The sequence below is a fragment of the Corynebacterium sp. 045007 genome, assembly GCF_040743205.1.
GTDB lineage: Bacteria > Actinomycetota > Actinomycetes > Mycobacteriales > Mycobacteriaceae > Corynebacterium > Corynebacterium jeikeium_D.
Genome location: NZ_JBFLKW010000001.1, coordinates 57672 through 114625 on the forward strand (window position 1 = coordinate 57672; position 56954 = coordinate 114625).

The window sequence follows — 56954 nt, forward strand, 5'->3', positions numbered from 1 at the left end:
ACTGGCAAGCGACTCTTCCACGCGACCAGCGGCCACAATGGTTTCATCGGCACGTGGCGCGAATCCCCCCGGGATGAAATGACGAGCCTGCCACCCAGCAATAACCAAGCGGCCGTCACTGGTACGCACGGATTTCGCCACTCGGACGCCATCGACATCTAGCGCACTGCGAACCTTTGCAGACCACAGCGCCTGCGCCGAATTATGTACCGGCGAAAGGACAATGGAATCGTCGTAGACCCAGCCATTGTCCCAAGCTCGCCCGGCACGATGCGGCTCGCCCTCGGCACCAAAGGCCTCTAAAACACGGTCGGGAGGAGTGGCGATCATAATCTGCTACTACCTTGCTTTCTGAGTCGGTGCGGCCGTATCGTCGTCCGCCCCAAATGGGTACGGCCAGCCGTTGACAGAACACGTCTTACCATCGACCTGATAGACCTCGCTGCTGTCGATTTTGTGCAGTTCATCGTTCGACACGCTCAGGGTCTGCTGCATCATGATTGGCGCGATACCGCCGTCCCTCGGACAGGGCTCGTGAACCGCGTACCCAAGTCCGTGACCAACCTCGTGATTAATAAGGTATTGGCGATACAATCCCAGGTCCCCCTCAAAAGGCAGGGCACCTCGAACCCACCGGGCGATACTGACGACCACGCGCCCAGGCTCACCTTCCCGCTGCCCAGACAGGTAACAGGAGGTCTCCATTCCCAAGGTGTTGCCGCACAGCTGATGTGCGGTTCCAGTCGCGGAAAGCTGCACGACAATCGTCGGATCCTGGTCGCGAGGCACTGCCTCGACAGAAAAATCTGGATTAGCTGTCCAGCCACGTGGATCGGCCAGAATCGAGTTCACCGTCTCTGCAAAGGCGCGCTCGCCACCAATCGAAGGAACATCAATGTTGTCTTCAATTTCCACGGAATACCTGACCGCATTGTCGCGCCCCTCCCCAACACGGGGATGCGCCACGGTGACATCTTTAAAATTTCCCGAGGGTTCCGTGGCAAAGGCCGGACCGGGTGGCAACTGCCCTCCCTCGTAACCATCACCGTATCCCTCACCGGGCACCGGACCAGGGCGACCATTGCCACTCTGCGAGGCGACAGTGCCAGTGCCGGAACCTGAAGAATCATCTTCAGCAGTGAAGATGTCGAAGAGAATGATGACTGTGAGCACCACAAGTACAGGGATGGCATATGCTCGCCACCCCCAACTCCTTGCAATGCGTACGAGAAAGGGTTCTTGCGTCATTAGGCGAAGAAGCCAACCTTACGGTCTGCGTTATTACCGGTACGGACGTAGGCGACCTTGTCAGCATTAATCAGGTACTCCTGACCAGCGCCGTCGCTGAGCTCAATCACACCTTCGCCAGCAGCCAGCTTCTGGGAGATCGCAGCCTTGACCTCCTCACCACCAGCGACGTTTTCAATGTTCAGCTCACGCGTATTGTCTGCAAATCCAATAGTGATGTCCATAGGTGACATCATAACCATTCCCAAAGCGGCTAGGATTAGAGAGACCGATTAAGCCGTCGTGTCACGTGAGGTTACAAACAGCAAAGGAGTCGCCGTGGCAGAGTCCCAGTCCCCGACATTCGTCGAATTGGGGGTCGCCGCGGAAATCTGCGACGCACTCGCCGACGAAGGAATCACCCGCACATTTGCCATCCAGGAACTGACGCTGCCCTTGGCGCTCGACGGCACGGACATTATCGGCCAAGCCCGTACTGGAATGGGAAAAACTCTTGGTTTTGGTGTCCCCCTTATTGACCGCGTCTTTGATGACGCCCGCATTCCAGAACCGGATGGCACTGCCCGCGCAATCATCATCGTCCCCACCCGTGAGCTATGTGTGCAGGTCGGCGAGGATTTGGCCCGCGCTGCGCACTCAACCAATCTGCGTGTGTGCACTATTTACGGTGGCCGCCCTTATGAGGAACAGATTGAACAGCTAGACCGCGGTGTGGACATCATCGTCGGTACTCCCGGCCGTCTCATCGATCTTTACCAGCGCAATAATCTAGAGCTGTCAGGCGTAAAGATTTTGGTTCTCGACGAGGCCGACGAAATGCTCGACTTGGGCTTCCTGCCGGACATCGAGAAGATTCTGGCTGCGGTGCCAGATGAACGTCAGACCATGCTCTTCTCGGCAACAATGCCGGGCCCAATTCTGACTCTCGCACGTACCTTTATGAATCGCCCGGTGCACATCCGCGCTGAATCAGGCGAGGAAGAGGCCACAGTCCACGAGACCACTAAACAGATTGTTTTCCAATCGCACCAGATGGATAAGGTCTCGGTCATTGCCCGCATCCTGCAAGCCAACGGTCGTGGTCGCACCATCATTTTTGCTCGCACGAAGCGCGGCGCCGCCTCGGTTGCTGAGCAGCTCGGCGAGCGCGGCTTCCTGGTCACCGCCGTCCACGGCGATATGGGCCAGCCTGCACGTGAGCGCTCGCTGACGGCGTTCCGAAATGGCGACGTCGACGTCCTGGTCGCAACCGATGTCGCGGCTCGCGGTATCGATATCGACGATGTCACCCACGTCATCAACCACCAGGTGCCCGATGACGAAATGACCTATGTCCACCGCATCGGCCGCACCGGCCGCGCGGGACACAGCGGTGTCGCCGTTACGCTCGTCGGCTGGGATGAAACCACAAAGTGGAAGGCTATTTCTGATGCTCTCGACCTGGACATGGCCGAGATTCCGACGTGGTTTTCCACCTCCCCCGAGCTCGCTGAAGCTCTAGACATCCCCGAGGGGATCGATGAGAAGGTCGGGCCAGCCCGCCCGGTGTTGGGTTCCAGACCACCTCGCGGGCGTGGCGGAAGAGGCCCGCGAAACAACCGCTCACAGGCTCATCATCGCAATCGCGGCCAAGGACGAAGCTCAAAGCGGGCCGGCCACTCCAATTCTCATCGTCGCAGCTAGGCCGCTGCGCGTGCCAACTCCCCGCCTCACCTCTCGCCACGACCACTCGTCGACAGGACATTCCAACCGTGCTGCAGTCACCACAAGCCAACGCTGAGTCCACCGCTGCAAAGACCCGACTGCGTCGCAATCGAATCGCATCAGTAGTTCTCATCATCGCGGTAGTGCTAGTCATCGGTTGGACATGGGTCGCTTCTCCGGCTCGTAAAGTCGATCGCACTGAATCCACGGCACCGACGAGCAGCACAGCGCAAGCCCCGGCCGCGAACGATCCGGAGGCAATGCCACATACTCTCCGGCCGGTGTGGTCCACCGAATCGTCGGCAAGCACAAGCACGCACACCATCTCCCCGGCGCCACTGGTGATGGACAACTCCCTCATCGTTGCTGAGGACCGGGGCGTGCGTGCTATCTCGCTTAACGACGGCACGGAGCGCTGGCACTATCGACGAGATATTCCGCTTTGTGCGCTCTCGGGCAGTGATGGCCAAGTTTTCGCGACTTTTCGTGGGGCAGCTGGCTGCGGTGAGACCGTTGCACTCAAGCCCGACTCGGGGCAGTATGTCGCGACCCGTAAATCGATTGCGGCTGACAGCCCTGCCGCCGTGCGCTCGAACTCATACGCGGGTGTCTACGACTCTGGATTCCTGGAGCTGTGGCGCTCTGACCTGGTCCGAGTAGTCGAGTACGGCAAGATTCCAGCGTCTCCGGAACCGAAGATGCAGCCGCATCCGGAGTGTTCGATTATCAGTGCGCTCACGCGCGTGGAGCTGCTGGCCGTCGTAAACAACTGCGATGGTCACGGGCGCCTGGTCATGCAGGCGGCAAATCCGGAGGAGTCTCGGAAACCGGAGGTCAAGAGCGATATTGACCTTGGTCCGGCAACTGCAGATATGTCACTGGTATCGATTGGCCAGGACACGGCGGCGGTACTGTCAGACAACCGCATCCGAGTTTTTCGTATGGACGGCACGATGCTGACTGAATTGGCGCTGGATGAGACTACCCTGCGCCCAGCACCGGCGGAAGCTAACTCCAACGGCGATGCCCCGCGTGCGCCTTTTACAACGGATCTTCCCCATCACATGACGTGGTGGTCGCCGCGTGGTTTACTGGGCTTCCGCCCGAGCACCCTGGCGCCGGATTTCGAGGTTCCTGAGGCCACAGGAACCCCAGCTCCATGGGGTGAGCATGTTTTCATGCCAATCACTGACGGAGTCGCGGTATTGAATGCCAAGACTCTGGAGATTATCGGCACACTCCCGTTGCCTGCAGCTGCGAAGCCCACTCAAGCAAATAATGCGGACAAGCCGGAAGTGCCCGTGCGCCTTGCGGTTGTCGGTGACACGCTACTGGTTCAGCACGGTGAGTCAGTCGACGCGTTCGCCATCGAAGCTTAGAAAGAGCGGGCAGCCCAATCAATCGCCTTCGGACTAAACATACAGGCCAGCGCTGCAATTGAAGCTGCCGCCGTCGGTAGAGCAAGCAGAAAAGCGCTCGAGCGGAACATGTAATAGGCCACGCCCAGCAAGCAGAGGTTGAGCATAATAATCGGCCCGCGCCCCCATCGGGCGCCACGCAGCAACATAATCGCACCAGCGAGAACAGCGCCGAAAATGAGAAGGAACCACAGCGCGGTACCCCAACCGGAAATGACCGCGGCCTCGTCGCGGTACCCCATCAAATCACGAATGAGAAGGAAGATCCCGTAGCCCAGACCGAGGGCACATTCGGCGACACCAATCCACGCACCGACCATAACAACCTGAGGTGCGGCAATCGGCCCGTCGGCTGCCGCAAGCTGGTCGGTAGTACGCGATTTGGGCGCATTGCTGCTGTTTTTCTGGTTACTCACGCCCTACATGTTAGCCCGGTGCGAACCGATGAATACACCCTGGAGGCATACCGGCTAATGCGCCCATCACAAGTCTGCTCATGCACTATTCTTGGTGCCTGTGCGTGCGTTGCTAATCTCCAATCCGAATTCGACCAGTAACACTGCTCGACGTATGCCCGGCGTTGTGCGGGCGCTTCGCTCGGTCGAGGGGATTCGCTTGACATCCATGTTTACCGCCTACCCTGGCCATGCTGCGGAAATGGTGGCGGGTAAAACGGTTCGCGATTACGACGTCATTATTTCTCTCAGCGGCGACGGAACCATTAACGAGATTGTCAATGGGCTCATGAACTCCAACCCATTCTCCGCACTGCCTGCCACTGACCTGCCTGCCATCGCGACAATTCCCACCGGCAGCGCCAACGTTTTGGCAGGTGCGTTGGGTATTCCCCGCGACCCCGTAGATGCCGCGTGGTACATCGCAAGTCTGCTGCGCTCCCGAACCCGCAGCACTATCAGCGTTGGACATGCAGCGGAGCGATGCTTCGTGGTCAATGCCGGTATCGGCATCGATGCGGAAGTCATTTCCACCATGGAACAGCTCCGACAAAACGGTACCCGCGCCAAAGCCGTGCGCTATTTGCCGGCAATTTTCACCGCATGGAATCAGTTGCGCAAAAGCCCGCCACAAATCACCGCAACTATCGACGGCACGGAGTTTGGCCGTGATCTCGCAATGGCTGTGGTGTCCAACTCCAATCCATGGACATTCCTCGGCGACCTCCCCATCGTCACCAACCCCACTGTGTCACTGCGCAGGGGCCTGGGGTTTTATGGCTTCACTTCTTTAAAGGGAGTGACGGGGCTTGTCGCCGCAGCCAATTTGGCCGGTTTCTTCACCCGACTGCGCTCCCCCTTCCACATAGAAGCCCGCGAACGACGCGTTGACAACGCTCAGCACATCCAGCTCACCGCTACTGCTCCACTTCGTCTCCAATTGGACGGCGAGTACATCAATCAGCGCGATTCCCTCAACATCCGCGTTAAGCAAGGCGCAATCAATTTTGTGGCGCGTGCCGACGATTACACCGAGGACCAGTTCACCAAGAAGGTCGCTACCCGCCCCGTGGACGAGCGCTTGCTCGTTGTGGTGACCAAAAAGGCCATGGATCGCACACGCCGCCTGTTCAGTACAAGCCAAAAGACCGAGGCAAACCCGGCTTAAGCTGTAACTGTTTACTGACAAGCCAACAAAAACGCGCCATACACCCTCACTACTGCAATTACCAAAACTAAAATCACCCCCACAAGGGGCTAGTTTTGACCTGGCGTTTTAACCAAAACTTCACTTTTCTGTGAGGTTTGGCACTTTTATTCATTTTGCTCTTTACGAACCGCTCCAGTCGTGAAAACATGTAAATCGTCAGCGAGACAGGCACGCAGTTCACTGGATGTGCAACCATGCAAGTCTCGCCTTTTTAGGCGCAAACTCTTTGGTGAGTCCCCACTACCTTTCCCGTCGCATAGGCGATGCAACAGGTAGCCCCTCCCAAGATGCCTAATACCCCTGGGCAACCGGGAATGAACCCCAACCCTCGTTGAGATACGGCGATTTGTCGTGTCTGACGAAATCCATTTCCGAAACTGCCTTCCCGCAAGGAAATTTAACCCTGCCCTCACCCGGGGCTCGTAATGTTTTAGGAGTTTGTCATGGATTGGCGCCACAAGGCCGTTTGTCGCGAAGAGGATCCGGAGCTGTTCTTCCCGGTCGGTAACTCCGGCCCGGCTCTCGCCCAGATTGCTAAGGCCAAGGTCGTTTGCAACCGCTGCCCCGTTACCGCTCAGTGCCTGGCTTGGGCACTTGAGACCGGCCAGGATGCAGGTGTCTGGGGCGGCATGAGCGAGGACGAGCGTCGCGCACTGAAGCGCCGTCGCAACCGCGGCCGCACTCGTCGCACTCGCACCAGCACCGCAGTCTAATTAAAAGACTTACCCCCTTACCGTGTAATCTATACCGGTTGATACCTGTTTAACCCGATAGAAAGAGAGCCCAGCTATGAGCAAGCGTGGCCGTAAGCGCAAGGACCGCCGTAAGAACAAGGCTAACCACGGCAAGCGTCCGAACAGCTAAGTTGCCCTTAGTTGCAGCAGTCTTAGCCATCACCGGCTAAGACATCTCACTCCACTCCAGCACAACTCGGTATTGCACCGAGGGACGGGGTGGAGTTTTTTATGCCTCCAGCGGATACCTCAACGGGTAGCAGGTCTGAAAGTGACTAGGTTTATGACACATGAATTGAATTCACCCGCGATTTTTTGTCATAAACCTAGTCACTTTCAACACCTTTTCGATGCCTCGTCGATACCGCATCCTCGCTTTCCGGATTAACCATCCGCCAGAACCTTACCAGCGAGTTTGGAGCCCAAACCCCACCGGAGTAACGTCTGAAAACAGAGCTTTTACAGCAGCTCCAGCTAGGTTGCTCGAAAGCAATGGGGCTATAGCTCAGCTGGTAGAGCGTCGCGTTCGCAATGCGAAGGTCAGGGGTTCGATTCCCCTTAGCTCCACAAATAGCTCCACAAAAATATCCCAGGCCACATCACCGTGACCTGGGATTTTCCCATTACGCATTACCGCATTACCGTATTACGCAACATCGCATTAAGCATCAAAGGAATACGAGCCAAAAGATGACGCACCAAAACCTAGCCGCCAGCAGCTACCTGCGGTATTCCACCCGCGTATAGGACACGCGAATCCGAGTGGTAATGCGCTGACGGAGGTCCTCAGGGGCAGGTTGCTGGCAGCACCGGCGTAGCAGCCGTCGTATAGCTTGCTCGGAACCGAACTCTTCCAAGCACTGAGGGCATTTGTGAATGTGTTCCTCGAGAAAGCGACGCTCCTCCGAATCACACTCTCCATCCAAAAATGCGTGTAGGCGCGAGTGGACATCCTGACAGAAAGCATCTTCACAGGCGTGCCCGCGCTCTGGCGTCTGCTCCATATCTTGGCTCGACTCTCGGCTCATCGCGGAGAATCTCCCTTCTCTTCTTTCAAGAATCCACGTTCCACGGCTACGTTGTGCAACGCGTCTCGGAGCTGTTTTCTTCCACGGTGGAGCCGACTCATCACAGTTCCGATGGGCGTGCCCATGATTTCGGCGATTTCCTTGTAGGGCAATCCCTCGACATCGGCGTAGTAGACCACCATCCGGTAGTCCTCTTTGAGACTCATCAAAGCGTCACGAATTTCCTCGTCAGGAAGCTTTTCCAGCGCTTCAACCTCAGCAGAGCGCAGCCCTATCGAAGTGTGCGACGCGGTTTCCGCGATCTGTGAATCCGTGATGTCATCGGTGGCGTACTCGGCAGGACGACGCTGCGCCTTGCGGTAGTTGTTGATGTACGCATTCGTCAGAATGCGGTAGAGCCACGCTTTCAGATTCGTGCCCGGTTTGTAGGAGCGGAAGCCCTGAAAGGCCTTGATATAGGTCTCCTGCACCAGGTCTTCGGCATCGGCGGGGTTGCGCGTCATCCGCAGCGCCGCTCCATAGAGCTGATCCAAAAGCGGCATGGCGTCACGCTCAAAGCGCTGCGCAAGCTCCTCATCCGACTCATCAGTCCGGATGGCCGATGTTCCTGTCTGATCACCTGACATGCTACCTATCCTAAAACATCCGCACCCACGAGTCGGCCAGACCCCCGTCACCAGGCATTTCGTAGCGTGGCGGCACTGGTGTGCAACGATGGGAAATTATGTCGAAGAAGTCCGCCAAGAAATCCGCTGCCGCCACCCCGGCAATCGCCGTCTGTCAGAACGCCGGAATCGACTTCCACGTTCACCAATTCCCCCACGGCAGCGACAACTTCGGCGAAGAGGCCGCCTCTTGGCTACTAGAGCATCTCGGAGTCGAGCCCGAACGCATCTTCAAAACTCTCATTATCGAGCTATCCGGCAAACGCACTGGGCTGGCCATCGCCGTCGTCCCCGCCACCGGAATGCTCAACCTCAAGGCCGCCGCCGCGGCTGTCGGGGCTTCCAAGGCCATGATGGCCGACCCCCATGACGCGTCACTTGCCACCGGCTACGTTCCCGGCGGCATCTCCCCGCTTGGCGGTCGCCGCAAGCTCCCCACGGTCATTGATGAGACAGCCACGCTCGCCGACACTGTGTTTGTCTCCGGTGGTCGCCGCGGGTGGGACATCGAACTGTCACCCGCTGATCTGGTTTCGCTTTGCGACGCCGCGGTCGCCGACATCGCCCGCTAACCCTGCGGCTACTCCTGCAACCTCCCCGCTGATACGGCCTTAAAACAGCTCCTCGTTGTGGCCGGGTGTTGCTCCATCGGGCCCCTCCAACAAGCGTGGCCCTTCATTCGCAACATTGCCGACGGCACGGTTGACCGGTCGGATGGTCAGCTTGTCCACCACTTCTGCGCTGGTCATGCCAACATCTCCGTCTGCTGCCCAGGCCGAGAGATCCAACCAGTCACTGACTTCGTCGTCGGCAAGCACGCGCGGCATACGATGATGAAGATCCGCGAGCTGTCCCACGGCGTCGGTGGTGAGAATTGTGGCGGAGACGATATCGCCCCAGCGCGCCCACAGCCCCGCGACGGTGAAAAGCGGTGCGTCATCGCCGAAGCTGACGAAGTAGGGCTGGCGATTCTTCCACTCATACCAACCGTTCATGGGGATTGCGCAGGGCAGGCCGTCCCGGAAAGTCGGTTTGGACTGCCAGGTTTCCGCACGGGCATTGAAGAAAGGTGTCGTCGGCACCTCGCGGGCCCACTGCGGAATTAAACCCCAGCGCACGGTGGCAGCAATGGTTCCTGTGCGGCCGGGGTGCTCGCGGGCAAGAGCAACTATTGGCATGGTCGGGCCGATGTTGTAGCGGGAGGTGGGCAACGGGCCGTCGGCACGCACGGGCACCAAACCGGGAATCTCAGCCGAGGTGCTGAGCAGTTCTTCGGCGACTGTGAAATTGACGAAACGACCACACATACCAACTGATTGTGCCGTTGACTCCCCCTCTAGTCGAGGTATGGAGTGAAAGTGTTCCATAATTGGTTGTGTGTGTTCCCAAAATCAGAATTGGTCCGCCCCTACTGTAAGTGTCGACGGTGCCGAGGCCGGTCGACAGCCTTTTAGCGCCACGGTGCAGATTGCCGGCTCGAAGTCGATTACGAACCGTGCCCTTGTCATCGCGGCGATATCTTCGACACCATCGGTTATCCATGGTGCTCTGCGCTCTCGCGATACCGATCTTATGATTCGCGCACTGCAGGCCCTGGGAACTGACATCAGTGCCGACTCGACCTATTCGGGTGCCCCGAACCACACGCTCCGCGTCACTCCACGCATGCTTCGCGGTGGTGTCGTGGAATGTGGTCTCGCAGGTACGGTTATGCGCTTCGTGCCACCTATCGCAGCTCTTGCGCAGGGGTCGGTGTTCTTCGAAGGCGACGTGGAGGCCAAGGCTCGCCCGATGTCGGCCGTGCTGGATGCCCTGCGCAGCCTCGGTGTGAACATCGCGGGCAATGGGCTTCCCTTCACGGTCAATCCGCAGGGTCCGAATCAGGGCAACCGCCTCGGTGACTCGGTCCAGGAGCAGGATCTGCCGGACATCGGCGGCGAAGTGGAAATTGACGCTTCGGCTTCGAGCCAGTTCGTCTCTGGCCTGTTGCTGTCAGCACCGCGCTACGGCCGTGGCCTGGTACTTCGCCCGACCGGTGAGATTCCTTCCCGCCCGCACATTGACATGACCCTGGACATGCTTCGCGAGGCCGGTGTGCAGGTCGAGGAGACCACGGCCGACACACCTGAGGGACCACGCACAACGTTCACCATTCACCCGACCGAAATGATGGGTCGTACTTGGCAGGTCGAGCCTGATCTGTCCAACGCCGCCGCCTTCCTGGCCGCTGCGGCTGTCACTGGTGGCAGCGTCACCGTGCCCGACTGGCCAGAGCACACCACGCAGCCGGGCGACCGCATCCGCGAGATCCTCACCGCTATGGGCGCTACTGTGACATTCAACCGTCACGAAGGTGGCCGCACCAGCCTCACCGTCGTGGGCCCAAAGCCGTCGGAGCTGCGCGGACTCACGATGGACATGTCCGAAATTGGCGAGCTGACCCCCACTGTCGCCGCCATCGCCACCTTGGCCACTACCCGCACCGAGCTGACGGGTATCGCACACCTGCGCGGTCACGAGACCAACCGTCTCGCCGCGCTCACCACGGAAATCAACCGTCTCGGCGGTCGCGCGACCGAGCTTGACGACGGCATTGCGATCGACCCCGTTCCGCTCCACGGTGGGCTCTGGCACAGCTACGCCGACCATCGAATGGCCACCGCTGGTGCCATTGTTGGCCTGCGCACGGAGGGCGTGGAAGTCGAAAATATCGGTACCACTGCTAAGACCATGCCTGGATTCGATCTGCGCTGGCTGGAGATGCTCGGACTGGCCTCCCCCAGCCCTAGTTCGTTGGAAAAGTCAGTCGAAGCTCGACTTGATGGCGTGGACAACGGAACCGAGGCAGGGAAATAACAGTGGCGGCACGCAGGCGTGGACGGCAATGGGACGAGTCCGATGTACGCATCCGTCCCGGTAAAGGGTCGCGGCCACGGACGAAGGATCGCCCCCGCCACGCCGATGCCCACTGGGGCATGGTGGTGACCAAGGATCGTGGTCGTTGGGGTGTAGTCCTCGATAACAACCCTGATGTTGCAGTGACATGCATGCGTGCCCGCGAGCTCGGCCGCACCAATATCGTTGTCGGTGACCGTGTCGGTGTCGTAGGCGATGTCAGCGGCCGTGCGGGCACACTGGCCCGCATCGTCAAGCTGGCAGAGCGCAGCACGGTTTTGCGTCGCACCGCCGATGACAATGACCCGTATGAGCGCATCGTCGTGGCCAATGCCAGCCTGCTGCTCATTGTGTGCGCAGTCGCCGATCCTGAACCTCGCACCGGTTTTGTCGAACGCGCGCTGGTCGCGGCCTACGCCGGCGGTGTCCGCCCCGTGCTCTGTCTGACTAAATCCGATCTGGCCGACCCAGAGGAATTTGCCGGGGAGTTCTCGGCACTCGGAGTGGATGTCGTTGTCTGCGGTATCAACGATGACTTGGCTCCCTTGTCAGAGCTCATCGATGTCCCCGGACGAGTGACAGCTTTGGTTGGGCATTCCGGTGTGGGGAAATCGACCCTTGTCAACCGGATTGTTCCTGAAGCCAACCGTGAGACCGGCGAAGTCAGTGGTGTGGGTAAGGGCCGCCATACCTCCACGCAGTCGGTGGCGCTGATGCTGCCGTCGGAAAGCGAAGACAGCGCGACGTCGTGGATTATTGATACCCCGGGCATTCGTTCCTTTGGTCTGGCTCATGTGACACCGGAGACGCTGCTGGCGGCGTTTCCAGATATCCAGGCAGCGACAGATGAATGCCCACGTGGTTGCACCCATTTGGGGCCGCCCGCGGATCCGGAGTGCGCCCTCGACAAGCTGGAGGGAGTTCAGCACCGTCGAGCGATGGCCGTGCGTCGCCTGTTGAGCGCCATCAGCGACAACGAGGATTGGGAGCTGGACATTGAAAGAGACTAGCCACACCGGTTCTGTGGAGACGCCCTCTGAAGCCTCGGCTGGAGCTGAGGCGGACAACGCGGGCTCCGGTCTCTACCCCGCTCCCGGCAGTTGGATTCGGCTGTGTATCTACACGCTTATCGTGGGTCTTGCGACAGGACTCGGCGCAGCCGGCCTCGCACTAATAATGCACGGCATCGAGTACGCAGTTTACGGACAACATGAGGGCGACGTAGCCGTCGTGACCGATGGCACCACTGGCCTCCAGCGCTTTGTCGGAATTGTGTTGGCGGGACTGATTGCAGGACCGGTGTGGGCAGCGCTGCGCACAAAGGCCACGCCCATTGAGAGCGTTGAGGCAGGCATGAACGGTCGACTCATGCCGGTGTGGTCAACTCTTGTCAATGTGTTTTTGCAGATGGCGACCGTCGCTGCAGGTGCATCCATGGGACGCGAGAATGCTCCGCGTGAGCTCGGTGCGATGGTGGCTTCACAGATGTCGCATCGACTGCGCATCGATCCGCTACACCGCCGTATTCTGGTCGCAGCAGCGGCCGGTGCCGGCCTGGGGGCGATTTATCACATCCCGTTGGCTGGAGCGGTTTTCTCGTTGGAGATTCTGCTGGGCTCGCTGAGTATTACCGCGGTGATGGTGGTGCTGGCGTGTTCAGCCATTGCCACGGTGACGTCGGGCATTGTGGTCGGCAGTAGCCCGCTCTACAGCCCAATTAATCTCTCGGACGGCTGGGGCAACCTCGGGGCAGCACTGCTCATCGGTGTTATCTGCGGTGCCATTGGCTACGCATTTCGCATTCTCAGCTCGCGGATGTCGGACAAAGCACCGACTGGCTGGCATTCTGCCTGGGCCATCCCCCTCGCATTCACACTGGTTGGTGTGATTTCACTGTGGGTTCCAGAAGTGTTGGGCAATGGCCGTATCGCTGCGACCACAGTTCTCATGGACCGCCCGCTGCTGGGTTTTGCGGTCATGCTGCTGATTGCGAAAGCTGTCGCGGTTCTCGTTACTTTCCGTTCGGGTGCCGTCGGTGGTCTCTTGACTCCCGGCTTTGCCCTTGGCGCGCTCAGCGGTTTCATCGTCGGCTGCTTCGTACAGCCATTGATGCCCTCAGTTCCGCTGAGCGACTTTGCCATTCTCGGCGCCGCGGCCTTCCTGTCGGCATCCATGGCAGCTCCACTTTTCGCACTGATTGTGACCGTGGAGTTCACCGGCCAGAATTCCTCGGCTTACTTAGCGCTCTTCCTCGCTGGTGCAACTGCGACGCTGACCGTGACCATGATTCGCGCTTGGCTGCGGCTCCCCCACAAGCAATCAATGCCATGGAACCGCGAACCAGCAGTCGCGGCTGCGGTCCGCAAGCGGGCCGAGGGCTAACCGCGCGCAACAGTGTGCGTCGAGCGACCTGTGTAGGCCCGGACAATTTCCCGGGCACCTGGGCGAAGACGGCGGAGCATTCGCAGGCCCGTCGCTAAGCCCTTGCGTTGCGGGGAACTGGACTGGAGCTCCGCTTCAACCTGCGGATACTTCTTGAACGCCGCCTCCGAACGTACCTCTGGGGCGTTGTCCGGGTCAGCGACTAAGAAGCGATCCGGCAGCGACAACTTCAGCAGCGTGCGCTGGACCTGGAAGAACTGCTTCGGGAACGACCCCGTGTTGTATGGCAGGTCGTATTCCCGGCAGATCTGCTTAACCTGCTTCGAAATCTGCGCAAGCCTGTTGGATGGCATGTCCGGGAAGAGGTGGTGCTCAATCTGGTAATTCAGATTTCCCGAGAGCACCGACAGCGCCAGCCCACCGTGGAAGTTCGCCGAGCCCAGCATTTGGCGCAAATACCACTCGCTCTTGTCCTCGGTGTTGTACTGCTCCTTGGTGAAAGTCTCGGCATCATCCGGGAAGTGTCCGCAGAAGATGACAGCGTAGGCCCACAGATTACGGGCTAGGTTGGCCATCATGTTCGCAAACGCCACTTCGCGGTAACGCGAACCCGCCATCGCGGGGAAGAGAACGTAGTCCTTGAGCACCTGGCGCCCCGACTTGTTGAGCACCTCCATGAGCTGTGGACGAGCTTCATCCCAGGATTTCTTGTTTGCGAACACGCGCCCGAGCTCGACGTCATAGAAGGCCACTGCCCATTGGAAAAGGCTGGCCAACACCACGTTTGTCACCGGCTGCAGCAGCGTCGATGGCTTCCAACGGCGGTCACGAGTCACCCGGAGAATGCCGTATCCCACATCGTTGTCCATACCGAGCACGTTCGTGTACTTGTGGTGGACAAAGTTGTGGGAGTGCTTCCACCCGCTGGATGGGCAGGAATTGTCCCACTCCCAGGTGGCCGAGTGAATCTCGGGGTCATTCATCCAGTCCCACTGACCGTGCATAGTGTTGTGGCCGATTTCGAGGTTTTCCAAAATCTTTGCCAGCCCCAGCGCTGAGGCACCCGCCCATTTGAAACCCCAGTGCGCGGTGTTCTTCCACGACTTCGGCAGCATCCCTAGTTTGTTTAGGGCCATGCCTGCGGTCGGCACCATCAGCAGACCTCGACCAGTCACCTCAAGGGTGCGCTGAATGCGGATGAGCGTGCGGATGTAGCGAGCATCCTTCTGCCCCAGCGAATCGCGGTGTTGCTTTTCGATTTCCGCAAACCGACGCCCAATCTCTGCGACGTCTTCTTCGCTCAAGTGCGCATACGATGCGATATCGGAAATTGCCATGGGAAGGGTCCCAACTCCTTTAGGTAGTTTCTCCTGGTTAATGCAGGTTGAGATAGATGTGGGGCGAACTTACAGTTCGATACGCGCGTGCCCCGCCGGCGCACAGACGCACGTTCGGACCCGCTCGCCCGCCACAAACGTCGCACCGGTGCGGATGTCCCGTGCTGCGCCGTCGGAGAGTTGCTGCACGCACGTCGCACAAATTCCCATCCGACAGCCGTACGGCAGGTCGACCCCGACGCTCTCGGCCGCCTCCAGGATGGTGGTTGCACCGTCTACGTCGATATCGCCTCGGCTGCCGAAACTCACCGTGCCGCCGACCTCCCCCGCCGCCGAGCGGTCAACGGTGAAACGTTCCGTCCGCAGCCCGGGAAACTCCGGCTCAAGGTTTTTCAGCAGTTCAACCGGACCACAGGCATAGGCGCTTGCCGACGATGCCAGCGCTCCAAAGTCAGCAATGATGTCGGTAACCGCCGCAGCGTCAATCCGCGGCTGCGTCTCGGTATTCCAGGCATGCAGGCGATACTTCAACGCGCTAGTGGCGCTGTGCTGTTCCAGCTCGCGAAGTTCGGTGACAAACACAGCTTCTGTCTCGCCGCGGTAGGAGTGAATGTGCTCGACTTCCACCGAGGCATTGCGAGCTGAAAGATCACGCAGCATCGAAATCACCGGAGTGACGCCGGAGCCTGCGGTAACAAACGCAATGCGGGCTGGGAGCGGCTCCGGAAGATGGAAATCCCCAGCCGGGGCAGCCAGGCGGACGACAGTACCCGGCTTGACATTGGCGACGAGGTGTTGGGACACGTAGCCGTCGTTGAGCGCACGGATGTTGATAGTCAGCAGCCCGTCATGAGGCCGCGGCGCATTTGTCAGCGAGTAGGAACGCCACAGGTATTTCCCCTTGACCTCTACGCCAAGTCCGATGAACTGGCCTGGCTTGAAGTCTGTTGGCATCCCCCAACCCGGACGGATTATCAACTCTGCTGAAGTAGGAGATGTGGGATTGATGGCCTCAATCTGACCGCGCAGCTCGCGACTTGACCACAGCGGATTTAGCAAATGCGTGTAGTCATCGGGCAAAAGTGGCGTGGATAAATGCTTGAATACCCGGGAAACCTTGGTCTTAAGCCCCATTTTTGGCCCTCCTGACTGTCACGGACGAACACGCAATAACGCTGTTCATCAGTAGGCATGCCCCACCCGATTCATTATTACGTGTCCGTAGGTTACTTAGGCGTAGACTACGGAGCGGTAAGTTATTGGTCAAGAGAAACAAATGATTTTGACACAAATAGCGAAATTGTCATTACCCCCACCCTCGTGCGAAACACCCCCTTTGACATGGAGCTTATCTACACAAAACAATCCCGCCTTTTATACCCCCGCCGAAAACACTTGTGCCATACAAAAAAGGGGCTGGGTTCCTAAACCCAGTCCCCTTCATCAACGCCAAGCACGCGCTACTACAGGAAGTCGACCACCATGCCGAGCTCAGCTACGTCGTACCACGCCAGCGGGATCTCCAGCGCATCGCCGACAGTGAGCTCCGCATCCTCGTCACCGAGATCTGCCTTATCGACGGCTTCAATCGCAGCCTCAACCTTGCTTTCCGCCTCTTCCACATCAATGTGGAGCGCTGCAACGTCGGCAAGCGAAATTGGGCCGCCGACCTTAACCACAGCATCGCCCATATCCGACTGCGGTTCCGCCTCCACATCGACGGAAATGACTACTCGGCGGTGCGGGAACTTCTCTTCTGCAGCATCGAGCAGACGAAGCGACGCACGCGCAGCCTCATCAAAGGCCACATCTGCCAGTTCCTCATCATCGCCCTCAGTAAAGAAATCGCGCAGCGCCTCAGTGACAGCAAAGCCCCAACCACCGCGGGCGTGGAAGAGCTCATCCTCCTTCAGCGCCTCAAGCATAGAGAAAGTCGCTGGGATATAGACACGCATTAGAACTCGCCCTCGAGACCCAGTAGACCGGCAATCTCGACCACTGCGCGGTCGAACTGCTGATAGAAGACTCCCACCATGCCGTTAGAGACGGCAGCATGGATGTTCTCAATCGAATCATCCACCAACACACAGTCCCGGGCCGGCAGTTCAATAGCCGCAGCAGCTGCATTAAAAGCCTCTGCCGAAGGCTTCTCATGGCCAATTTCACCAGAGAGCACAACTGCGTCTACCAGGCCCTCATCTTCGAGCTTGCGAATCGGATCCGCCGATGGGCCACCTGGGTCATTCGACAGGACTGCCAGGCCAACACCATTTGCACGCGCCTCTACCAGCAAATTACGCCAACGTGCCTGGTCTTCATCCGTACCGTCGAGGACACCACAGTAATCGATAATCATTCCGCGCATGGCCTGTAGTTTATCGCATGACCTGCACGTTTGCCTTTTTTCCAGTTCAGCGTGTTAATTGGATGTTCGTTACGCCAATTTATAGACGACCAGAACGGCTTTGACGGAAACCTATAGGGCTATTAACAGCGAGACACTCAGCCCACTTCGCGGCTGTATCTTCTCCCCACCCCCACGCCGGCCGTGAATTCCCCTTCACAAGCTGCACACTTAAAGCACTTGTAGGACAATGGTCTTCAGCAAGGGGGAACTTGCCAATGGAGCGTTTTTAGGGGGATTAATCCATGGCACCAACGTCTCACGTACCAAAATCTCAGACACCGATGCCTTACGCGCTGTCGCACGCCGCTGAGCACCGCTCCAGTGGCAGGGAATCCATTGAACCGGCAACGGGCTTTTCGCTTCTCCACACAATTCAACTTGGCCAGTCAGCTAATGCCGCCGCCTCTCAAACCGCAAAAGTGGCACCGACCTATAGCGGATGCTCCGCTGCCACCGGGACCGCTGTCATGACGGCATTACCGCCCGCCGTGGCCACGCCTGCTGCGAAAAAGACGCCGCAAACACCGCACGTTGTCCAGCACTGTGAGCAGAATCTGAGACAGGAGCTTGGCACGATTACTCGCCGCGTCTTCGACATCATCGCGGGTCGCAGGCGAGTCAACGATTTGCGTCGCATCAATATCGACCCGATTATTCACGCTGCGATACTCACCCTGTCGAAGAACACCAGCCTCAAGGGTGTCGCGTTGCAATCCTTCCACGCCAGCGCTTCCGCGGACGGCAAAAAGGTCGAGTTCCTGGGTAGTTGCCGTGTCGGTCCGAAGGTTCGCGCGTTCACTGGCACGTTCCGCCGCGGAACAGCAAAAACGCGGCCATGGACCATGACCGCGTTTCGTGTGCTTTAGTGCTTAGCGACGGCGCTTGCGAGCCGCCTTCCGACGCTGTGCTCGGTTGCCCTCAGACTCTTGATCCACGCGCTGCTGCTCTGCACTGCCGTCCTCGCTGGGACCGGAGTAGGTCATCTGCTGATTTTGCTCAGCAGCTTCCGTCGGCAGAGCTGGAGCCTGGTTTTCCTGTCCCTCAGTGTTTTCCACTGCGGGCATAACCTGCTTACGGATTAGGAACAGCTGACGAACCGATTCTTCCTTGATGCCGTCCATCATCGCGGTGAACATGTCGTAGCCCTCACGCTGGTACTCCACCAGCGGGTCAGCCTGGGCCATGGCGCGCAAGCCAATGCCCTCCTTGAGGTAGTCCATCTCGTAGAGGTGCTCGCGCCACTTCTGGTCCATGACGTTCAGGATGGTGAAGCGCTCGATATTGCGCATCTGGTCGTCGCCGCCAATTGCGGAGACCGCATCCTCAAGCTGGTCGTAGCTGGCCGAGATGTCCGCGTGCAGAGCCTTGGACAGCTCATCGGCCGAGAGGTCACCCGGAGTACCGAAGTCAGAGCCATCAATGAGCTCTTGCGCGGTAAACGTCGGGCTATAGAGCTGCTCAAGGGCATTCCACAGCTCGTCGAGGTCCCAATCCTCCACGTAACCGTCAGCGGTGGCACCGTTGACATACGCATCGACTACGTCATCCTGCATGTCACGGACCTGAGTCTTCAAATCCTCACCTTCGAGGATGCGACGGCGCTCAGCGTAGATGACCTTACGCTGCTGGTTCATAACCTCGTCATACTTCAGAACATTCTTACGGATTTCGAAGTTCTGGCTTTCCACCTGAGCCTGGACGCTCTTAATGGAGTTGGAGACAACCTTGGAGTCGATAGGAACGTCATCCGGAACATTCAGAGTGTTCATCAGCGCTTCCATGCGCTGACCGTTGAAGCGAACCATGAGATCATCGCGCATGGACAGGTAGAAGCGGGTAACACCCGGGTCACCCTGACGACCGGTACGACCACGCAACTGGTTGTCAATGCGGCGCGACTCATGGCGCTCAGTGCCCAGGACGTAGAGGCCACCGGCCTCACGTACCTTGTCAGCTTCTTCCTTCGACTGCTGACGAACACGCTCAATCTCAGCGTCCCACGCCTCTTCGTACTCTTCCGGAGTTTCCACCGGGTCCAAACCACGAGAGCGCAGATTCAGGTCGGCGATGATGTCCGGGTTACCGCCCAGCACAATGTCAGTACCACGACCGGCCATGTTAGTTGCCACGGTAACGCCTCCGAGACGACCCGCCACTGCGACAATCTCAGCTTCCTTCTCGTGGTGCTTAGCGTTCAGCACAGAGTGAGGAACACCTTCGCGCTGCAGGAGCTTGGAAAGGTACTCGGATTTCTCAACTGACGTCGTACCGACAAGAACTGGCTGGCCCTTTTCATGGCATTCGCGGATGTCCTCGACAACAGCGGCGAACTTTGCCTCCTGCGTCTTGTAAATCAGGTCGGGCAAATCCTCACGCTGCTTCGGGCGATTCGGCGGGATCGCCATGACGTTCAGCTTGTAAATCTGGTGTAGCTCAGCCGCTTCGGTCTCAGCCGTACCGGTCATACCGGACAGCTTGTCGTAGAGGCGGAAGTAGTTCTGGAGCGTAACGGTTGCCAGCGTCTGGTTCTCGTTTTTAATCTCCACCCCTTCCTTGGCCTCAATTGCCTGGTGCATGCCCTCGTTATAGCGACGGCCTGCCAGCACGCGACCGGTGAACTCATCAACGATGAGAATCTCACCATTACGGATAATGTAATCCTTGTCGCGGGTGAACAGCTCCTTGGCCTTCAGGGCATTGTTCAGGTAACTGACCAGCGAAGAGTTTTCCGGAGCATACAGGTTGGCAATACCCAGCTGATCCTCAACGAATTCAACACCCTCTTCACGAATACCGATGGTGCGCTTACGCTCATCGACTTCGTAGTGAATATCGCGCTTCATACGCGGCACGATCTTGGAAAACGCCAGGTACCAGTGCGGATCGCCATCTGCCGGACCGGAAATAATTAACGGGGTACGGGCCTCGTCAATCAGAATCGAGTCAACCTCATCGACGATGGCGAAGTGGTGCCCACGCTGCACCAAATCGTCGAGCGAATGCGCCATGTTATCGCGCAGGTAGTCAAAGCCGAACTCGTTGTTCGTACCGTAGGTGATGTCGGCAGCATAGGCCTTGCGGCGCTGGTCCGGACTGAGCTCAGAGAGAATCACGGAAGTCTCAAGCCCCAGGAAGCGGTGGACTCGACCCATCCACTCCGCGTCACGCTTCGCCAGGTAGTCATTAACCGTAACGACATGAACACCCTTGCCTGCCAACGCATTGAGGTATGCGGGCAGCACACAGGTCAGGGTCTTACCTTCACCAGTACCCATCTCGGCAACGTTGCCGAAGTGCAGTGCCGCACCGCCCATAACCTGGACGCGGTAGTGCTTCTGCCCCAGCACGCGCCAGGATGCCTCGCGCGCCGTGGCGAAAGCATCCAGCAGCAAATCGTCTACATCGGCACCGTCAGCCAGCTGCTTCTTAAACTCCTCGGTCTTGGCACGGAGTTCATCGTCTGAAAGAGCTGCGTACTCGTCTTCCTTGGCGATGACCTGATCTGCAATATTGCCAAGCCTCTTGACAGCGCGGCCTTCACCAATGCGGAGCAACTTGCTGAGCGAAAACACTAAATTGGGACCTTTCCGGCCGATTCACGTCGAACTTTAATGTGCAACGGTTGATTATACGACGAACCCGCCTTCCCTTCTAAGAGAAGACGGGCTCATGTGAGCAATTACTTACCAATACACAGCTCTGCGCGGTATTGCGTGCTCTTTTTGGTGAAGACTTACTTCTCGTCTTCGTCTGCCAGCTCAATCAGACCGTAGTCGTATGCGTGACGACGGTAGACCACGGACGGACGAGAGGTTGCCTCGTTAACGAAGAGGTAGAAGTCGTGACCGACGAGCTCCATCTCAGACAAAGCATCTTCCACCGTCATCGGAGTTGCGGAGTGCTGCTTGGTACGCACAACCTGACCCGGGGTCACGTCCTCAACCAGATCCTCGTACGGATCAGCCTTTTCCGGAGCCGCTGCCTCAGCCTCTGCAACCAGCGAAGCAGTTGCCTCGCCGACGGACATCGGTGCACGGTGGCCAGAACGGCTAATCTTGCGGCGAGCCTTCACCTTACGCAGGGAGCGCTCCATCTTGCCCAGAGCAGACTCCAGTGCAGCGTAGAAGCTATCTTCCTTGGCTTCCGCACGAGCCAGGTGACCCTTGCCAGTAGCGGTGATCTGAATACGGTCAGAGCGGTCTGCACGGCGCGGATTCGGCTCGTGCTGGAGCTCCACGTGGAAGAAGGTCAAAGTCGGGTCGAGGCGCTCAATCTTCGCCAGCTTCGCCTTAACACGATCTGCGAAGTGCTCTGGAACCTCAACATTGCGCCCGGTGATGGTCACCTGAGCGTTCGGGCTGAGTACCTCGTTGTTGTCAGCAGGTGTGGACACTTGCTACCTACCTCCCGGTATGGCCACCGCCCTTCCGTGAGCGGGATTACTCACGGCGTCTACGGTGACGAGTCTTTCTGCACCCCCAGGATACAGTTCCGGGGGTAACCAGTGCCACGTTCCCCTCGTTTATTTTTCGCTTGCCGACGACACCCCCGCGTCTACGCCCGGGCGAGCACCAACACCATGTCGATGCGAATCCCCAATGACGCTGCCACCAACTCGGTTTCCGCTGCAGTGGCACCAGTGGTGGCCACATCATCAACCAGAATTACTGTCGCCTGTGCACAGCGTTGTCGCAGCTTGTCACTAATTCCGCGCTTGAATTGCGTCAGCGGCACAATGTGGCCAGAAAGGTTTCGTCTGCGTTGAGAAGCCCCAAGCTCCGCGGAATCCCGCGTGCGCCCACCAATGCGTACCAGGGGCAATACCGAGCTGGAGGGGAGCTGACTGCAGGCAAAGTCGCAGGCAATTGTTACCGGATCCCCACCCCGTTGTCGACGGGATGACGATCTTGTCGGCGCGGGAATCAAAATGACGGGGGTAATTTCTGGGGGCATTATATGGCCGTCAGAAGCCAGCCTTCGCACCGCAGCGGCGAACACGGCCCCCATGATTCGTCTAGCTTCACCACTGCCCCGTTCTTTGGCCGACAAAATGAGATGTCTCCTCGCACCGGAGTACGGACCGCAGGCCCACGCTACTGCGCGTAACGCAGCCCGCGGTGAAAACCGCACTGGAGGTTGCTGAAGGTCGTCCTTGCAATCGCGACACAGCGTTCCGGAGCGGCCACACACAGGACAGGTTTCCGGTATCACGAGGCCGATTGCATCGCGAGTGACGTCGTAAAGCGCGCGCAGTAATTCCTGCGATGTCCTCCCCTGCGCCATTGATCCCCTCCCCGATTTGCGCTTATTCCACAGACACCGGAGCCATTCGACCACGCGCACCCGGAACCTGGCGCCAGAACTGCTGCTGTCCCTCGCTGGAAATCAGCTCCATGACACCGGTGGCATCCAATGCGTAACGCTTCGACGAGGTCGCGGTAACCACAGGAATTGGCGGTGTCAGGTTGAGCTTCGGCAGAACGGAGCTGGTCGCACCGTCCGGGAAGGCACTCCACATCGGGGTGTCTCCGCTGTAACCACCCACCGTGACCGTTTGATTCGGCGACCACGTCAGCGACACCGGGGAAACGTTTTCAGGGAGCGGCAGAGCGCGCGGGTGCGTCAACTTCCACGGTTTATCGTCATGCCTTTCGATTGTGGCGATATAGACTTCACCAGCGATAATCATCGCTACCTGCGTGCCTGAAGAATCGACGCGGAACTCAGAAATGCCGGCGCTCGGGCGCCCCGTTCCTTCGCCTCCGTCAAGGAGGTGGCTGAGCTCAGAGGTATCAACCTCCTCCTGTTGAATCCGGGATGACGTCGACTGCCGAACCAGGCGTACGACGGTTGTACCGTCCTTCACCGTCCAGACCGCCTCGGCATCTGGAGACCATGTCGGACGGGTGAGGCTCTCGCCAGTCAGCACAGGAACCGACTGATCTTGAATTCCGCCGAGCATCAATGTGGACTCACCGAGGTCATACGAACCGGCACGACCATCCACGGCCGAGCGGAACACAGCGGCAATAAGCTCGCTGCCATTGGGGTTGACGCCCACTGCCGCGGAAAACACCGCAGTGCTGCCGCTGGCGGTCCAGCCGCGCCCCACAGGTGTAGCGTGGCCGTCAGCAATCTCGTAGATACCGCTGCGGTCGACCGTCCGCAACGGTGCGTTATCAGCCGGTAGATGATTCGGGTCGTAGAGCTGGATTGCGTCAGTGTCCTTCGTCCACGGCTCGTCGTGGCTGGCAACCAGTGGTTCGCCGTCGGCCATGAGGATCCACGGACCACGGAAATCTGCCGAGTCGAGAGTCCAGATAATCTGCGCCGCGAGCATGACACGCAGTTCCTCGGAAACATCACCCAACCCGGTGATTTCGACCCTGCGACCGTCCGCGTTGGACACAGGTCCTGCTTCCACCGCAATCGAGGCATTGGGCTTGAGCACGGTAGTGACGCCCGGTCGCAGCGGTGCTGATGGTCCGTTCTTCAGCTTTGTCAACAGATTGGTCGCGCCATCGGTGACGCCACGATAGAGCCAACGACGATCTGTGACCAAATGATTACCGGCCGGGTCGAGGAAATAGACATTGCGAGGCACATTGTTTTCCAGAAATGCCTGACGCTCCATGACAACACCGTCGGGCAGCGAGGAAATGCGCCACTGTCCATCCGAACCGAGCTTCATCTCCACGGTTTCCTCATAGTCACCGGACTGGGGCTCATACGCACCATCAGTACCGAATTGACCAACGCTGCGACCTCGGGCAACGAAGGACTGCCGCGATCCTCCTTCATCCCGCTGAGCGATGAGGTTGACACCGTCGAGAATGCGGGCGCTATCTTGCGGTTTCCAACTGGCCGCAAGTTCCGGGGTCATGAAGGCACGCATAGCTTGAAAATCATCAACCGGATGCGCGGCCGCGGCGAAAAAGTCGCGCAGGACAATGTCTGCATTGACATTCGGACGTGGCTGCGGAACTTCAATACGAACCTGGGGCGGCTCAAACGGACGCAGCACCTGGGGGCTGGTGTTCCGCGGAATGGTGGTACATCCTGCGGCCGTGCCCAAAATGATCACTGAGCTAAGCGCCACTGTCTTACGCAGGACGCGACGAGCCTTTGACTGTTGCTGCGCCGTCATTTAACAATCCTCCTCTCGTGTCTGTCGGGATTCGCTATCGCTAGTCCTCTGCCCTTTAGCCTGATCCTGGCTCTTGGCTTGCGGTGCATTCGATTCCGATTCCAACTCCCGTGCACCCATTTCCTGCTGGTGCGGAATCTGATCAGGCAGCGGTGGAACTTCCAGTCCGAGCGGATGCTCGCCGAAGCTCGCATCGGGCTCCAGCGGCACAGTCAGACGGAAACAGCTACCGACCGTCGGTACGCCAAATGCCTCCAGTTCCCCACCGTGCAATTGTGCGTCCTCGCGCGCGATTGCCAGGCCAAGTCCGGTACCGCCGGTGCGTCGGACACGCGAGGGGTCAGCACGCCAGAAACGGTTAAACACCAGTTCCTGCTGCTCCGGCTTTAGCCCCACACCGTGGTCAACTACCGTAAACGAAACCGCGGAATCGCTCGCCCGCACTGTGACATCCACCGGATTGCCCTCACTGTGATCAACAGCGTTGGCCATAAGATTGCGTAGCACGCGCTCGATACGACGCGAGTCGACTGTTGCCATTACCGGCTCATCGGGCAGGTGGAAGCGGATGGGCGTACCTGTCTCCTTAGCCACGACCGTTACCTGCTGATAGGCAGCATCCACGCAGCGACGAACATCGACCTTTTCTGCGGACAGGTCGGCAACGCCGGCATCGTGGCGTGAGATCTCAAGCAGGTCATTGAGAAGCATCTCAAAACGCTCAAGCTCCTCATTCATCAGCTCAGCTGCGCGACGAGTCGCTGGATCGAGATCCTCAGCGCCGTCAGCAATAAGATCGGCGGCCATACGCACCGTGGTCAGAGGTGTCCTCAACTCATGCGAAACATCGGAGGTGAACTGTCGCTGCAGACTGCCGTATTCCTCCAGCTGTCTAATCTGCGTCGACAGCGATTCGGCCATCTTGTTAAAGCTCATGGCCAGTCGCGCCATATCATCTTCACCCTGCACGACCATGCGTTCGCGCAAGTGACCGTCGGCAAAGCGCTGGGCAATCTGGGCGGCGGAACGCACTGGTGTCGTCACCTGATTGGAGAAGAACCAAGTAATACCGCCGAGAAGCGCCATGATGATTACTGTCGCACCGGCGAGCAGACCACGAACCAACTTAATAGTCGATTCCTCTGCGGCCATAGAGGTGACCAGATAGAGCTCGAGCCCATCAACCGAAGTAGAAGTGGGACTACCGATAATTAACGCCGAGTACGTATCGCCGCGGTTATCAGTGACTTGGCGTACCTGATACGCAATTTGCCCTTGTCGGACTACTTCATGCAATCGTTCTGGGACATCAGCCTTAATCGGCGATGAAGCCAACACCGTGCCTCGCGGCACCGGCGCCACGAGCAGTGGTTCATAACTTGTCAGTGGTGCAGCACCGGAACCGGCTGCACGGTTCACAAGAGCATCGCGTCCCACGTTGAGCAGAGCTTGCAGCTCGTTGGACGAAGAGTTCTCAATCGCCCGCTCCACCACTGCGCGAGCACGGTCAATTTCCTCGTCGGCAGCGGTAACCTTTGCGTCGATAAGCCGCTGGGTAACAATAGTCGCCAGCGCGAAACCGAGTACCGCAATCACCATCGCGCTCAGTACCACCACAGAGGTCAGAATGCGCGCTTGGATAGACGTGCGCCAGAGCGTAACCGCCCAGGTCACTCCCCTATTGGTGAAGTCTCGAAGCTTCGTTATTAATCGACGCAAGAATCGGCTCCCACTAAAGCTGACTGGCCTTGTTTAGTCACCCGTCTTGTACCCGACACCGCGGACGGTCAGCACAATCTGGGGGTTTTCCGGATCCAGTTCAATCTTCGAGCGCAGACGCTGAACGTGAACGTTGACCAGACGAGTATCCGAGGTGTGCTGATATCCCCAGACCTTTTCCAACAACTCATCACGGGAAAAGACCTGCTTCGGACGGGATGCAAGAGTGTGCAATAGGTCAAACTCCAACGGGGTCAGAGAAATCTCCTTGCCATCACGGAACACGGCGTGACCGGGCACGTCGATGGTCAAGTCGCCGACCTCGAGAGTCTCACTCGGGCTGTCTTCTTGACGACGCAGCCGAGCGCGCACGCGCGCCACGAGCTCCTTCGGCTTAAAGGGCTTCGTGACATAGTCATCCGCACCGGATTCCAGGCCGAGGACCACATCGACCGTGTCGGTCTTCGCAGTCAACATGATGATCGGCACCGCCGATGTCTCTCGCACAGTGCGACAGACATCGACACCACTCATGCCCGGCAACATGAGATCCAGCAGAATCAAATCTGGGTTCTCCCGCTCTGCTGCCTTGACAGCTTCGAGGCCATCGTCGACTACTACTGTGTCGAAGCCCTCGCGCTCCATCACCATCGTGAGCATTTCGGCGATGGCCGGATCATCATCAACAACCAGGATTTTTGAGCTCATGCGTCATATTCTAAACGTAAAGCTATCTAGTTCTGTAGTTTCCCGTTGAGGTGGCTAGCGCAGGCGTGCACTGATCCATTCCACAAGGCGGTCTGCCCCATCGTCCCCCGTAAGCATCAGCCATGGTGACTGCCACGAGCCCTCCGCGAACTTTTGGTACGCCGCTAGTGTGCGCTCCTGCAAACTCGAGTCCTTTTCGTAGGCATCTCTCGTTCGCTGCACATCCGAGGCTTCCCGCTTGCGTGCACGGTCGGCTGCCACTCCCACCGACGTGGCCAGACAGACCTGAACGTCGGGAAGCGGAAGCTGGAAATCCCCGAATTCGGTCTTCTCAATCCACTCGACGATCACCGGATCCTGTGTGCGCGCCAGGGAGTAGGCCGCGTTGGACGCGACGTAGCGATCGATAATCAGAACATCGTTCTCGCGCGCTGCATCAACAATCGCTTCACGACGTTCTTTGCGGTCCAGAGCGAACAGGAGTGCCATTGCCCAAGCGGAGTCCGCGGTGTCGCCGAGCTGACCGTGCAAGGCTTGATCGGCGAAATCAGCGAAGATTGTCTGCCGGTACGCCGGAAAGGTCATCGAAGAAACGGAGTGCCCTTGACTTCGGAGTTGATTGGTAACAGCTGTGACAAGCGTGTTCTTGCCAGCACCGTCGATTCCTTCGACTGCAATAATCAAATTTTTCTCCTCGCGCACATGGCTGCGGCCTAGCCTTGCCTAGAACTAGTAGCGGTAGTGCTCTGGCTTATACGGGCCCTCGACATCAACGCCGATGTATTCGGCCTGTTCCTTGGACAGTCGGGTGAGCTCGCCGCCGAGTGCCTCGACGTGAATCCGAGCGACCTTCTCATCCAGAATCTTCGGTAGACGGTGGACAGTGTTGTCGTACTTATCACCGTTGCAGTAGAGCTCAATCTGCGCGATTGTCTGGTCGGCAAACGAGGTCGACATTACGAAGGACGGGTGTCCGGTGGCATTACCCAGGTTGAGCAGGCGCCCCTCGGAAAGCACAATCAGAGAGCGCTCCTCGCCGTCTGCATGCAGGAAGATGTACTCGGTGACCTGCGGCTTGATCTCCACACGACGGACATCATCGCGGTGGTGCAGGCTATGCATGTCGATCTCGTTGTCGAAGTGGCCGATGTTGCCCAGCAGCGCGTGGTTCTTCATCTGCTGCATGTGCTCGAAAGTAATGACGTCCTTGTTGCCTGTGGCGGTGATGACAATGTCGACATCTGCGATGACGCTCTCAGTAGCGACGACGTCGAAACCATCCATCAATGCCTGCAATGCGTTAATCGGGTCGGCCTCGGTGACCTGAACGCGAGCGCCCTGGCCAACCAGTGCCTCTGCGCACCCCTTACCCACGTCACCGTAGCCACAGACCAGTACGTTCTTGCCCCCAACCAGCATGTCGGTACCGCGGTTGATGCCGTCCAGAAGGCTGTGACGGGTGCCGTACTTGTTATCGAACTTGGACTTGGTGACCGCATCGTTGACGTTCATGGCCGGGAATGGCAGCACTCCCTGCTCTGCGAAGTGGTAGAGGCGGTGGACACCAGTGGTGGTCTCCTCTGTGACACCCTTCACCGACTCTGCAATTCGGTGCCAACGGCCGGCATCCTTCTCCAGGCTGGCGCGAAGCATGTCCTTGAAGGCAATAAACTCATCCGAATCCGACTCTTCTGCTGGCGGCACCAGGCCAGCATCCTCGAATTCCATGCCCTTAATAACAGCCATGGTGGCGTCGCCGCCGTCGTCCAGAATCATGTTGGCATCTTCATCGCCCCAGTCGAAGATGCGGTCGAGGCACCACCAGTACTCCTCCAGCGTCTCGCCCTTCCAAGCGAAAACCGGAACACCCTGCGGGTCCTCCGGAGTGCCGTCTCGCCCAACGACGACAGCCGCAGCGGCCTCATCCTGGGTGGAGAAGATGTTGCAGGAAGCCCAGCGAACCTCTGCGCCCAGCGCCGTCAAGGTCTCGATGAGCACCGCGGTTTGAACCGTCATGTGAATGGAGCCGGAAATACGGGCACCGGCCAGTGGCTGCTGCTCTGCATACTCTTCGCGCAGGGCCATCAGGCCTGGCATCTCGTGCTCGGCCAGACGAATCTGGTGACGACCGGCCTCAGCCAGGGAGAGGTCTGCAACCTTGAAATCAATGTTCTTCGAGGACATGTAACGCTTTCTCTAGATTCTTTGACGTGAGATTCTTCTTAAAGAATCACTACTGGGGACGCGAGAATTACTCTACCGCTTCGACACAGTTTTCCAGCGCCGCCTGGTCAGACTCACTGAGTTCCCCCAGAAGACTATCGAACACCTCGGAGGCGATAGCCAACGCATCCTCCTCGCTGCCGTGTGCCTCCGAGATTCCCTCCCGGATGAAGCTGTAGTCCTCCACAATGTCACCGCCGCTAAATGGCGCACCATTCCAAATTGCAATAATCACAGCCGCCGCGAGTGCGCAGGCCTTCTCATCGCTACTTTCGGAATCCACCCCAATGCGGCCAGCATCAATCAATGCACCAACGCGATCCTGTGAGTCGAGATCCTGAACCTCATCGAAGAGTTCAATGACCGAATCGCTTCCAAAAACCTCAGTCTCCCAGATGGACATGATAGGTGGCCACGCTCCTTTCGCGCTTCGAACCAATTGCCAGTTTTCGTCTTCGACGAGCGCTTTCCGAAGAGCGCTTTTCGACGAGCCCACGGTAATCTGGCCGCCGACCTAATAGCTGTCGTCTGCACGCGCCGCTAGCCGGAAAACCGCATGTGGCCTTACCGAAGTTCTACCCGACTTTTCGCCACTTTTACAGTGCGAGAGACTTATTTAATCCCCTCAACACAATTTTCACCCTAGAGAGAAGATAACGGGCATGTTAAGTTAGTTCCCAGACCTCGTAATGTAACTGTTATCTTTTTCGTTACAGGGCGACCTCACGCATGACACGAAAGGAGTACCTACCATGGTGAAGAAGGCTTTTGGAGCTCTTCTGCTCGCAGCCCTTCCCCTGAGCGTTTCGCTCGTTGGCTGCTCCGATAGCAATGCTGCCGAGGGGGCGAACCCGGAAAACGCCGGCTCTCAGTCGAAAATGGAGACCTCTGCTCCGCTGCCTCCAGTTCCTAGTGATGCCGAGCTGCAGCAGAGCACTGAATCGAATTCGGATTCCTCGCTGACTGAGACGACTGGCAGTCTGGTACCTCGTCCGACCACGCCATCGAGCAGCGAGATTGTAGAGGATCCGTACCTGCCACCGCAGGCGTATATCCCGCCGACTTCCACAAGCTCTAGTACGACAACTCCGACGTCGACCACATCAACACCTCCGACGACCACGGAGACCACAGAGCCCACGTCTGACGACGTTTCTTCGCCGACGCCCAGCAAGCCGGTGCCACTGCTACCGGAAGATAACTCGGAAAAGCCGAACGACAGTCTTCCGGAAGGCGACGGTGACGCAGCAGCTGAGCCGAAGCCGCCTTCATCGCAGGCGGAGTCCCAGTCGGGTACGCAAACCACAACTCCGTCCGAGACTCCTCAGAAAACTCCTTCGAACGAGCCGACGTCCCCGAAGGTGCCGACACCGCCGAACAACCAGGCCCCTTCGAAGGAGAAGGACACCACTGGCGGCAATGGGGCTATCAATAGCAAGATTTCCCCAATCCCGGAAAAGCCGAAGGACTCCGGATTCCTGGGAAATCTCTTCGATAACGACTAGGACTAACCCACCCGCGGGACGGTCGCGACAAAGACGGTTGCCCCGCCTTGGCGCGCAGTCAACTCAATATCGACTGCGTCAACAGCCGGAACCCAGGCCGCATGGCCACTGGGAACCTCAACCACGGAGTCGTCGTGACGCAACGCCACCGTGCCCGCGGTAGACAACACAACCGTGGCGGATTTTTCGTCGAGCAGAACATGTTCGCCCGGCTCCAGGTCCCGCGAACGAAGGCGGAACTCGCGCACCGGCGCGTCATAGTCATTCCAGCCATCATCGGTCAGCCGCGACTGCAGCACCGGATCTGGCAGCGGGCGGAAAGAGAGCACGCGTAGTAGCTCCACGACATCGACATGCTTAGAGGTCAGGCCTCCGCGCAACACGTTGTCGGAGTTGGCCATGATTTCCACGCCCATGCCATTGAGGTAAGCGTGCAACTGTCCCGCACCAAGGTAGATGGCTTCGCCCGGCTGTAAGCGAAGGCGATTAAGCAGCATCGACCCCAGAACTCCCGGGTCCCCCGGATACTTTCGAGCCAGTTCGCAGGTAGTCTCGGCTACTCGCGAGAACTCCTCGTCCTCGCCACTGTAATCCGCGCACTTAGCAGCCACGGCTTCGACCAGCTCATCGAGGACATCCTGGGGCAACGTCAACCACGTTGTAAACAATGCCCGCAGAGCGCTCTCGTCATCGGCGGCATCGAGCAGTCCCATGTAGTGGTCGAGCTCCGGTACCGCCAGCGCTGCGAGCAGCTCCTTCGTGCGCTCCACCGGGCGGAATCCGGCCAACGCGTCGAAGGTAGTCAGGGCGACAATGAGTTCTGGCTTGTGGTTATTGTCCCGGTAATTGCGGAAATGTGCAGTGGCCGGAATGCCCTCCGCATTTTCGCGTGCAAATCCCTCCTGAGCTTCTGCCAAGGTGGGGTGTGCCTGCAGCGACAGCGGCTCATCGGCTGCGAGCAGTTTCAACAGGAACGGCAGCCTGCCGTTGTCGGTGTCAATTGCGCATCCGAGCGCAGCCGCCGGATCCTGCGCAATGAGCTCATCCAACGGCGTGCCGGCCACTGTGGCCGATGCCAGTGCATGCGCACCAAACCACAGTTCCGCCCAGGGCTTCGATGTGGGAGCGTCCGCACCGGTGATTCTCGCCAAATGTGTACGAGACCCCCAGGGGTACGACTGCAGCACGGGGTCCAACAGCTCCATGCCCGTATCACTCCTCTAATAGTCACTACTGGCGCAAGCACGCCAATCTCACCGAAGCCCCAAAAGCCTTCGGTGACACCCGGCGATTACGCAGAAAACGCCGCAATCGCACCAACTCTGGCTGCAGTAACACATACTTCAACCAGTGGATGATGAGTCTCCGCATCAAGCGCAGGGCACTCCACACGAGCCCATCCAGCCTCGCCGTAGTGGTCCCGGTAGTGGCCCACATTGTTCGGCGCAGCTAAAACAATCGCCCCCAACGGTAGCACTGTCGCCCCTTCATCCCCACCATCTATGAACGGGTCATAGAAAATATCTCGGCTTTCCTGGGGTTCTGCAGCGAGCAATGCGCCCACGCTAAGAGACAATTCGCTTATCGACGACGCTGCCGAGACCACGCCTGCCTCGAGCATCTGTAACGATGCCAGCTCCGCTACCGGCGCCAGCGCCGAGGTCGTCGACACTGCAAGCATTCTGCGGCCTGCCAACCACTGCGCTACCTGCCGCGCGGGGTTAACTGTTTCATCTCGCTGCGGAGCACAAGCCGCAATATCGGCGTCCACCACATCGGCGACTTCCTCGACTACCCCGGCCGGAGCCAGAGCGGTGGCACCACATTCGGTGAGCACGCTGGCGATGACACCGACATAGGCGGTAAAGGACGCGGACTCCGCCATCGCCGGGCGCGGAACCACAACCGTATCGGGACTACCGGCGGCACGCAATGGCCCTTCACCGGGATCCACCACGATTGTGGCTGCTCCTCGCCTATCAGCTTCAGCCAGAGCTGCACCCAGTGGGCTGCCGGGGTTGTCATCACAGACGATGACCAAGTCGAGGGCGCCGACATAACTGGGCAACTGATGCGCAATTACGACCGGGCAGCGGATGTCGTCGGCAAGCGCGCGCACGGATTCGGCGGCGAGCTGCGCCCGACGATTTCCCACGAGGATGACCGCGCTGCGCGGCAGTGGAAGTTGAGCAAACGCTCCCCCGCGAGTCGCGGAGGCAGCAGCTCTGAGACCTGCGCCGGCAGTGGCCATACGGTAGAACAGGGCCTCTTGGCGCGGGTTATGGGAGGAGTCGAATGACGAGGTCATACTCCCAAGCATGCCTGAAAACGGGCGTGTGGGGTTGATTAACCGCGGATGATGCCGAGAACTTCGTCGACAAGAGCATCGACCTCAGCACGCGTCGGCGCCTCGACGTTCAGACGCAGCAGCGGCTCCGTATTGGAGGCCCGGACGTTGAACCACGCCTTGGAATCCGCCAGCTCAATGGTCAGGCCATCCATCCAGTCCGAGGACTCGGTGCGATCGGCAAAGGCAGTCTCGATTTCCTTCTGCTTTGCCTGCTGCTCCTCTGCGCTGCCCAGGCGGGAATTAATCTCGCCGGAGGCCTCGTAGCGGTTGTACTCGGCCATGAATTCGCTCAGTGGCTTGTCCTGCTCTGCCAGTGCAGCCAGGACGTGCATGGCGGCGAGCATGCCGGAGTCAGCGTTGAAGAATTCCTTGAAGTAGTAGTGTGCCGAATGCTCGCCACCAAAAACAGCACTGTGCTCGGCCATTTGCGCCTTAATAAAGGAGTGCCCAACACGGGTACGAACCGGGGTTCCGCCGTTTTCCACAATCATCTCCGGCACGACGTGTGAGGTGATCAGGTTATGGATGATAGCCGCGCCCGGGTTCTGCTCCAGGTAGCGGGTGGCCACCAACGCACAGATGGCCGATGGGCTGACCGGGTTACCCTTCTCATCGACGACGAAGCAGCGGTCAGCGTCGCCATCGAAGGCAATACTGATGTCTGCGCCCTGCTCCACCGTGAACTTCTGTAGGTCAACGAGGTTGGCGGGCTCCAATGGGTTGGCCTCGTGATTCGGGAAGTTGCCGTCGAGCTCAAAGTAGAGGTCAGCAACATCCATGTCTTCTCCGAGCACTGCTGGGACTGTCAGTCCTCCCATACCGTTACCGGCATCGACTGCGACCTTCAGGCGACGGCCGGAGCGGATGTCGACCAGCCCATGGAGGAACGCCGCGTAATCCTGCAGAACATCCTCGTGATCAATTTCGCCCAGAGTGCCGGTGTACTCCGGGATTCCGTCGACAAGCAGATCCTTAATCTGAGCAAGCCCTGTCTCCTGCCCGATCGGGCGGGCGAGCGAACGGCACATCTTGATGCCGTTGTATTCAGCCGGATTGTGGCTGGCAGTGAACATCGCGCCCGGGCATTCCTTTACTCCGGAAGCGAAATACAGCTCGTCCGTAGAGGTCAGGCCGAGCAGGGTGACGTTGAGCCCCTGTGCAGCCGCGCCGTCGGCGAAACTAGCCGCCAACTCCGGCGAGGACTCACGCATATCGTGGCCAACTACGGCACGAGTTGCGCCCTCTGAACGCATGATGTGTCCGAAGGCGGCGCCGATGGCTCCGACAAGGTCCGCGTCGATGCCCTCACCGACAACACCGCGCACGTCATAGGCCTTGATGACGGCATCCAAATCGGAACGATTGTAAGTGCCCACGAAAAACCTCTCTGGGTAAGTATCAGTTTTGTGAAAAATGATACTAGCCACAGAGAGGCTCTCACAAAGAAATGCCGCGGCAAGATGGCATGAGCTGGGGCACGGCGCCCGACCCGTTAGTCGTCCGAATCCTCCGGATCGCGAACTACATGCAGGTGACCGCGCGCGGATTTCCGCGTCGACGGGTGGCGGCTGGAATCAATCTTGTAGGTCTGCGGACGGTTGTCGACCTCATCCCGCAGCACCAGGCCAGTCGCGTTGCGGCCAGCTTCACGGACGGCTTCCGCCAGTGCGGTCAAATCATCATCGTCCTGGGCGGGCGTCGGCACGTCGTAACGCACGAGCTCCCACCCCAGCGGTGCGGTGATAGAACGCGCGTGCTTCTCACAGAGATCCCAGCTATGCGGTTCGGACGCGGCGGCGAGCGGACCCACCACAGCCGTCGACTCCGCGTAGGCATACGTCAACGTAGCTACGGCAGGTTTGCCACAGCCGGGCCGGCAACAACGTCTAAAAACACTCACGGCATCAAAGTCTAGACCCTAACTTTAAGTTTCGATAGTTTTTCTCCCACTCGGGCGTTTTTCGCTTTCCGACGCTCCCCCGGGGCACCCCAGCCTTACCCAGTAAACCTGCGACATGGCCGGAAGCTGGCCTCACCCACGTTGACGATCCGACCGATTAAGCTCAACAAATATGAATTCATCGGCTTATACTCCGCGCTCTTTGCGACGCTCACTGCGACGCGGTCGCGGACCTCGGGGTCCTCTGTTGCCGCCGGAGGTACCCCGCTGGAAGAGCCGTTCAGAAGCTTTTGACCAGGCGGTTATTGACGCCTACGCCCCATTGGATCAGCACTGGTCCCGGCAAGTGTCACACCTGGACATCGCCATCGACACGATTCCTCGCATGCAGTTGCGCCCGGACATGTATTTCCCGGAAGAGATTGTCGCTGACGGACCTGTACCGCTGGGACGGCTTATCCCCGCTGGCATTGACCGCGTAGGCAACCCCACCCGCCCCTGCGTAGTAGTGTTCCGCCGCCCCATTGAGCGCCGTGTCTCGGGCCGAGTGGAACTGGACCAGATGCTGCAATATGTACTGACCCGCCTGGTAGCGGTATATCTGGGCATTGACCCGGTTGAGGTGGACCCTAGTTTCAACGAGAACTTCCTGTAGAAAGCTTTCTTCTAAGGAGCTCCCTAGAGACCGGGTTAATAGACAAACAGTGTGTGATTCTCAAGATAGTAACTGGTCAGGCCCCATAAATTACCGGCTGCACGCGTGAATACGGGCTGCAAATGTGAAACTGTGTGAGTTTATGACACTTTCAGGCCATTTTTCGGGCGATTTTTGTCATAAACGCAGTCAGTAACTCGGATTGAGGGCTAAGCGGTAAAAGGGTCCACCCGGCGACATGCTGAGCGGACATACTTTTGTCTATTAGCCCTAGAGGGCGGAGAAAAACTCGTTCAACGAAAAATCCCCCAGGGTATTACCCAAGGGGAAACTGCGAGGTCGAGCGAAGGATAAAATACAGACCCGGCTGCCCTAGCCAATCTGCCGCTTCAAACGGCGGCGCTCACGCTCAGAGAGGCCACCCCAAATGCCGAAGCGCTCATCATGCTCGAGAGCAAACTCCAGGCATTCATCTCGCACACCACAAGCACGACAAATACGCTTTGCTTCGCGAGTGGATCCACCCTTCTCAGGGAAGAAAGCTTCTGGATCGGTCTGGGCACACAGAGCTTGCTCCTGCCAGTCCTGATCGACGGCTTCAAACAACCCCGAAAGGTCATCTGCCCACTCTGTCAACGGCCGAGGCTGGTTTTCAGAGGAGCTATCATTCACAGCGATGTCACCCGCATTCGTCTCACTATCCACAGCAGAGCCGCCATCAAACATGCTGGACTTTTCCATGCCGAGGGCCTCCTGATGGTTGTTGCTGCGGGTCTTTAAATTGGGCTTAGTGTGCGAAACACACATTTGTGATTACACACGTGTAACCCACCATCGGTCAAGCCGAATAGAGAATTTGCCCCAATACTTTTCATTGCCCCTGAAGCCCCTCCCCCCGCGTTGGGGATTAAGTTCAGGTTGAAGGATGGCGCCCGAACCCTAAACCTGCCACCTGAACTCAATCACATTCGCCACATGCCTCTCACCAGCAACTTTGACGACACTTCGGCAACTCTAATCAGATATTGCCGACAAAAGTCTGACACGCCGAAGGCTGCAGACTAGACATCCGTCGAAAAACGTACTCCGTGATCGGGGATCTGGACGCCCGGCCACACGCGGATACCGTTAATCAATTCACAGCGCGCACCAACGACGGCACCCTCGCCGATAATGGCATCACTGATGACCGTTCGCGGGCCGATATCGGCGCCATCGGCAATCACAGAGCGCTCGATCACAGCACCGGCACCGATGCGTGCGCCGTCGAAGATCACCGATTGATCAATCCGAGCTCCCGCACCAATCTCCGCCCCACGGCCGACAACAGAGCCACCGTAGAGAAGAGCACCGCCACCGACCGACGCAGATTCGTCGACAAGCGCTTCGCCGTGCTTACCCTCTAGGAGTGGTGACGGCGCGATACCGCGGACCAAATCGGAGGAGCCGCGGACGAAGTCACCCGGAGTCCCCATGTCACGCCAGTAGGCGTAATCAACGTGACCGTAGACGTTCATACCGCGGTCAAGCAGCGCTGGGAAGATTTCACGTTCAACGCTGATGGGGCGACCAGCCGGAATCGACTCGATAATCTCGCGGCGGAACACGTAGATACCGGCATTAATCTGATCGGTCGGCGGATCCTGGGTCTTCTCCAGGAACTCCAGGACGCGCCCATCCTCATCGGTCGGAACACAGCCGAACGCGCGTGGATCCGGCACACGGACGAGGTGCATCGTAACGTCCGCATCCTTCTCCGCGTGGGTGCCCAACACCGCGCGCAAGTCGGTACCGCCGAGGACATCGCCATTGAAAATCATTGCGGTGTCATAGCGCAGCTTGTCTAGGACGTTTCGGATACCGCCACCGGTTCCCAACGGCTCAGCCTCAAAGACGTATTCAATTTCGAGACCCAAATCCGAACCGTCGCCGAAGTGTTCTTCAAATACTTCAGCTCGGTAGGAGGTGCCCAATACCACGTGCTTCATACCTGCTGCACGAATGCGGCCAAGCAGATGCTCCAGGAATGGATGCCCTGCCGTGGGCAGCATCGGCTTCGGCGTATTCACGGTAAGGGGACGCAAACGCGTACCTTGCCCGCCGACCAGAATGACAGCGTCAGTCTGTTCAGCCAACGTGGCTCCCGCCTGCTGTGCAGCATCCGCTCCCGGCTGGAAGGCGGAGCCATGCCCAGCACTCGGACGAACTTCGGTAGTCATGAAATCGGTAACTTTCTTCGATGGATCATTCCAACAGTTAATTAATTCCTACGCTTTTTGACCGCGATTATGACTTTGCCACGCAGGAACAGCCCCAAACGCAATGCCAGTCGCACAGGTGCCAGCGCCGGCCCCGGCAGGCGATCTGACATAAAACGGTATGCCGACTCGTGATGGGCCTTTACGGTAATTTCCGGGTGCTTACTGGCAGAATGTCCCTGCGCGTGACGTATCTCTGCACGGGGACAGAAAACATTGCTCCAACCGGCCTTGCCCAGTCGGTCACCCAAATCCACGTCCTCCATGTACATGAAGTAGCGGGTATCAAAGCCATCAATCTGGTCGAACGCATCCCACCGCAGCAGCAGGCATGCGCCCGACAACCATCCCGCCGATCGCTCACGATCCATATCCGTGTCATCCCGGTAGTGACGTGAGAAAGGGTTAGTAGGCCAGATATCGGCAAGCAGCGCGTGTCCGATACCGCTGACAAGTTTAGGAACCGCGCGTGCCGACGGGTACACGCTGCCATCCGCCTCGCGAATCAGCGGACCAATCGCTCCAGCTTTGGGGTTGCGCTGCGCGCATTCCAACAGAACATCGATTGCGCCAGGGGCAAACACCACGTCAGGGTTGACCAGCATGACGTAATCAGGATTGATTTCACCAGCACGGCGAGCCCGCCCCAGCTCCGCAATGCCACGGTTGGCGGCCGCGCCATAGCCAATGTTGCCGCCGGTACGCAGAAGCTGAACATCCGCTCCGGTCTCCTTGGCCCGAGCTTCTTCCTTCTCCACGGAACCATCCGTCGAGCCGTTGTCGGCCATAATCAGACGCGTGGAGGCACTGGCGGCGGGGCCCAGCGAATCCACCAGCTTGCTCAGGTGCTCACCGGGCGAAAAGGTCACGGTGACCACACCGAGCGGAAGCTGCGAGGGTTGCGGGGAATTCGAGGTTGCATTCACAAACCTAGACCCTAGGTCAGGACAGCACGCAAAGTGTCCTGCCACTCCGGAAGCGCATGTAGACCTACCTCACTCCATGCCGAACCATCCAACACGGACCAGGCCGGCCGCGGGGCCGGACGTGGGAACTCACTGCTGGTACAAGCCGCCACACGCTGCGGATCGTGACCGGTGAGCCGAAACACTTCGCGAGCCACTTCGAACCATGTCGCCTCACCGCTGCCCGTGACATGGAAGGTGCCGGTCGGTGCGCTGCTCGGTTCGGACAACACACGTTCGGACAACTCCCAGACAGCTCCGGCGAGATCACCGACAAATGTGGGGTTTCCGTGCTGATCGTCAACGACCTTAATAATTGCCGGATTGCCTTTGTCGTCAGTCGCCGTCTCTGCCAGACGCATCATCGTGGAAACGAAGTCCTTGGCCTCCGGCTGTGTGGGCCCCGACCAGACCCACGCCGTGCGCAAAATAGCGAAACGCGCACCCGAATCACGCACATTATTCTCCCCCACTAACTTGGTACGTCCATACATAGTCCGAGGCGCGGTGAAATCATCAACTCGCAGCGCTCGGCGCTGCCCCGTCATCTCATCGACTGCTACATCACCGAAGACATAGTCGGTGGAGATGTGAATGAGATACGCGCCTTCTTTTTTCGCCCGAGCCGCCAAGTACTTCGGTCCAAGTGCATTGATAAGGTGCGCCGAACCGGGATCGGATTCTGCGCCATCGACATCGGTCGCCGCTGCCGCGTTAATGATGATGTCGACGTCGTCAAGCAGAGGCGTTGCCTCCACAGCAGCCGAATCAGTGATATCCAACTGTGCCCGCGTAAGAGCGAGCACCTCAACATCGGCGGCGAAAGAATCACACTGAAGCGCAGTACCCAGCTGTCCCGCCGCGCCAGTTATGGCGACAATGGGACGCCGCGAGTTGCTGTGGGTTGGTCCAGGAGTGGCGAAATGCGAGACTGAAATTTCAGACATATTCTTCTTTATCACTATCGTAGATACGATTGACACTGTGTTGAGGTGTAACCGCACACGGTTGGACGGTTAAGGTTTATGTAGTTTCCGCAGCTGCTTACTGCGCTCCACGATGTGTGGAATGCCCACGCAGACATGCAGCACAAATTATATTTTCGAAAAACGGTTTAAGAGGAGCCCCGGTTTGAGCAGCCACACGCCACGCGCGCGTCACGCACGCGATATTCAAGCGCCACCGTCCTCTGCAGAGAGTACAGCCCAAGCTTGGCCGCCGATGCTACGCAATGCGCTTGTGCTGCTCTCAGCCATTATCCTGGTTATTTCCGCCGTTGGCTGGTGGACACTTGGTAGAACCACCGACAACTTGGGTTCGGGTGGCGACTTCGGTCTGGGCAGTGAGAAGGACGGTGCAACCGATATTCTGCTCGTCGGCTCCGACTCTCGCACCGATGCCCAGGGCAACCCCCTGACTCCGGAAGAAGTTGAGCTTCTGCGTGCCGGCGACGAAGAAGCCACGAATACAGACACGATTATTGTGATTCGTGTTCCTGCCGATGGTTCTTCAGCGACGGCAATTTCCATTCCGCGCGATACCTATGTCCACACCAATCGCCTAGGCAACACAAAGATTAATGGTGTCTACGGCAATACAAAGCAGATGGTCGAAGAGGAACTCGCAGGAAGCGGCGCCTCGCCGGAAGACATTGAGCGTCGCTCGACCGAGGCCGGACGTAGAGCTCTAATTGAAACCATTAGCGATCTCAGCGGTATCACTGTTGACCACTACGCAGAAGTTGGCCTGCTCGGCTTCGTCCTGCTCACCGATGCCATTGGTGGTGTCGATGTATGTCTGAATGAGGCTGTCTACGACGAGTTCTCGGGTGCAGATTTCCCAGCGGGCTCACAGACATTGAAGGGCGCCGACGCGCTCTCATTCGTCCGCCAGCGCCATGGTCTGCCCCGCGGTGACCTCGACCGAATTACTCGCCAGCAGGTCTTCATGGCCTCGTTCACCAATAAGCTGCTCGGCGCTGGCACGCTGTCTAATCCCGCGAAGCTGTCTGAACTGGGCAACGCCGTCCAGCGTTCGGTGGTGCTCGACGACAACTGGGATGTCACCGGATTTGCCACCCAGATGCAGGGCCTCAGTGGTGGCAACGTGAAGTTTGAAACTATCCCGGTGACCTCGATTGACGGTGTCGGTGACTATGGCGAGTCGGTGGTCACAATCGATAAGGGCCAGGTTCACAAGTACTTCGAGACCCTGCTGGGCACCAAGGAAGAAAAAGCTCCGGCGAAGGAAGAAGACGAAAAGAAGGCTGACCCCAACGCGGCTGAAACTACGGTCAGCGTTTACAACGCCACAGGCATTGAAGGTTTGGCCAGCGGCGTCTCAGGTTTCTTAACGGAAAAGGGCTACACCCAGGGCGAGGTCGGCAACGCTGAGTTCGCCGGCGTTGCCTCCAGCCAGATCAATGCGGCTGACCCAGAGGATCCGGCAGCGCAGGCCATCTCTGAGGCACTCGGTGGCGTACCGATTGTCCACGATCCATACCTCGATCCGCACCACATCTCAGTGACAATTGCCGGTGACTACGAAGGCCCGGGATTGACATCAGAGGGAATGGCCGCTGATTCGGGCGACGGTGCCGAACCCGCGCCTGAAGTCGAAGATGGTTCCAATGGCGATGTCATCGGCCAGGAAGGCGGGGCAATTCCGCAGGAAGATCGCCCCGCTATCGACGCCGCCGGCGTGACCTGCGTGAACTAGGCCCGTCCCTTCGGGGAGACCTCAGCGACATGTTCGATGAGGTTATATTCCTCAATTGCGGCCAAGGACTCCTTGGCCTCCTGTTCGTCCAGCACGTTCATGATGAACCCGTTCTGGACGAACACCCAATCACCTGCCACCAGCTCAGGCACGTACATTGCCGAGCATTGCCGCTTCTGCCCCGCCATATCCACCGTCGCCATCGGCAATGGACCATCGGCGATTGCCAAAACCCGGGCAGGAATTCCAAGACACATCGTGTTACTTCGTCCTCTCCACTACAGTCGGGGCGTCCGCCGAACCAGGGCTATCCGTTGTTATATTGTCCGCAGGTGCACCGGCATGTTCCTGCATCGTGAATGTCATCACTCCCGCAGGTGCCGAACTACACGGTAGGCACGGATCAGCGGCCCAAATCGACTTCTCGACCCCCGCAGTCTCCCCGCCACCGCACAGCTGCTCGGTAAGCATACGCGTCAGCCAGGGTTCATTCTGCGCAGTCGGTGTCATAATCTGACAATCCGTAATGATGCCGTCAGCTCCTGCCGTATAACGATGCACTAACAGCCCACGTGGCCCGTCAATCATCCCGACACCGCTGCGAGGTTCTTCAAAGTCAGCATTCTCAATCGCCGTCGCAGCATTCGGATTGCACACATGGTCGCCGAGCAGCTCCCCGTCGGCAAGCACCCGCTTCGCCCAGGCCACGGTGTCGGCGAGAAGCTGGCGTTGGGCGTCGCGTGGGCTGATTCCACGCTTATCGACGACAACCTGCCTGGAGACCGGCCCCACCCGGTAGAAATCTGCCCGCTGACCTTCACAGCCATCCTTGCCCAGCTCCTTCGAGGCATCAAACACCGGTCTGGGAGCGGCATCGCCCGGACGGGATTCCCAAACACGTGTAGGCCAATCAGCAGCCGGGAAAATCTGCGCTGCGGTATCGGTGTCGTGCCGCGCGACTGCCAGGTAATTTCCCAGCGGAGCAAGTTCACCGTCAGCGTCGACGACTGCGACGTCGAGACCGTCAAAAGTATCCGTCCAAGCATCAGAAGCATCGGGGGCGGCAAGAAGCTCCACTTCCTTGATTACCGCCGTCTCAGCCAGCGCCTCCAGAGCACTTTCGGCCTCAGAAACAAGCGTCTTATCCACTGCCGCGCGCACACCGCCGGGGACGGCGACATCTGGGAAATGCGACGGTGCCCCCGCTGCACGCATCAGAGCTTTTCCGGCACGCTTCATTGTCCGCGCCCCCTCGCGGTCGACGGCCACAAACTTGGTCGCTAGATTATCCAAGGTCGACCCGGCCGCCAGCAGCTCTCGAATCAACTGTGCGGTTCGGGGAATGTCGGAAATCCTGTAGAGGTCCTCCACCGCCCGTACACCTGCAAGATGATGCACAACCGGGCACAGGCCACACAGCCGCTTGGTGATATCTGGCACATCTAATGCCTGCTTGCCCACGAGCATCCCGTCGATACGCGGCAGCCCTGAAAGGTCGAAGGACACCTGTGTGATGGCGCCGTTGTCATCGCGATAGACATCCAGTCGTGCCTCGAATGGGTCAACAAGCTCATCGAGCTGGATGTGCTGGGTAACCGGAACGGATTTGGATGACATGGTCCGCCTGCGCCTCCTTCGCGCTGAGTGCTTCGCCATAATGGTATCTGTGCATGAGCTTGGATTGTTGACCAGCGTGGTGGAAAAGATCGCCGAGGTCTGCCCGGGACGCACCGTGACAAAGGTGTCAATGCGTGTCGGCGACCGCTCCGGGGTCGTCTACGATTCCCTCATCGCCGCATGGCCTGTGGCCAGTGCCGCGACGCAGTGTGAGGGCGCCGAGTTAGATGCCGAGCTCATTGTCTCGACGGTCTACTGCCCCACCTGCGAGGCCGAGCATGAAATTGATGAATTCTATGCTCTAACCTGCCCTGTCTGTGGCACACCTACTGCGGATTTACGGCACGGCCGCGAGTTTGAAATCTCCAGTATTGAGGTCAACGCTGAGGGCGAGGGTTAGACGTCACTGTCGCGCTCGTCGGCAAGCCAGCTGTCGATGAGCTCACGCGCAACCTCAGTCGCCTCCTCAATGCCGCCAAGTGCCGTGTTGCTGAGCCCCACCACCATGTCGGCAGACTCGTAGACCACTCCCACCACACCGACGCGCTCAGGCTCCTGCCCCAGCAGTCGCGCCGCGGTGAGCAAATCCAGCAAGCCGACCTGATGCGCGGACAGCTTTGCCGCCAATAGTCGCGGGATCTGGTCACCGACGAGCTTGACGACGGTACCGGGATCCCCCGGACCAGCGAGAGCGTCGAGTAACAATAGGTTCTTGGCCTCCTGCACGATGGGCAGCAACTCCATACCGCAGGTGCCACCATCGATGTAGGCAACCGCACCCGTCCATTCGTCCCCTCGCCCGGCGAGGTTCGCAGGATCATCGAGGTTGGAGGGCGACCAGACCAGATGCGCAGAATCCCCAGCCTGCGTTGTCTGCCCCATGCCTGCAGATTCCAGTTCTGGGGCAAGACGCCTCAGCAGCTCGAGACCAATGCCGTCGTCGCCCATGACGGGGTTGCCGATGCCAAGAACCGTCACCAACGGAGTGCCAGCATCAGCACCGGTGACTGCGTCGGACACCTTATCGTTACCCAATGATCTCCTATCCAATGCGTGGAGAGTCAACCGGTTGCGTGCCGCGCGGTAGCCAGACAGAGCCACCAATCATCGAGGACAGACCACCGTGGTTGTGCACCGCATCGGAGCGGATGACCAAGTAGACGTGAATGATGGCGAAGAGCCAAATCAGGTACATGATGATTGTGTGAATCAGGCGGAAGTAGCCGATGCCAATCCAGTGCGTCGGCATAGCCAGCAGCTGGAAGAACCAGTTGGACTGATCCATCATCGCGTATAGCGACAAACCTGTGAGCATCTGAATGAAACACATCGCATAAATGCCGGTGTACGCCAGCTGCTGCAGCGGATTGTGTGCGAAGTAGAACGGCCCTTCCTTGCGCAGGAAGAGGTAGTACTGCATCGTGTGCCAGAGGTCTTTAACATCCTGCTTGTTATAAATCGGCCATAGCGCACGCCATCGTGTTTGTCGGTCGTGGGTAACAAACAGCAGAATGACACGCCACAGCCCCACCGCGATCCATAGGAATCCGGCTAAGAAGTGCGCGAAACGGACATATCCCATCGCGAAGCCCGCGGCCGAGCCGTCATAGGTGCGCTCGGTCAAATAGGGCTGCATGATGTACCAGCCGGTAAAGGTCATCACCAACATCAGCGCCAGGTTCAACCAATGCTGAACGCGCAGCGCCCATCCCCACAGGTGAACCTCGACCCACGAACCGGAACCCTTTTTGTTTTCCGCAATGGCCTCGTCGAGTTTCCGCAGCCCCATTGCCACGAATCCTTCGAAGATGAACTCTCCGATGATATTTCCGTCTTTGTCAATGGGCGCAAGCGCGACGCCCATACTGCGGTGCCCGCGACCATGGTGCATGTTCGCGTTACGACGAAGTAGAACGCCTTCCTCACGGGACATCGTGGATGCCTCAACGACCGCATTCAATTCACCGCGCATGATGGCGACATCGACCGTTTGATCCGCAATGTTGAGGCCGTGCACCTTGGCGATGGAGTAACGGCGGTCAGGTGTTGCCGGGTCGTAGGAATCCGGGGTCAGTTTCATCAGTGGCGTGCCGTCGAGATGGAAAAGATCGTCACGACGACGACGCAAACTGACCTTCAGCGCAAGGTCGACAGGATCGCGGGAGTCGTCCGGGACAATTGCTGCGGCCTGAATGACCTCGGATGGCGACAACCAGTGGCTGGTGTGTGCGTCAATAACCGCAATAACCAGGGGGTTGCCCTTGGAATCTTTTAGTCGCAGTTCCGGATTTTCACTCACTGGGGGTGTCATGCCGTCGTCACCTTAAACATTTCCTGACCAGCCGGATCCAAAATGTGGACTGCGCAGGCCATACATGGATCGAAGGAATGAATCGTGCGAAGTGGTTCAAGCGGCTGCTCGGGATCAACCAGCGGATGTGTGCCATCGCCAGCCAGCGCGTGCTCGTATGGGCCAAGCTGCCCCTTCGGGTCACGGCCACCGGCCAGCCACGTGGTGGGAACCACGGCTTGGTAGTTGGTCACCTTGCCATTTTCAATTTTGACCCAGTGGCTGAGCATGCCACGAGCGACCTCGAGGAAGCCCACGCCCTGGCACTTTTCCGGCCACGTGGTCGGCTCCCAACGGCTGTTGTCGAAGACATCGATGTCGCCGTTCTTCAGGGCCTCAACGAACTCCGGGAAAATGTGATCTGCCAAGTAATTGGCGGTGGTCACAGACTCCACAGCACGTGCGTAGGTGCGTCCCGCAGTGGAGTTCATCTGTTCAATGCGCAGGTCGAGCTTATCCATGACCTCGTCGACCAGGCGCATTGTCTCCGGCTCCTTCTGCAGGTATGCCAACAGCACACGAGCAACCGGGCCAACTTGAACAGCGCGACCGTCGTAACGCGGCGCCTTCGACCAGGTGTACTTTTCATTGTCCGACAACCACTCGTACGGCGGCTTCGGGCCGGTGTAGTTCACAGTTGTTTCGCCGTCGTACGGCTTGAGGCCGACATCATCGCCGGCTTCCTGCGTATACCAGGCGGAGTTGATGAATTCCTCGATCTTTTCCGGCTGGAATGGGTGGAGCTTGGTGTAGTCACCGTCGAGAATGACACCGGGCTTGATGTTTGGATGCACGGTCTGGACACGGGACTTAGCCGGGTCGCCGGAGTAAGTGGCGCCGGCCATGCCTACCGCCAGGAAGCTGTCGGAGGAGCGACCGATGTCGAAGTAGTCCTTGTAAACGCTCATGATGGCGACTGCATCTGGGTAGAAGCAGTCATTGACGAACTCCACGATCTCGTCGATCCAGGACTTGATCTGATCAATGCCGACTTGGTTGACCGTCTCAGAGCGTTCCGGGTCGATGGAGCACGCCATGCCTCCGACCAGGAAGTTCGGGTGTGGATTCTTACCGCCGAAGACGGTGTTAATGCGGATGATAGAGCGCTGGAAAGCCAAGGCGTCGAGGTAGTGCGACACTGCCATCAGGTTGGCCTCGGGCGGCAAGCGGTAGTCCTCATGTCCCCAGTAGCCGCCGGTGAAGATGGACAGCTGGCCGGAGTCCACAATGCCCTGCACGGTCTCCTTAACCCGGGCGAAGGTTTCTTCGTTATTGCCCTTCCACGTCGAGCCGATCGACTGCGCGAACTCAACGGTCTTCTTCGGATCTGCCTCGAGAGCCTTCGTGACATCAATCCAGTCCAGACCGTGAAGATGGTAGAAGTGGACGACGTGGTCGTGAATCTCCTGCGAGCCAATCACCAGGTCGCGAATACGACGTGCCTGCGGGGGCGGTGTCGAGCCAATGGCATCTTCGACAGCGGCAATGGACGCCACCGAGTGAGTACCAGTGCACACACCACAAATACGACCAACGAATGCCCAGACATCGCGAGGATCGCGGTTTTTCACAATGGTTTCGATACCGCGGAACTGAGTAGTCTCACTCCACGCGGTTTTGATCTGGTCTCCCTCGCGCTCCAGCTCAATGCGAAGGTGTCCCTCGATTCGGGTAATCGGGTCGATTACAACTTTTTCCGTAGCCATGTCCTATGCCCCCTTAGTTGTCCTTCGAATCGGATGCTGTCTCGCTCTGCGTGCCTGGTGAGTTTGAAGGAAGGTCGACCATCGGTGGCTTCCGGCCTTCCACACCACCAAACGCAGCCAACACCTTTTCTTCGCCGTTGGAGCGCCTTATCTTCAGTTCCTTCACCAATGTGAGTCCGCCATGGACCGCGGCACCTGCGGCAGTGGCAGCCAGCAGTCCAACGCCGACCTTGTTCACGCTGGACTCCACTCCAATACCCGGGATTCCTGGCAGCTTGTCGTAGAACGGAGTGAACTGGTCGAAGAAGTCCTTCTCAGTACAGCCAATACATGGGTGACCAGCACCAATTGGCCAACCGGACTTAAGGTTCCACTGCACGATTGGGCATGGGCTAAACGTGGATGGCCCCTTACAGCCGACCTCGTAAAGGCACCAGCCGTTTCGCGCGCCTTCGTCGTCGAAGGTTTTCACGAACTGACCGGCATCGTAATGCGCGCGACGCGGGCAGGAGTCGTGAATACGCTGGTCATAGGCAAACTTTGGCCGCCCCTCAGCGTCGACCTCCGGTGTCTTGCCATAAGTGAGTACGTACGTCAGGGTGGCCGTAATCACCTCACCAATCGGCGGACAACCAGAGACGTTAATCACCGGTTTGTCCTTGATGATCTCATCGACGCCCTTAGCGCCGGTCGGATTCGGCTTAGCCGCCTGGACAGAACCCCAGACTGCGCAGGCACCAACGGCCAGGATTGCCGTGGCCTTCTCAGCAGCCTCGAGCAGCACCTGTTCTGCCGACTTACCGCCAATGGTGCAGTACGCACCGTTCTCGCCGGTCGGAATCGAGCCATTGACCACCAGAATGTGATCCTCGGCATTCATGTCGTCCAAAGCCTTTTCAGCCGCATGCCCGGACGGTGCCATGAGCAGCTCGTTGTAGTCCATCGAAACCAGGTTCAGCACCACATCTTCAGCAGTGGTGCCTCCGGAACGCAATACGGATTCCATACATCCGGTACATTCCTGCAACTGCAGCCAAGCCACCTTCGGCTTCTTTACAGCCGAGAGCTTATCTGCGATTTCCTCCGCTGAGGGAGTCAGTGACTGCGCCGCAGCCTCACCGACATTCGGAGTTGCGGCGGCAAAAATTGCCGCCATAGTGCCACAAAACTTCATGAAACTGCGCCGTGAGACACCAGCTCTAGCGAGGTTTTCGCCGAGGGTCCCTTCCTGCCAATTCGCGCCACTAATCATTTTTTCGCTGCGCCTTCTGCTTAGTTATTAGGAATATTGGTTTCGAGGTTTTACAACTACCCAGGCCCATTGCCTATACATGGCCAAGTATAGCGACCTAAGAACAACCTGAATAATGGCGCTGCGCTGCGGTTATAACAAAATAATATGCAAGATAAATGTTGCGTAAATATAGCTCCAGGTACAGGTAATGAACGTGAAAAACCGCCGCAGATTACAGCGGGATATCACCTATCCCCCACTAAGGTGGAGCGAAGCGAGCGGGCAGCGGGGCCGTCGTCAAGCATGCCGTGCTGCCCCCCCCCATTGCTTCACGACGGCCCCCGGCGCGCGCTTAATCAACCAGCGCAGGGTTGACCCAACGGAGCCATTCGTCGATGCCCTCCCCGGTCTTAGCGGAGACCTCAATCACCTTCACGCCTGGATTGACCTTTTCCAGGTTGGCGCGGAAGAGCTCCATGTCGAAGTCAAGGTACGGGGCAAGGTCCATCTTGTTGATAACCACTACCTGCACAGAGCGGAACATCACCGGGTACTTGACCGGCTTATCCTCCCCCTCGGTGATGGAGTAGACCATTGCCTTACGAGTCTCACCGACCTCAAACTCAGCCGGACAGACAAGGTTTCCCACATTTTCAATCATGACCAGGTCAAGCGTGGCCAAATCCAGCCCCTCGAGCGCGCGGGAGACCATCGGGGCGTCCAAGTGGCATTCACCACCGAATCCGTTGCCCGTGTTCAGCAGCGAAATCTGTGCCCCGTAGCCCTCCAAGCGGTCGGCATCGAGAGCCGTCTCAATATCGCCCTCGATAATGCCGACGCGCAGCTTTCCCTGCGCAGCCGCCAGTGTCTTCTCCAACAGCGCAGTCTTGCCTGAGCCCGGGGAGCTCATCAGGTTGATGGCTTCCACGCCATGTTCAGCAAGCAGCTCGCGATTGTGCTCCGCGCGATGGTCGTTTTCGCTGAAGATGTCCTCGAGGATGGTCACGCGTTCCACGCCGGTTTCATAACCTGAGTGGTCGCCGTGGCTAGTGTCATCGGGATCGGCGAGATGAACGTGGTCATGGCCGTGATGGTGGTCATGGTCGTGGTCATGATGATGGTGGTGATGGTGGTGTGCGTCATCGCCGTCATGCCGGTGGAAACGTCCCATGATAAAACCGTCTTTCCTACTTGTGCGTGTCGACGTCGATGTCGACGATTGTGAACTCTTCCCCCGAGATTACGCGTCCTGGCTTTCCACACGTGGGGCACAGCAGGCCGTCGAGTGGCCCCACCTGTTCGCGATGCCCGTGCGCGCATTCGACAACCGCAGGTACCCAGTCAATATCCAATTTCGCGTCCCCCAAACCGGTATCGCGACTGACGAAATCCCACGCGTATGAAAGGGTTTCTGGCACAACCTGCCGTAGAGCGCCTATCCGCAGGTGCACAGTGCGTACAGTTCGACCTTCGGCTGCTCTCGTGACAACCTTCGCTAACTGCATGCTCAACGCTACTTCGTGCACAATCTCCAAACTAGCAGTGCGAACGGACCCGAGCCGCTTACGTAAAGTTGAATGCATGGAAAAGGCAGGCGCGACCGGGGCGGGGATGGGTACGAGCATTCAACGCATTCGCTGGCGTATCGAAGGTATCGTCCAGGGGGTCGGATTCCGCCCTTTTGTCGCCACCATCGCCCGGCGCGCGGGTCTCGTCGGCTTCTGTGGCAACGATGAGCAGGGCGTATTCATCGAGGTAGAAGGCACGTCGGACGCCCTCGCTGCCTTCCGCAGCCAGCTTTTCACCGAACTGCCGGCGCTTGCCCGCATCATCAATCACTCCGCCGAGCACATCGCGACACTGGGCCATGAGCGCGAGTTCACCATCGTGCCCTCTCGCCACAGCTACTCCGGCCGCGCACTGCTTCCGCCCGACACTGCACTGTGCCCGGACTGCCGCCGTGAGTTTTTCGACCCTACCAACCCGCGCTACCTCTACCCTTTCATCTCCTGCACCAACTGCGGACCGCGCCTGTCCATCATCACTGAACTGCCCTACGACCGCCCGCGCACCACTATGGCGGCCTTTCCGATGTGCACCCCGTGCGAGCGCGAGTACACCGACCCCACCGACCGCCGCTATCACGCTCAGCCAATCAGCTGCTTCGACTGTGGCCCGCGTCTGAGCTGGCACGATGCAGGCGGCACCACCACCGCCACCTCCCGCGAGGAGGTTGTCGCGCTCTTTCGTCGCGCACACGCACTGCTTGACGACGGCGCCCTGCTCGCCGTCAAAGGTATTGGTGGTTTTCACCTGGTCTGCGATGCCACCAATGACGCTGCCTGCGAGAAACTGCGGATGCGCAAGCGTCGACCCGACAAACCGTTGGCGGTAATGGCTCCCACTGTTGACACCGCTGCCCAACTGGTTGAGTTAACTGAACAGGAGAAGCGTTTCCTCGACTCGCCTGAGGCACCGATTGTGATCGCACCGAAGCAGCGGCCGGGGCCGCTTTCCAATCTCATCGCACCGGGCCTCGACAGCTTCGGCATTATGCTTCCGTACTCAGGCATTCACCTGTTGCTTTGCGATCGCCCGCTCGTGGTCACCAGCGGCAACCTCAGTGGCGAGCCTGTGTGTACCGACAATGCCGATGCGCTGAAGAAGCTCGGTCACATCGCCGACGCTTTCATCCTCCACGACCGCGAAATCCACGTACCCGTTGAAGATTCGGTTTTCATCGGCACCGCTCCATCGCGCCGGTCCCGCGGCTTCGCTCCCATCCCCGTTTCAATCACGGCCACCGATTCTCGTAGCCGCACTGGCACTGGCCCTGGCGCTGCCGCTAGCCCTGACACCAGCGCCCGGAGCACGTCCCAACCCACCATTTTCGCGACTGGCGGGGAGCTGAAGAACACTTTCGCTATCGCGCATGGGGACCTCGCTCACGTCTCCGCGCACATTGGCGACATGGGTTCGTGGGCCAGCCAGAAGGCCTACCAGAGAGCAGTTGACCAGCTCCTTTCCATGCGCGATGCGACCCCGGACCTTGTTGTCTGCGATCTTCATCCGGGCTACGCAACGACCGCCTTCGCCGAACGCTTCGCCGCCGAGCACGACATCGAGCTGCTCGCGGTTCAACACCACTTCGCGCACGCGCTCTCCCTACTCGCCGAACACCGCCTCCTTTCCCCGAACGCGGGTCGCGCCGTCGTCGCCACCCTCGACGGCACCGGCTATGGCACCGATGGGTCCATCTGGGGTGGCGAGGTTCTCACGCTCAGTCGCAGTTCCGCAAACTGGGAACGCACCTGGCACTGCCCCACTTTCCCGTTGGTCGGTGGAGATCGCGCCGTCACGCACCCGTGGCGGCTCGCCCTCGGTCTCACTCACGCATGGGAGCTTGACGACGACCACCTCCTGCGCAATCTCTCCAACGAGCGCGAAGTAGCCCTGGTTAAAAGCCAGTTGGCGACGGGAATCGGCGCGGTGCAAACTTCGTCTCTCGGCCGCATTTTCGATGCCACCGCAGCTCTGCTGCTTCCTCGCTGGCGCGGTGGCGGGGCCATCAGCTACGAGGCGCAAGCGGCCATGGAATTGGAGGCAGCGGCGACTCGCTACGTGAGGTCACATGCGGAAGCGCTCGGAGCGGTCAGTTCCGGGACCAAACCGGTGCCCCTCCAGGAGGTTATCCGGGAGGCGTTAGCATCGCCTGACGCCGAGCAGGCCGCATTTGTGTTTCACAGTGGGGTCGCGGGGGTCGTCGGCAAGCGATTGGTGCAGGCTGCGGAGGAAGCCGGCACCGATGTTGTCGGCGTCAGCGGGGGTTGCGCGAATAATGCGCTGCTGATGGAGCTGCTGCGGCGTGAAGTTGCAGCTGAGGGCTTTACTCTGTTGCAGCATCAAATTGTGCCGCCGGGCGATGGCGGTTTGAGTCTTGGCCAGGCGATGGCCGGTCGCCTGCTGGCGGCAACCGGCATGGATGTCTAGCAGATGCGCGGCAGCGGATCGCCGACCAACATGTCCACCATGCGGGTGCCGCCGAATCCGGTGACCAGTACCACGGAAGCGGCGGGCTCGTCCTCGATGGAGCCGATATCACAAGCCTCGGAAGCCCCGGCTGCGTGGAGTGCACTGAGCGCTGCCTCGGATTGCTCGGCGGGGACAACGGCGACGAAGGTGCCTTCATTGGCGACGTAGAGCGGATCTATGCCGAGCATGTCACAGGCGCCACGGGTCATTTCACGGACCGCAATGGAATCGTCGTCAAGTACGACACCAAGACCGGTGCCACGGGCGAGCTCGTTGGCGACCGTGCCGAGGCCGCCACGAGTGGCATCGCGCATCCAGCGAGTGCCGGGGGCAGCTTCAAGTAGTGCCTCGACCAGGCCGTTGACGGCACGGGTATCGGACTCGATAGGCGCGGCCAGAGCCAAGTCGCCGCGGGCGAGCATGACGGCCATGCCGTGATCGGCGATTGGACCGGAGACGAGGATGCGGTCTCCGGCCTCGATGTTTGCGTAGACAGATCCTTTCGTAGCGGCACCGGCGTAGTCGCCGCGGACCACGCCCATCCCGGCCGTGGTGATGTAGACCTGGTCACCTGCGCCCTTCGGCACAACCTTGGTGTCGCCGGCGACGATGCTCACCCCTGCGGCATCGGCAGCGACGCGCATACTCGCCACAATGCGGCGCAGAGTCGCAATCTCCAGCCCCTCTTCCAGAATGAACGATGCGGTCAGCGCCAGGGGCCTGGCTCCAGCTACCGCCAGATCGTTAATCGTGCCGTTGACGGCCAAATCCCCGATGTCGCCGCCCGGGAACTCGATGGGATTGACCACATAGGAGTCGGTGGACATTGCCAACCGCGCCCCACCATGTGCAGAAGCTGCCGCAGCCTCGACGACGGCTTCGGCAGCGAACAGCCCGGAGTCGCCACCCTGCCCTAAAATTTCATTGCCATAGGCGTCGAAAAAGACCTGTTCAACCAGAGCTGCGGAGGCCTTTCCACCGGAGCCGTGTTGCAAGGTGACGTAATCGTCGAGAAGCCTGAACGGACGTGCCCGAACGCGACCAATATTGGTGTTTACCTTGGCTTCGTTGGTGTTCAGACGATTCTTCGGCTGCATGCTCACTATCCCTAACTTCACAGCTGGTGGCGGACAAAACTGCTTGCGTCACTCGTCCTTCGAAAACGAGGTTCGCTGCCTCTGATGGTAGTCTCGATAAGTATTGCAAACGAGGAGAAGCGTATGTGTCTTGGTGTCCCTGCCGTCATCACAGAAGTCCACGATGCTGCCCGTGCAACAGTGGAAATTGGTGGCGTCGCACGCATGATTTCCACCGATTTACTTGTTGACGAGAACCTCACCGCCGGTGACTGGGTTCTCGTACATGTCGGTTTCGCCATGAGCAAGATCGACGAGGAAGAAGCCAGACTTTCGCTCCAGCAAATCAAACAGCTAGGCGGCGACACTTACGAGGATGAGCTGGAATCCTTCTCATCGTCACAGATCAACTGAGGGGCTGGACGGCACCATGAAATACGTTGACGAATTCCGCGACCCCGCCGCTGCGAAGAAGCTGCTCGCACGCATTGAACGCGAGGCCACCAAGCTGGAAAAGCCCATCGCGCTGATGGAAGTCTGTGGCGGGCACACGCACACCATTTACCGTTACGGCTTGGAAAACCTCCTACCCGAGAACATCGAGCTGATCCACGGGCCCGGCTGCCCCGTCTGCGTCATCCCCATGGGCCGCGTCGACGATGCCATTTGGCTGGCACAGCAAGAAGACGTCATTTTCACGACCTTCGGCGACATGATGCGCGTGCCGGGGTCCGAAACGTCGCTGATGCAGGCACGTGCGCGCGGCGCCGATGTGCGCTTTGTCTACTCGCCTCTCGACGCGCTGAAGATCGCCACCGATAACCCCGATAAGCAGGTCGTTTTCTTCGCCGTCGGGTTTGAGACAACCGCCCCGTCGACTGCCGTGACCATTGAGGCCGCGCGCCGGCAGGGAGTGGAAAACTTCTCCGTATTTTCCAACCACGTACTCATCGAGCCGCCACTGCGCGCCATCGTCAACGGCGGCGAAACCAAGGTCGATGGTTTCATCGGCCCAGGTCACGTGGCTACAACCACCGGCACGGACGCCTTTGAGTTCCTGCCGCGCGAGTTTAATCTGCCAGTGGCGGTCACCGGTTTTGAGCCATTGGATGTGCTCCAGGCCGTCGTCATGCTGCTGGATCAATTCGTCAGCGGCGACGTTGCTGCCGGTAAGTCGCGGGTAGACAACCAGTACGCGCGCGTCGTTCGCTCCTCCGGCAACACCACCGCGCAGAAACTTATAGACCGCGTCTTTTCCCTCCGCGACACCTTCGAGTGGCGTGGCCTCGGCTGGATTGAAAACTCCGGCCTCGGCATCTCTGAGGAATACGCAGCATTCGATGCCGAGCGCCGTTTCCAGGTGCCGGGGCGCCGGATCCCAGACCCCGTGACCTGCGAATGCGGATCTGTGCTCACCGGCCACATCAAGCCGTGGCAATGCGCGGTCTTCGGCACCGCCTGCACCCCGGCGACCCCCATCGGCACCTGCATGGTCTCCCCCGAAGGCGCTTGTGCGGCGTACTACAACTTCGGCCGCATCGACCGAAAAGTCACCGAGAACCTGGCGAAATCCCGCCGCTAGTTACTCCGAAATCCCCGCACGCGCGAGCGCTGCTACCGCCTGCTTTACGACGGGCGCGTCAATCATCTCGCCATCGAGCTGGAAGGCGCCAGTGTGCGTACCTGCGTGATCGACAATCTTCCGGGCGCGGGCGAGCGTTGCTTCCGACGGCTTATATGCCTTGCGCACCGGCGGCACCATCGCCGGGTGGATGCAGGCCGTAGCCAAGAAACCACAGCCCACGGCGTCGAGAGCCTCTAGGTACTGGCCGCGCTCATCGCGAAAGTCAGTATGAACGGCATCAATGGCGGCAATACCCGCTGCAGCTGCATGCACCTGAACGAGTGCACGAGCCAATCGCTGCGGATCGTGGTAGTGGCGACGAGGATTTTCATCCACACTCTGACGCGAGGACGCCCCACCGAGTTCGGCGGTCAGGTCTTCGGCACCCCAGAACAGACCCACAACGTCCGGGTGCGTGGCAATCTGCTGGATATTAGTCATGGCCTGCGGGGTTTCAATCATCGCGATGATCTTCAACCCTTCGAGCTCTGCGGGAATGGAGTCTCGAATCTTGGGCACCATGACGATGTCGTAGTCACATGTACGGGCAAAGGCGACATCCTCCGCGAAGGTCGGAGTCCCAGGACCGGTAATCCGAAGAATAGTCACCTCCGGGTCGAGCGGATTGTTGATGATGTTCGCACGTGCCTGCTCGTGATTGTCAACGGCAGCGCCATCCTCCAGGTCAATAATGACCATGTCCGATCGTTCAGCAGCTTTCTGGAAACGTTCCGGACGGTCAGCCGGGGCGAAGAGTAGCGCCGGGCCAGAGGGAAGCCAAGGGAAGGTCTGTTCACCATCGAGGGAGCTAAAGCCTGTCATAGCTCCTAACCTAATTGAAAACTCGAATCACCTTCGCGCAGGCTCTCCCAGGAGACAACAAAACCCGCGTTGTGGGGTCCATAGAGTGGAGACCACAACGCGGGTTTGCTGAGTTTTTAACCTATGCGATTAGTCGCGGTACAGCAGCAGCGCGTCGCCCTGGCCGCCGCCACCACACAGGGACACACCAGCGCGACCCGAACCGCGACGGTTCAGCTCCATTGAAGCGGTCAGAGTCAGGCGGGCACCGGAGCAGCCAATCGGGTGGCCGAGGGCAATCGCGCCACCGTGGATGTTGGTCTTTTCCAGCGGGTAGTCCAGCTCACGCAGGGACTTGACGGCCACCGCACCAAATGCCTCGTTGATCTCGATGAAGTCAAGCTCCTGCGCGTCCCACTCAGCGCGACGCAGAGCCTCCTTCAAAGAGTCCGCCGGCTGAGCGTGCAGGGAGTTATCCGGACCTGCGGTCTGGCCGGCCTTGCCCACAACTGCGAGGTAGTCTAGGCCGTGCTTCTCTGCGTAGGCACGCGATGCCAGCACAACTGCTGCGGCACCGTCGGAAATCGGCGAGGAGTTACCGGCAGTGATGGTGCCGTTTTCCTTCAGGAAGACCGGACGCAGCTTAGCCAGGGTCTCCACAGTGGTCTCCGGGCGAATGCCCTGGTCGGTGTCAACAACTACCGGGTCACCCTTGCGCTGCGGAATCTCGATTGGAGCGATTTCCTGCGCGAAAATACCGTCTTCCTGCGCCTTAGCCGCACGCTGGTGAGAAGCGGCCGCAACCTCGTCCTGCTGCTCGCGGCTAATGCCGAGGTCGCTGTTCGGACCGTCGGTAAGCGTACCCATGGACACACCATCGAAG

Annotated in this window: 55 protein-coding genes and 1 tRNA gene (2 of these 56 cut by a window edge); 17 read left to right on the forward strand and 39 right to left on the reverse strand. The window is 58.9% G+C overall.

Annotated features, from left to right (window positions below; all coding sequences use genetic code 11):
- The 3 genes in view from AB1Z34_RS00265 to AB1Z34_RS00275 are tightly spaced (at most 9 nt apart) and all read right to left on the reverse strand, a layout consistent with a single transcriptional unit that may run on beyond the window.
- Positions 1-330, reverse strand: partial view of a TIGR02569 family protein gene (locus tag AB1Z34_RS00265; RefSeq protein ID WP_049191104.1) — the 5' end (the start) only. Its footprint begins 522 nt before the window's first position; the window shows 330 of its 852 coding nt (coding positions 1-330); its start codon is at positions 328-330; the stop codon falls past the left edge of the window.
- A gap of 9 nt (positions 331-339) precedes the next feature.
- Positions 340-1248, reverse strand: coding sequence for a DUF3152 domain-containing protein (locus AB1Z34_RS00270; RefSeq protein WP_367157728.1), 909 nt, complete (start codon positions 1246-1248; stop codon positions 340-342).
- Positions 1248-1472 (reverse strand): DUF3107 domain-containing protein, encoded by a 225-nt coding sequence (locus AB1Z34_RS00275; protein WP_042388469.1) that lies wholly within the window; start codon positions 1470-1472, stop codon positions 1248-1250. The genes AB1Z34_RS00270 and AB1Z34_RS00275 overlap by 1 nt, the downstream gene beginning before the upstream one ends.
- Before the next feature lie 94 nt (positions 1473-1566).
- On the opposite strand from AB1Z34_RS00275, the gene AB1Z34_RS00280 reads away from it, so the two are divergent.
- Together AB1Z34_RS00280 and AB1Z34_RS00285 are read left to right on the forward strand one after the other, a co-directional pair.
- The gene (locus tag AB1Z34_RS00280) at positions 1567-2931 is read left to right on the forward strand and encodes a DEAD/DEAH box helicase (RefSeq protein WP_049191109.1); all 1365 of its coding nucleotides are present in this window, start codon (positions 1567-1569) and stop codon (positions 2929-2931) included.
- A 68-nt stretch (positions 2932-2999) separates the two neighbouring features.
- Positions 3000-4331, forward strand: coding sequence for a PQQ-binding-like beta-propeller repeat protein (locus AB1Z34_RS00285; protein ID WP_367157729.1), 1332 nt, complete (start codon positions 3000-3002; stop codon positions 4329-4331).
- On the opposite strand, the gene AB1Z34_RS00290 is transcribed toward AB1Z34_RS00285, so the two are convergent.
- Complete coding sequence (locus AB1Z34_RS00290) at positions 4328-4786, reverse strand: hypothetical protein (protein WP_224783785.1); 459 nt, start codon at positions 4784-4786, stop codon at positions 4328-4330. The two genes, AB1Z34_RS00285 and AB1Z34_RS00290, sit on opposite strands and share 4 nt — an antisense overlap.
- Positions 4787-4886: 100 nt before the next feature.
- Between AB1Z34_RS00290 and AB1Z34_RS00295 the strand changes: the two genes are divergently transcribed.
- The 3 genes from AB1Z34_RS00295 to AB1Z34_RS00305 all read left to right on the forward strand — a co-directional run bounded on the left by AB1Z34_RS00295 (position 4887) and on the right by AB1Z34_RS00305 (position 7336).
- Complete coding sequence (locus AB1Z34_RS00295; protein WP_367157730.1) at positions 4887-5993, forward strand: diacylglycerol kinase family protein; 1107 nt, start codon at positions 4887-4889, stop codon at positions 5991-5993.
- Between the two features lie 485 nt (positions 5994-6478).
- Positions 6479-6748: a WhiB family transcriptional regulator gene (locus tag AB1Z34_RS00300; protein ID WP_005511107.1), complete on the forward strand. Its 270-nt coding sequence runs from the start codon at positions 6479-6481 to the stop codon at positions 6746-6748.
- A 515-nt stretch (positions 6749-7263) separates the two neighbouring features.
- Positions 7264-7336, forward strand: a tRNA-Ala gene (locus AB1Z34_RS00305).
- A 152-nt stretch (positions 7337-7488) separates the two neighbouring features.
- On the opposite strand, the gene rsrA is transcribed toward AB1Z34_RS00305, so the two are convergent.
- Both rsrA and AB1Z34_RS00315 read right to left on the reverse strand, forming a co-directional pair.
- Positions 7489-7797 (reverse strand): mycothiol system anti-sigma-R factor, encoded by a 309-nt coding sequence (gene rsrA / locus AB1Z34_RS00310; RefSeq protein ID WP_016422222.1) that lies wholly within the window; start codon positions 7795-7797, stop codon positions 7489-7491.
- On the reverse strand, positions 7794-8423 hold the full coding sequence (locus AB1Z34_RS00315; RefSeq protein ID WP_016422221.1) for a sigma-70 family RNA polymerase sigma factor: 630 nt from the start codon (positions 8421-8423) through the stop codon (positions 7794-7796). Before AB1Z34_RS00315 ends, rsrA begins: the two co-directional genes overlap by 4 nt.
- A 98-nt stretch (positions 8424-8521) precedes the next feature.
- On the opposite strand from AB1Z34_RS00315, the gene ybaK reads away from it, so the two are divergent.
- The gene (ybaK, locus tag AB1Z34_RS00320) at positions 8522-9034 is read left to right on the forward strand and encodes a Cys-tRNA(Pro) deacylase (RefSeq protein ID WP_367157731.1); all 513 of its coding nucleotides are present in this window, start codon (positions 8522-8524) and stop codon (positions 9032-9034) included.
- Between the two features lie 39 nt (positions 9035-9073).
- On the opposite strand, the gene AB1Z34_RS00325 is transcribed toward ybaK, so the two are convergent.
- Entirely contained in the window at positions 9074-9769 is a 696-nt protein-coding gene (locus tag AB1Z34_RS00325) for an SOS response-associated peptidase (RefSeq protein WP_367157732.1), read from the reverse strand.
- Between the two features lie 70 nt (positions 9770-9839).
- On the opposite strand from AB1Z34_RS00325, the gene aroA reads away from it, so the two are divergent.
- The 3 genes from aroA to AB1Z34_RS00340 are packed head-to-tail and all read left to right on the forward strand — an operon-like array spanning position 9840 to position 13739.
- Positions 9840-11318, forward strand: coding sequence for a 3-phosphoshikimate 1-carboxyvinyltransferase (aroA, locus tag AB1Z34_RS00330; RefSeq protein ID WP_101687798.1), 1479 nt, complete (start codon positions 9840-9842; stop codon positions 11316-11318).
- A gap of 2 nt (positions 11319-11320) precedes the next feature.
- A complete protein-coding gene (rsgA, locus tag AB1Z34_RS00335; RefSeq protein WP_016422217.1) occupies positions 11321-12367 on the forward strand; it encodes a ribosome small subunit-dependent GTPase A in 1047 nt (348 codons plus the stop codon).
- A complete protein-coding gene (locus tag AB1Z34_RS00340) occupies positions 12354-13739 on the forward strand; it encodes a chloride channel protein (protein ID WP_367157733.1) in 1386 nt (461 codons plus the stop codon). Before rsgA ends, AB1Z34_RS00340 begins: the two co-directional genes overlap by 14 nt.
- Here the strand turns inward: AB1Z34_RS00340 and AB1Z34_RS00345 are convergent.
- The 4 genes from AB1Z34_RS00345 to AB1Z34_RS00360 form a co-directional block, all read right to left on the reverse strand.
- A complete protein-coding gene (locus AB1Z34_RS00345; RefSeq protein ID WP_367157734.1) occupies positions 13736-15076 on the reverse strand; it encodes a fatty acid desaturase in 1341 nt (446 codons plus the stop codon). The two genes, AB1Z34_RS00340 and AB1Z34_RS00345, sit on opposite strands and share 4 nt — an antisense overlap.
- Before the next feature lie 69 nt (positions 15077-15145).
- The gene (locus AB1Z34_RS00350) at positions 15146-16210 is read right to left on the reverse strand and encodes a flavin reductase family protein (protein ID WP_367157735.1); all 1065 of its coding nucleotides are present in this window, start codon (positions 16208-16210) and stop codon (positions 15146-15148) included.
- Positions 16211-16539: 329 nt separating this feature from the next.
- Positions 16540-17031 (reverse strand): hypothetical protein, encoded by a 492-nt coding sequence (locus tag AB1Z34_RS00355; protein ID WP_038627920.1) that lies wholly within the window; start codon positions 17029-17031, stop codon positions 16540-16542.
- Positions 17031-17441 carry an HAD-IA family hydrolase gene (locus tag AB1Z34_RS00360; protein WP_038627918.1) on the reverse strand — a complete coding sequence of 137 codons (411 nt, stop codon included), beginning with the start codon at positions 17439-17441 and terminating at the stop codon, positions 17031-17033. The genes AB1Z34_RS00355 and AB1Z34_RS00360 overlap by 1 nt, the downstream gene beginning before the upstream one ends.
- A gap of 284 nt (positions 17442-17725) precedes the next feature.
- Here AB1Z34_RS00360 and AB1Z34_RS00365 point away from each other — a divergent pair, with 284 nt between their 5' ends.
- The gene (locus tag AB1Z34_RS00365; RefSeq protein ID WP_070643136.1) at positions 17726-18349 is read left to right on the forward strand and encodes a hypothetical protein; all 624 of its coding nucleotides are present in this window, start codon (positions 17726-17728) and stop codon (positions 18347-18349) included.
- A gap of 3 nt (positions 18350-18352) precedes the next feature.
- Here the strand turns inward: AB1Z34_RS00365 and secA are convergent, their stop codons facing one another.
- The 9 genes from secA to AB1Z34_RS00410 all read right to left on the reverse strand — a co-directional run bounded on the left by secA (position 18353) and on the right by AB1Z34_RS00410 (position 29683).
- Positions 18353-21055 carry a preprotein translocase subunit SecA gene (gene secA, locus AB1Z34_RS00370; RefSeq protein ID WP_070643137.1) on the reverse strand — a complete coding sequence of 901 codons (2703 nt, stop codon included), beginning with the start codon at positions 21053-21055 and terminating at the stop codon, positions 18353-18355.
- A 161-nt stretch (positions 21056-21216) separates the two neighbouring features.
- A complete protein-coding gene (gene raiA / locus AB1Z34_RS00375) occupies positions 21217-21876 on the reverse strand; it encodes a ribosome-associated translation inhibitor RaiA (protein ID WP_016422210.1) in 660 nt (219 codons plus the stop codon).
- Positions 21877-22037: 161 nt separating this feature from the next.
- Complete coding sequence (locus AB1Z34_RS00380) at positions 22038-22217, reverse strand: hypothetical protein (protein ID WP_049172808.1); 180 nt, start codon at positions 22215-22217, stop codon at positions 22038-22040.
- A gap of 571 nt (positions 22218-22788) precedes the next feature.
- Positions 22789-24630, reverse strand: a complete 1842-nt coding sequence (locus tag AB1Z34_RS00385; protein ID WP_367157736.1) for an LpqB family beta-propeller domain-containing protein — start codon at positions 24628-24630, stop codon at positions 22789-22791.
- Positions 24631-26304: an MtrAB system histidine kinase MtrB gene (mtrB, locus tag AB1Z34_RS00390; RefSeq protein ID WP_367157737.1), complete on the reverse strand. Its 1674-nt coding sequence runs from the start codon at positions 26302-26304 to the stop codon at positions 24631-24633.
- A 78-nt stretch (positions 26305-26382) separates the two neighbouring features.
- Positions 26383-27057, reverse strand: coding sequence for an MtrAB system response regulator MtrA (mtrA, locus tag AB1Z34_RS00395; RefSeq protein ID WP_016422206.1), 675 nt, complete (start codon positions 27055-27057; stop codon positions 26383-26385).
- 54 nt (positions 27058-27111) lie between these two features.
- A complete protein-coding gene (locus AB1Z34_RS00400) occupies positions 27112-27741 on the reverse strand; it encodes a dTMP kinase (protein ID WP_367157738.1) in 630 nt (209 codons plus the stop codon).
- Positions 27742-27786: 45 nt separating this feature from the next.
- Positions 27787-29241 carry an adenosylhomocysteinase gene (gene ahcY / locus AB1Z34_RS00405; RefSeq protein ID WP_367157739.1) on the reverse strand — a complete coding sequence of 485 codons (1455 nt, stop codon included), beginning with the start codon at positions 29239-29241 and terminating at the stop codon, positions 27787-27789.
- Positions 29242-29308: 67 nt separating this feature from the next.
- The gene (locus AB1Z34_RS00410) at positions 29309-29683 is read right to left on the reverse strand and encodes a DUF4259 domain-containing protein (RefSeq protein ID WP_049191146.1); all 375 of its coding nucleotides are present in this window, start codon (positions 29681-29683) and stop codon (positions 29309-29311) included.
- Positions 29684-30032: 349 nt separating this feature from the next.
- On the opposite strand from AB1Z34_RS00410, the gene AB1Z34_RS00415 reads away from it, so the two are divergent.
- Positions 30033-30785, forward strand: coding sequence for a hypothetical protein (locus tag AB1Z34_RS00415; protein WP_016422202.1), 753 nt, complete (start codon positions 30033-30035; stop codon positions 30783-30785).
- A 2-nt stretch (positions 30786-30787) separates the two neighbouring features.
- On the opposite strand, the gene manA is transcribed toward AB1Z34_RS00415, so the two are convergent.
- The 4 genes from manA to AB1Z34_RS00435 all read right to left on the reverse strand — a co-directional run bounded on the left by manA (position 30788) and on the right by AB1Z34_RS00435 (position 35035).
- On the reverse strand, positions 30788-31990 hold the full coding sequence (gene manA, locus AB1Z34_RS00420; RefSeq protein ID WP_070603450.1) for a mannose-6-phosphate isomerase, class I: 1203 nt from the start codon (positions 31988-31990) through the stop codon (positions 30788-30790).
- Between the two features lie 86 nt (positions 31991-32076).
- Positions 32077-33093 carry a hypothetical protein gene (locus AB1Z34_RS00425; RefSeq protein WP_070603451.1) on the reverse strand — a complete coding sequence of 339 codons (1017 nt, stop codon included), beginning with the start codon at positions 33091-33093 and terminating at the stop codon, positions 32077-32079.
- Positions 33094-33131: 38 nt separating this feature from the next.
- On the reverse strand, positions 33132-34511 hold the full coding sequence (locus tag AB1Z34_RS00430; RefSeq protein WP_367157740.1) for a phosphomannomutase/phosphoglucomutase: 1380 nt from the start codon (positions 34509-34511) through the stop codon (positions 33132-33134).
- Between the two features lie 116 nt (positions 34512-34627).
- Entirely contained in the window at positions 34628-35035 is a 408-nt protein-coding gene (locus AB1Z34_RS00435) for a DUF3499 domain-containing protein (protein WP_005509890.1), read from the reverse strand.
- Between the two features lie 172 nt (positions 35036-35207).
- On the opposite strand from AB1Z34_RS00435, the gene AB1Z34_RS00440 reads away from it, so the two are divergent.
- Positions 35208-35690 (forward strand): metallopeptidase family protein, encoded by a 483-nt coding sequence (locus AB1Z34_RS00440; RefSeq protein ID WP_367157741.1) that lies wholly within the window; start codon positions 35208-35210, stop codon positions 35688-35690.
- Between the two features lie 372 nt (positions 35691-36062).
- Here AB1Z34_RS00440 and AB1Z34_RS00445 read toward each other — a convergent pair whose 3' ends face one another.
- The 4 genes from AB1Z34_RS00445 to rfbD form a co-directional block, all read right to left on the reverse strand.
- Positions 36063-36431 carry a WhiB family transcriptional regulator gene (locus AB1Z34_RS00445; RefSeq protein ID WP_005510060.1) on the reverse strand — a complete coding sequence of 123 codons (369 nt, stop codon included), beginning with the start codon at positions 36429-36431 and terminating at the stop codon, positions 36063-36065.
- 320 nt (positions 36432-36751) lie between these two features.
- The gene (locus AB1Z34_RS00450; RefSeq protein ID WP_048731655.1) at positions 36752-37909 is read right to left on the reverse strand and encodes a sugar phosphate nucleotidyltransferase; all 1158 of its coding nucleotides are present in this window, start codon (positions 37907-37909) and stop codon (positions 36752-36754) included.
- A gap of 41 nt (positions 37910-37950) precedes the next feature.
- Positions 37951-38874, reverse strand: a complete 924-nt coding sequence (locus tag AB1Z34_RS00455; protein ID WP_070438459.1) for a glycosyltransferase family 2 protein — start codon at positions 38872-38874, stop codon at positions 37951-37953.
- Between the two features lie 11 nt (positions 38875-38885).
- The gene (gene rfbD / locus AB1Z34_RS00460; protein ID WP_070603456.1) at positions 38886-39860 is read right to left on the reverse strand and encodes a dTDP-4-dehydrorhamnose reductase; all 975 of its coding nucleotides are present in this window, start codon (positions 39858-39860) and stop codon (positions 38886-38888) included.
- A 274-nt stretch (positions 39861-40134) separates the two neighbouring features.
- Between rfbD and AB1Z34_RS00465 the strand changes: the two genes are divergently transcribed.
- Complete coding sequence (locus AB1Z34_RS00465; protein ID WP_224783753.1) at positions 40135-41631, forward strand: LCP family protein; 1497 nt, start codon at positions 40135-40137, stop codon at positions 41629-41631.
- Here AB1Z34_RS00465 and AB1Z34_RS00470 read toward each other — a convergent pair.
- Positions 41628-41888, reverse strand: a complete 261-nt coding sequence (locus AB1Z34_RS00470) for a HypC/HybG/HupF family hydrogenase formation chaperone (protein WP_070603458.1) — start codon at positions 41886-41888, stop codon at positions 41628-41630. The two genes, AB1Z34_RS00465 and AB1Z34_RS00470, sit on opposite strands and share 4 nt — an antisense overlap.
- Before the next feature lie 4 nt (positions 41889-41892).
- Positions 41893-43248, reverse strand: coding sequence for a nickel-dependent hydrogenase large subunit (locus tag AB1Z34_RS00475; RefSeq protein ID WP_070603460.1), 1356 nt, complete (start codon positions 43246-43248; stop codon positions 41893-41895).
- Between the two features lie 40 nt (positions 43249-43288).
- Here AB1Z34_RS00475 and AB1Z34_RS00480 point away from each other — a divergent pair, with 40 nt between their 5' ends.
- Entirely contained in the window at positions 43289-43648 is a 360-nt protein-coding gene (locus AB1Z34_RS00480) for a hydrogenase maturation nickel metallochaperone HypA (RefSeq protein WP_016422189.1), read from the forward strand.
- Here AB1Z34_RS00480 and AB1Z34_RS00485 read toward each other — a convergent pair.
- The 6 genes from AB1Z34_RS00485 to AB1Z34_RS00510 form a co-directional block, all read right to left on the reverse strand.
- Complete coding sequence (locus AB1Z34_RS00485) at positions 43645-44229, reverse strand: hydrogenase maturation protease (protein WP_049191165.1); 585 nt, start codon at positions 44227-44229, stop codon at positions 43645-43647. The two genes, AB1Z34_RS00480 and AB1Z34_RS00485, sit on opposite strands and share 4 nt — an antisense overlap.
- A 61-nt stretch (positions 44230-44290) precedes the next feature.
- Positions 44291-45559 (reverse strand): Ni/Fe-hydrogenase, b-type cytochrome subunit, encoded by a 1269-nt coding sequence (gene cybH, locus AB1Z34_RS00490; RefSeq protein WP_016422187.1) that lies wholly within the window; start codon positions 45557-45559, stop codon positions 44291-44293.
- Entirely contained in the window at positions 45556-47304 is a 1749-nt protein-coding gene (locus AB1Z34_RS00495; RefSeq protein WP_070438472.1) for a nickel-dependent hydrogenase large subunit, read from the reverse strand. The genes cybH and AB1Z34_RS00495 overlap by 4 nt, the downstream gene beginning before the upstream one ends.
- Positions 47305-47317: 13 nt before the next feature.
- Positions 47318-48556: a hydrogenase small subunit gene (locus AB1Z34_RS00500; RefSeq protein WP_367157742.1), complete on the reverse strand. Its 1239-nt coding sequence runs from the start codon at positions 48554-48556 to the stop codon at positions 47318-47320.
- 334 nt (positions 48557-48890) lie between these two features.
- A complete protein-coding gene (gene hypB / locus AB1Z34_RS00505; RefSeq protein ID WP_070566216.1) occupies positions 48891-49709 on the reverse strand; it encodes a hydrogenase nickel incorporation protein HypB in 819 nt (272 codons plus the stop codon).
- 16 nt (positions 49710-49725) lie between these two features.
- Positions 49726-50163 carry a hydrogenase maturation nickel metallochaperone HypA gene (locus tag AB1Z34_RS00510; RefSeq protein ID WP_318155792.1) on the reverse strand — a complete coding sequence of 146 codons (438 nt, stop codon included), beginning with the start codon at positions 50161-50163 and terminating at the stop codon, positions 49726-49728.
- On the opposite strand from AB1Z34_RS00510, the gene hypF reads away from it, so the two are divergent.
- Positions 50120-52528, forward strand: a complete 2409-nt coding sequence (gene hypF, locus AB1Z34_RS00515; RefSeq protein ID WP_367157743.1) for a carbamoyltransferase HypF — start codon at positions 50120-50122, stop codon at positions 52526-52528. The genes AB1Z34_RS00510 and hypF overlap by 44 nt on opposite strands.
- Here the strand turns inward: hypF and hypE are convergent.
- Positions 52525-53667 (reverse strand): hydrogenase expression/formation protein HypE, encoded by a 1143-nt coding sequence (hypE, locus tag AB1Z34_RS00520; protein WP_367157744.1) that lies wholly within the window; start codon positions 53665-53667, stop codon positions 52525-52527. The genes hypF and hypE overlap by 4 nt on opposite strands.
- Before the next feature lie 123 nt (positions 53668-53790).
- Here hypE and AB1Z34_RS00525 point away from each other — a divergent pair, with 123 nt between their 5' ends.
- Positions 53791-54060 carry a HypC/HybG/HupF family hydrogenase formation chaperone gene (locus AB1Z34_RS00525; RefSeq protein WP_049172773.1) on the forward strand — a complete coding sequence of 90 codons (270 nt, stop codon included), beginning with the start codon at positions 53791-53793 and terminating at the stop codon, positions 54058-54060.
- Between the two features lie 16 nt (positions 54061-54076).
- Positions 54077-55228 (forward strand): hydrogenase formation protein HypD, encoded by a 1152-nt coding sequence (gene hypD, locus AB1Z34_RS00530; RefSeq protein ID WP_367157781.1) that lies wholly within the window; start codon positions 54077-54079, stop codon positions 55226-55228.
- On the opposite strand, the gene AB1Z34_RS00535 is transcribed toward hypD, so the two are convergent.
- Together AB1Z34_RS00535 and AB1Z34_RS00540 are read right to left on the reverse strand one after the other, a co-directional pair.
- Positions 55229-56092, reverse strand: a complete 864-nt coding sequence (locus tag AB1Z34_RS00535) for a CoA ester lyase (protein ID WP_367157745.1) — start codon at positions 56090-56092, stop codon at positions 55229-55231.
- A 129-nt stretch (positions 56093-56221) separates the two neighbouring features.
- Positions 56222-56954 carry the 3' portion of an acetyl-CoA C-acetyltransferase gene (locus AB1Z34_RS00540; protein WP_256881076.1) on the reverse strand. The gene runs 476 nt beyond the window's last position, so 733 of the gene's 1209 nt are visible here — the last part of the coding sequence; its start codon lies off the right edge, out of view; it ends in the stop codon at positions 56222-56224.

Bases quoted from the DNA above. Each gene is read 5' to 3' on its own strand.
- AB1Z34_RS00410 (WP_049191146.1), bottom strand. From the start codon at position 29,683: ATGTCCATCTGGGAGACTGAGGTTTTTGGAAGCGATTCGGTCATTGAA.
- AB1Z34_RS00345 (WP_367157734.1), bottom strand. From the start codon at position 15,076: ATGGCAATTTCCGATATCGCATCGTATGCGCACTTGAGCGAAGAAGAC.
- AB1Z34_RS00500 (WP_367157742.1), bottom strand. From the start codon at position 48,556: ATGATTAGTGGCGCGAATTGGCAGGAAGGGACCCTCGGCGAAAACCTC.
- AB1Z34_RS00510 (WP_318155792.1), bottom strand. From the start codon at position 50,163: ATGCTCGTACCCATCCCCGCCCCGGTCGCGCCTGCCTTTTCCATGCAT.
- hypB (WP_070566216.1), bottom strand. From the start codon at position 49,709: ATGGGACGTTTCCACCGGCATGACGGCGATGACGCACACCACCATCAC.
- hypD (WP_367157781.1), top strand. From the start codon at position 54,077: ATGAAATACGTTGACGAATTCCGCGACCCCGCCGCTGCGAAGAAGCTG.
- manA (WP_070603450.1), bottom strand. From the start codon at position 31,990: ATGGAGCTGTTGGACCCCGTGCTGCAGTCGTACCCCTGGGGGTCTCGT.
- AB1Z34_RS00470 (WP_070603458.1), bottom strand. From the start codon at position 41,888: ATGTGTCTTGGAATTCCTGCCCGGGTTTTGGCAATCGCCGATGGTCCA.
- AB1Z34_RS00525 (WP_049172773.1), top strand. From the start codon at position 53,791: ATGTGTCTTGGTGTCCCTGCCGTCATCACAGAAGTCCACGATGCTGCC.
- AB1Z34_RS00325 (WP_367157732.1), bottom strand. From the start codon at position 9,769: ATGTGTGGTCGTTTCGTCAATTTCACAGTCGCCGAAGAACTGCTCAGC.
- AB1Z34_RS00450 (WP_048731655.1), bottom strand. From the start codon at position 37,909: ATGACTACCGAAGTTCGTCCGAGTGCTGGGCATGGCTCCGCCTTCCAG.
- AB1Z34_RS00360 (WP_038627918.1), bottom strand. From the start codon at position 17,441: ATGCGCGGAATGATTATCGATTACTGTGGTGTCCTCGACGGTACGGAT.
- AB1Z34_RS00355 (WP_038627920.1), bottom strand. From the start codon at position 17,031: ATGCGTGTCTATATCCCAGCGACTTTCTCTATGCTTGAGGCGCTGAAG.
- ahcY (WP_367157739.1), bottom strand. From the start codon at position 29,241: ATGTCCTCGAAGAACATTGATTTCAAGGTTGCAGACCTCTCCCTGGCT.
- rsrA (WP_016422222.1), bottom strand. From the start codon at position 7,797: ATGAGCCGAGAGTCGAGCCAAGATATGGAGCAGACGCCAGAGCGCGGG.
- AB1Z34_RS00480 (WP_016422189.1), top strand. From the start codon at position 43,289: ATGGTATCTGTGCATGAGCTTGGATTGTTGACCAGCGTGGTGGAAAAG.
- AB1Z34_RS00445 (WP_005510060.1), bottom strand. From the start codon at position 36,431: ATGGAAAAGTCCAGCATGTTTGATGGCGGCTCTGCTGTGGATAGTGAG.
- hypF (WP_367157743.1), top strand. From the start codon at position 50,120: ATGGAAAAGGCAGGCGCGACCGGGGCGGGGATGGGTACGAGCATTCAA.
- mtrA (WP_016422206.1), bottom strand. From the start codon at position 27,057: ATGAGCTCAAAAATCCTGGTTGTTGATGATGATCCGGCCATCGCCGAA.
- hypE (WP_367157744.1), bottom strand. From the start codon at position 53,667: ATGCAGCCGAAGAATCGTCTGAACACCAACGAAGCCAAGGTAAACACC.
- AB1Z34_RS00270 (WP_367157728.1), bottom strand. From the start codon at position 1,248: ATGACGCAAGAACCCTTTCTCGTACGCATTGCAAGGAGTTGGGGGTGG.
- AB1Z34_RS00475 (WP_070603460.1), bottom strand. From the start codon at position 43,248: ATGTCATCCAAATCCGTTCCGGTTACCCAGCACATCCAGCTCGATGAG.
- cybH (WP_016422187.1), bottom strand. From the start codon at position 45,559: ATGACACCCCCAGTGAGTGAAAATCCGGAACTGCGACTAAAAGATTCC.
- AB1Z34_RS00275 (WP_042388469.1), bottom strand. From the start codon at position 1,472: ATGGACATCACTATTGGATTTGCAGACAATACGCGTGAGCTGAACATT.
- AB1Z34_RS00440 (WP_367157741.1), top strand. From the start codon at position 35,208: ATGAATTCATCGGCTTATACTCCGCGCTCTTTGCGACGCTCACTGCGA.
- AB1Z34_RS00365 (WP_070643136.1), top strand. From the start codon at position 17,726: ATGGCACCAACGTCTCACGTACCAAAATCTCAGACACCGATGCCTTAC.
- AB1Z34_RS00350 (WP_367157735.1), bottom strand. From the start codon at position 16,210: ATGGGGCTTAAGACCAAGGTTTCCCGGGTATTCAAGCATTTATCCACG.
- AB1Z34_RS00465 (WP_224783753.1), top strand. From the start codon at position 40,135: ATGCTACGCAATGCGCTTGTGCTGCTCTCAGCCATTATCCTGGTTATT.
- AB1Z34_RS00415 (WP_016422202.1), top strand. From the start codon at position 30,033: ATGGTGAAGAAGGCTTTTGGAGCTCTTCTGCTCGCAGCCCTTCCCCTG.
- AB1Z34_RS00535 (WP_367157745.1), bottom strand. From the start codon at position 56,092: ATGACAGGCTTTAGCTCCCTCGATGGTGAACAGACCTTCCCTTGGCTT.
- AB1Z34_RS00425 (WP_070603451.1), bottom strand. From the start codon at position 33,093: ATGACCTCGTCATTCGACTCCTCCCATAACCCGCGCCAAGAGGCCCTG.
- AB1Z34_RS00495 (WP_070438472.1), bottom strand. From the start codon at position 47,304: ATGGCTACGGAAAAAGTTGTAATCGACCCGATTACCCGAATCGAGGGA.
- rfbD (WP_070603456.1), bottom strand. From the start codon at position 39,860: ATGTCTGAAATTTCAGTCTCGCATTTCGCCACTCCTGGACCAACCCAC.
- AB1Z34_RS00385 (WP_367157736.1), bottom strand. From the start codon at position 24,630: ATGACGGCGCAGCAACAGTCAAAGGCTCGTCGCGTCCTGCGTAAGACA.
- AB1Z34_RS00300 (WP_005511107.1), top strand. From the start codon at position 6,479: ATGGATTGGCGCCACAAGGCCGTTTGTCGCGAAGAGGATCCGGAGCTG.
- ybaK (WP_367157731.1), top strand. From the start codon at position 8,522: ATGTCGAAGAAGTCCGCCAAGAAATCCGCTGCCGCCACCCCGGCAATC.
- AB1Z34_RS00315 (WP_016422221.1), bottom strand. From the start codon at position 8,423: ATGTCAGGTGATCAGACAGGAACATCGGCCATCCGGACTGATGAGTCG.